This window comes from Rhizobium sp. 21-4511-3d, from assembly GCF_053522545.1.
Genome location: NZ_JBNWCF010000010.1, coordinates 112,481 through 170,151 on the forward strand (window position 1 = coordinate 112,481; position 57,671 = coordinate 170,151).

The 57,671-nt window shown below is 57.6% G+C and carries 45 protein-coding genes and 2 pseudogenes (2 of these 47 running past the window's edge); 23 read left to right on the top strand and 24 right to left on the bottom strand.

The window, feature by feature from the left end; genetic code table 11:
- The 3 genes in view from ACQZ5H_RS21775 to atzF are tightly spaced (each overlapping or abutting the next) and all read left to right on the top strand, a layout consistent with a single transcriptional unit that may run on beyond the window.
- On the top strand, nt 1–105 hold the 3' end of the coding sequence (locus tag ACQZ5H_RS21775) for a cysteine hydrolase family protein (RefSeq protein ID WP_203431203.1). 564 nt of this gene lie to the left of the window's left edge; only the last 105 of its 669 coding nucleotides appear in the window; the start codon falls outside the window, past its left edge; its stop codon occupies nt 103–105.
- The gene (locus ACQZ5H_RS21780) at nt 98–451 is read left to right on the top strand and encodes a cupin domain-containing protein (RefSeq protein ID WP_203431204.1); all 354 of its coding nucleotides are present in this window, start codon (nt 98–100) and stop codon (nt 449–451) included. Before ACQZ5H_RS21775 ends, ACQZ5H_RS21780 begins: the two co-directional genes overlap by 8 nt.
- A complete protein-coding gene (atzF, locus tag ACQZ5H_RS21785; protein WP_203431205.1) occupies nt 448–2,244 on the top strand; it encodes an allophanate hydrolase in 1,797 nt (598 codons plus the stop codon). Before ACQZ5H_RS21780 ends, atzF begins: the two co-directional genes overlap by 4 nt.
- 498 nt (nt 2,245–2,742) lie before the next feature.
- Here atzF and ACQZ5H_RS21790 read toward each other — a convergent pair whose 3' ends face one another.
- Entirely contained in the window at nt 2,743–4,599 is a 1,857-nt protein-coding gene (locus tag ACQZ5H_RS21790) for a glycoside hydrolase family 15 protein (RefSeq protein ID WP_449098998.1), read from the bottom strand.
- A 345-nt stretch (nt 4,600–4,944) separates the two neighbouring features.
- Between ACQZ5H_RS21790 and ACQZ5H_RS21795 the strand changes: the two genes are divergently transcribed.
- Nucleotides 4,945–5,448 carry a 2'-5' RNA ligase family protein gene (locus tag ACQZ5H_RS21795; protein WP_203431207.1) on the top strand — a complete coding sequence of 168 codons (504 nt, stop codon included), beginning with the start codon at nt 4,945–4,947 and terminating at the stop codon, nt 5,446–5,448.
- A 576-nt stretch (nt 5,449–6,024) separates the two neighbouring features.
- Here the strand turns inward: ACQZ5H_RS21795 and ACQZ5H_RS21800 are convergent.
- The 5 genes from ACQZ5H_RS21800 to ACQZ5H_RS21820 form a co-directional block, all read right to left on the bottom strand.
- Nucleotides 6,025–7,011 (bottom strand): aldo/keto reductase, encoded by a 987-nt coding sequence (locus ACQZ5H_RS21800; RefSeq protein WP_203431208.1) that lies wholly within the window; start codon nt 7,009–7,011, stop codon nt 6,025–6,027.
- 189 nt (nt 7,012–7,200) lie between these two features.
- Nucleotides 7,201–8,406 (bottom strand): mandelate racemase/muconate lactonizing enzyme family protein, encoded by a 1,206-nt coding sequence (locus tag ACQZ5H_RS21805; protein WP_203431209.1) that lies wholly within the window; start codon nt 8,404–8,406, stop codon nt 7,201–7,203.
- Between the two features lie 15 nt (nt 8,407–8,421).
- Nucleotides 8,422–9,783, bottom strand: coding sequence for a mandelate racemase/muconate lactonizing enzyme family protein (locus ACQZ5H_RS21810; RefSeq protein WP_203431210.1), 1,362 nt, complete (start codon nt 9,781–9,783; stop codon nt 8,422–8,424).
- Nucleotides 9,784–9,848: 65 nt separating this feature from the next.
- A complete protein-coding gene (locus ACQZ5H_RS21815; protein ID WP_449098999.1) occupies nt 9,849–11,015 on the bottom strand; it encodes a mandelate racemase/muconate lactonizing enzyme family protein in 1,167 nt (388 codons plus the stop codon).
- 53 nt (nt 11,016–11,068) lie between these two features.
- Nucleotides 11,069–11,779, bottom strand: coding sequence for a GntR family transcriptional regulator (locus ACQZ5H_RS21820; RefSeq protein WP_112716169.1), 711 nt, complete (start codon nt 11,777–11,779; stop codon nt 11,069–11,071).
- 201 nt (nt 11,780–11,980) lie between these two features.
- Here ACQZ5H_RS21820 and ACQZ5H_RS21825 point away from each other — a divergent pair, with 201 nt between their 5' ends.
- The 6 genes from ACQZ5H_RS21825 (at nt 11,981) to ACQZ5H_RS21850 (ending at nt 18,447) form a co-directional block, all read left to right on the top strand.
- Entirely contained in the window at nt 11,981–13,459 is a 1,479-nt protein-coding gene (locus ACQZ5H_RS21825) for an ABC transporter substrate-binding protein (protein WP_203431211.1), read from the top strand.
- A gap of 77 nt (nt 13,460–13,536) precedes the next feature.
- The gene (locus ACQZ5H_RS21830) at nt 13,537–14,496 is read left to right on the top strand and encodes a carbohydrate ABC transporter permease (protein WP_203431212.1); all 960 of its coding nucleotides are present in this window, start codon (nt 13,537–13,539) and stop codon (nt 14,494–14,496) included.
- Nucleotides 14,493–15,383: a carbohydrate ABC transporter permease gene (locus ACQZ5H_RS21835; RefSeq protein WP_203431213.1), complete on the top strand. Its 891-nt coding sequence runs from the start codon at nt 14,493–14,495 to the stop codon at nt 15,381–15,383. Before ACQZ5H_RS21830 ends, ACQZ5H_RS21835 begins: the two co-directional genes overlap by 4 nt.
- 10 nt (nt 15,384–15,393) lie before the next feature.
- The gene (locus ACQZ5H_RS21840) at nt 15,394–16,491 is read left to right on the top strand and encodes an ABC transporter ATP-binding protein (RefSeq protein WP_203431214.1); all 1,098 of its coding nucleotides are present in this window, start codon (nt 15,394–15,396) and stop codon (nt 16,489–16,491) included.
- Between the two features lie 30 nt (nt 16,492–16,521).
- Nucleotides 16,522–17,685, top strand: a complete 1,164-nt coding sequence (locus tag ACQZ5H_RS21845) for a mandelate racemase/muconate lactonizing enzyme family protein (protein WP_203431215.1) — start codon at nt 16,522–16,524, stop codon at nt 17,683–17,685.
- Between the two features lie 21 nt (nt 17,686–17,706).
- Complete coding sequence (locus ACQZ5H_RS21850; RefSeq protein ID WP_449099000.1) at nt 17,707–18,447, top strand: ribonuclease activity regulator RraA; 741 nt, start codon at nt 17,707–17,709, stop codon at nt 18,445–18,447.
- 1,515 nt (nt 18,448–19,962) lie between these two features.
- Here ACQZ5H_RS21850 and ACQZ5H_RS21855 read toward each other — a convergent pair.
- Nucleotides 19,963–20,379 (bottom strand): hypothetical protein, encoded by a 417-nt coding sequence (locus ACQZ5H_RS21855; RefSeq protein ID WP_203431216.1) that lies wholly within the window; start codon nt 20,377–20,379, stop codon nt 19,963–19,965.
- A gap of 610 nt (nt 20,380–20,989) precedes the next feature.
- On the opposite strand from ACQZ5H_RS21855, the gene ACQZ5H_RS21860 reads away from it, so the two are divergent.
- Nucleotides 20,990–21,859, top strand: a complete 870-nt coding sequence (locus ACQZ5H_RS21860; RefSeq protein ID WP_203431217.1) for an SDR family oxidoreductase — start codon at nt 20,990–20,992, stop codon at nt 21,857–21,859.
- A 238-nt stretch (nt 21,860–22,097) separates the two neighbouring features.
- Here ACQZ5H_RS21860 and ACQZ5H_RS21865 read toward each other — a convergent pair whose 3' ends face one another.
- Nucleotides 22,098–25,379 (bottom strand): DEAD/DEAH box helicase, encoded by a 3,282-nt coding sequence (locus ACQZ5H_RS21865; RefSeq protein WP_449099001.1) that lies wholly within the window; start codon nt 25,377–25,379, stop codon nt 22,098–22,100.
- A gap of 516 nt (nt 25,380–25,895) precedes the next feature.
- Here ACQZ5H_RS21865 and ACQZ5H_RS21870 point away from each other — a divergent pair.
- Nucleotides 25,896–27,071, top strand: a complete 1,176-nt coding sequence (locus ACQZ5H_RS21870) for a zinc-dependent alcohol dehydrogenase (RefSeq protein ID WP_203431218.1) — start codon at nt 25,896–25,898, stop codon at nt 27,069–27,071.
- Between the two features lie 9 nt (nt 27,072–27,080).
- Complete coding sequence (locus ACQZ5H_RS21875; RefSeq protein WP_203431219.1) at nt 27,081–27,257, top strand: hypothetical protein; 177 nt, start codon at nt 27,081–27,083, stop codon at nt 27,255–27,257.
- Between the two features lie 310 nt (nt 27,258–27,567).
- On the opposite strand, the gene malQ is transcribed toward ACQZ5H_RS21875, so the two are convergent.
- A complete protein-coding gene (malQ, locus tag ACQZ5H_RS21880; protein WP_449099002.1) occupies nt 27,568–29,451 on the bottom strand; it encodes a 4-alpha-glucanotransferase in 1,884 nt (627 codons plus the stop codon).
- A gap of 6 nt (nt 29,452–29,457) precedes the next feature.
- Nucleotides 29,458–31,239, bottom strand: coding sequence for a malto-oligosyltrehalose trehalohydrolase (gene treZ, locus ACQZ5H_RS21885; protein WP_449099003.1), 1,782 nt, complete (start codon nt 31,237–31,239; stop codon nt 29,458–29,460).
- Between the two features lie 486 nt (nt 31,240–31,725).
- Here treZ and ACQZ5H_RS21890 point away from each other — a divergent pair, with 486 nt between their 5' ends.
- A complete protein-coding gene (locus tag ACQZ5H_RS21890) occupies nt 31,726–32,238 on the top strand; it encodes a YciE/YciF ferroxidase family protein (RefSeq protein ID WP_203431630.1) in 513 nt (170 codons plus the stop codon).
- A gap of 109 nt (nt 32,239–32,347) precedes the next feature.
- A complete protein-coding gene (gene ypfJ, locus ACQZ5H_RS21895; protein WP_203431222.1) occupies nt 32,348–33,271 on the top strand; it encodes a KPN_02809 family neutral zinc metallopeptidase in 924 nt (307 codons plus the stop codon).
- A gap of 101 nt (nt 33,272–33,372) precedes the next feature.
- Here ypfJ and ACQZ5H_RS21900 read toward each other — a convergent pair.
- Both ACQZ5H_RS21900 and ACQZ5H_RS21905 read right to left on the bottom strand, forming a co-directional pair.
- Nucleotides 33,373–33,844 (bottom strand): annotated as a pseudogene (locus tag ACQZ5H_RS21900) (DUF1003 domain-containing protein).
- A gap of 210 nt (nt 33,845–34,054) precedes the next feature.
- The gene (locus tag ACQZ5H_RS21905) at nt 34,055–34,312 is read right to left on the bottom strand and encodes a GlsB/YeaQ/YmgE family stress response membrane protein (protein WP_203431223.1); all 258 of its coding nucleotides are present in this window, start codon (nt 34,310–34,312) and stop codon (nt 34,055–34,057) included.
- A gap of 463 nt (nt 34,313–34,775) precedes the next feature.
- On the opposite strand from ACQZ5H_RS21905, the pseudogene ku reads away from it, so the two are divergent.
- The 6 genes and pseudogenes from ku to ACQZ5H_RS21935 all read left to right on the top strand — a co-directional run bounded on the left by ku (nt 34,776) and on the right by ACQZ5H_RS21935 (nt 39,111).
- Nucleotides 34,776–35,509: pseudogene (gene ku / locus ACQZ5H_RS21910) on the top strand (non-homologous end joining protein Ku).
- A gap of 171 nt (nt 35,510–35,680) precedes the next feature.
- Nucleotides 35,681–35,842: a hypothetical protein gene (locus ACQZ5H_RS21915; RefSeq protein WP_203431224.1), complete on the top strand. Its 162-nt coding sequence runs from the start codon at nt 35,681–35,683 to the stop codon at nt 35,840–35,842.
- Nucleotides 35,843–36,497: 655 nt separating this feature from the next.
- Nucleotides 36,498–36,710: a hypothetical protein gene (locus ACQZ5H_RS21920; RefSeq protein ID WP_203431225.1), complete on the top strand. Its 213-nt coding sequence runs from the start codon at nt 36,498–36,500 to the stop codon at nt 36,708–36,710.
- A gap of 445 nt (nt 36,711–37,155) precedes the next feature.
- The gene (locus tag ACQZ5H_RS21925; protein ID WP_203431226.1) at nt 37,156–37,569 is read left to right on the top strand and encodes a hypothetical protein; all 414 of its coding nucleotides are present in this window, start codon (nt 37,156–37,158) and stop codon (nt 37,567–37,569) included.
- A gap of 137 nt (nt 37,570–37,706) precedes the next feature.
- Nucleotides 37,707–38,282, top strand: coding sequence for a hypothetical protein (locus tag ACQZ5H_RS21930; protein ID WP_203431227.1), 576 nt, complete (start codon nt 37,707–37,709; stop codon nt 38,280–38,282).
- Between the two features lie 421 nt (nt 38,283–38,703).
- Nucleotides 38,704–39,111 (top strand): hypothetical protein, encoded by a 408-nt coding sequence (locus tag ACQZ5H_RS21935; RefSeq protein WP_203431228.1) that lies wholly within the window; start codon nt 38,704–38,706, stop codon nt 39,109–39,111.
- A 1,279-nt stretch (nt 39,112–40,390) separates the two neighbouring features.
- On the opposite strand, the gene ACQZ5H_RS21940 is transcribed toward ACQZ5H_RS21935, so the two are convergent.
- From ACQZ5H_RS21940 to ACQZ5H_RS21950, 3 genes are read right to left on the bottom strand one after another with little or no spacing between them, the layout of a single operon-like run.
- Nucleotides 40,391–40,606 carry a hypothetical protein gene (locus ACQZ5H_RS21940; protein WP_203431229.1) on the bottom strand — a complete coding sequence of 72 codons (216 nt, stop codon included), beginning with the start codon at nt 40,604–40,606 and terminating at the stop codon, nt 40,391–40,393.
- A 9-nt stretch (nt 40,607–40,615) separates the two neighbouring features.
- Entirely contained in the window at nt 40,616–41,047 is a 432-nt protein-coding gene (locus ACQZ5H_RS21945) for a response regulator (RefSeq protein ID WP_112715815.1), read from the bottom strand.
- Complete coding sequence (locus tag ACQZ5H_RS21950; protein WP_449099004.1) at nt 41,044–42,171, bottom strand: PAS domain-containing protein; 1,128 nt, start codon at nt 42,169–42,171, stop codon at nt 41,044–41,046. The genes ACQZ5H_RS21945 and ACQZ5H_RS21950 overlap by 4 nt, the downstream gene beginning before the upstream one ends.
- A 677-nt stretch (nt 42,172–42,848) precedes the next feature.
- On the opposite strand from ACQZ5H_RS21950, the gene ACQZ5H_RS21955 reads away from it, so the two are divergent.
- Nucleotides 42,849–43,232, top strand: a complete 384-nt coding sequence (locus ACQZ5H_RS21955; RefSeq protein ID WP_449099005.1) for a hypothetical protein — start codon at nt 42,849–42,851, stop codon at nt 43,230–43,232.
- Between the two features lie 80 nt (nt 43,233–43,312).
- Here the strand turns inward: ACQZ5H_RS21955 and ACQZ5H_RS21960 are convergent, their stop codons facing one another.
- The 5 genes from ACQZ5H_RS21960 to ACQZ5H_RS21980 form a co-directional block, all read right to left on the bottom strand.
- Nucleotides 43,313–43,522, bottom strand: a complete 210-nt coding sequence (locus ACQZ5H_RS21960) for a hypothetical protein (protein WP_449099006.1) — start codon at nt 43,520–43,522, stop codon at nt 43,313–43,315.
- A gap of 378 nt (nt 43,523–43,900) precedes the next feature.
- Entirely contained in the window at nt 43,901–44,254 is a 354-nt protein-coding gene (locus ACQZ5H_RS21965; protein ID WP_203431231.1) for an ArsR/SmtB family transcription factor, read from the bottom strand.
- A gap of 699 nt (nt 44,255–44,953) precedes the next feature.
- Nucleotides 44,954–45,595, bottom strand: a complete 642-nt coding sequence (locus tag ACQZ5H_RS21970) for a hypothetical protein (RefSeq protein WP_449099007.1) — start codon at nt 45,593–45,595, stop codon at nt 44,954–44,956.
- A gap of 668 nt (nt 45,596–46,263) precedes the next feature.
- Nucleotides 46,264–47,502, bottom strand: coding sequence for an adenylate/guanylate cyclase domain-containing protein (locus ACQZ5H_RS21975; protein ID WP_203431233.1), 1,239 nt, complete (start codon nt 47,500–47,502; stop codon nt 46,264–46,266).
- 1,379 nt (nt 47,503–48,881) lie between these two features.
- On the bottom strand, nt 48,882–49,481 hold the full coding sequence (locus tag ACQZ5H_RS21980) for a CGNR zinc finger domain-containing protein (protein WP_203431234.1): 600 nt from the start codon (nt 49,479–49,481) through the stop codon (nt 48,882–48,884).
- A 75-nt stretch (nt 49,482–49,556) separates the two neighbouring features.
- Here ACQZ5H_RS21980 and ACQZ5H_RS21985 point away from each other — a divergent pair, with 75 nt between their 5' ends.
- On the top strand, nt 49,557–50,471 hold the full coding sequence (locus ACQZ5H_RS21985) for a DMT family transporter (protein WP_203431235.1): 915 nt from the start codon (nt 49,557–49,559) through the stop codon (nt 50,469–50,471).
- 29 nt (nt 50,472–50,500) lie between these two features.
- Here ACQZ5H_RS21985 and ACQZ5H_RS21990 read toward each other — a convergent pair whose 3' ends face one another.
- From ACQZ5H_RS21990 to ACQZ5H_RS22005, 4 genes are all read right to left on the bottom strand, one after another.
- Nucleotides 50,501–50,743, bottom strand: coding sequence for a DUF2934 domain-containing protein (locus ACQZ5H_RS21990; RefSeq protein WP_203431236.1), 243 nt, complete (start codon nt 50,741–50,743; stop codon nt 50,501–50,503).
- 589 nt (nt 50,744–51,332) lie between these two features.
- Nucleotides 51,333–53,549, bottom strand: a complete 2,217-nt coding sequence (gene glgB, locus ACQZ5H_RS21995) for a 1,4-alpha-glucan branching protein GlgB (RefSeq protein WP_203431237.1) — start codon at nt 53,547–53,549, stop codon at nt 51,333–51,335.
- Complete coding sequence (gene treS, locus ACQZ5H_RS22000) at nt 53,546–56,842, bottom strand: maltose alpha-D-glucosyltransferase (protein WP_449099008.1); 3,297 nt, start codon at nt 56,840–56,842, stop codon at nt 53,546–53,548. Before treS ends, glgB begins: the two co-directional genes overlap by 4 nt.
- 1 nt (nt 56,843) lies before the next feature.
- On the bottom strand, nt 56,844–57,671 hold the 3' portion of the coding sequence (locus ACQZ5H_RS22005) for an alpha-1,4-glucan--maltose-1-phosphate maltosyltransferase (protein ID WP_203431239.1). Its footprint extends 2,379 nt past the window's final position; 828 of the gene's 3,207 nt are visible here — the last part of the coding sequence; its start codon lies beyond the right edge, outside the window; it ends in the stop codon at nt 56,844–56,846.

The window sequence follows — 57,671 nt, forward strand, 5'->3', positions numbered from 1 at the left end:
CCCGAATTCAAAAAGGCGGCAATCGACATGATCCGCGCCCAGGGCGCGATCGTCGGCTGGACCGCCCATGTGGACGATATTCTGAAAGGGATCGCCGATGCCTGAAACGACGCGCGAGATGCTGACGCTGGGCGGCTGGAATAAACTGGCCTTCGAGCCATTCCGTGACGGGGTGGAGATACACTGGATCCGCAGGTTCGAGGCGGACCAGCCGGGGATAGCGCTCTTGAAATACGAGGCAGGAGCAGCCGTCCCCCGGCACCGGCATGAGGGTCTGGAGACGATCTTCGTTCTTGACGGCACGCAATCCGACGAGGCGGGCGACTACGGCCGCGGCAGCTATGTCGTCAATGCCGAAGGCACCGAGCATTCCGTGTGGAGCGATACCGGATGCGTGGTCCTGATCCAGTGGGACAGGCCGGTGAGGATTTTGGAAGAGGAAATGGCATGAGGACGGTACCAGCCTTCGATATCAGTTCACTGCACGCCTTCTACGCCGACGGCGGAAAGGCTGAGGATGTGATCGAGGCGGTCTTCGCCCGCATCGCGGCGGTAAACGATCCGGGCATCTTCATCTCAATTGCCAGCAAGGCGGATCTGCTCGCCCAAGCAGCGGCACTCGGCACATTCGACCCGTCGGCAAAGCCGCTCTGGGGCATCCCCTTCGCCGTCAAGGATAATATCGACGTCACCGGCATGCCGACCACCGCCGCCTGCCCCGACTATGCCTATACGCCCGAAAAGGATGCGACCGTCGTTGCCCGGCTGAAGGCGGCCGGTGCCATCGTCGTCGGCAAGACCAATCTTGATCAGTTCGCCACTGGCCTCGTCGGCGTCCGCTCGCCCTATCCGATACCGCGCAACGCCATCGATCCCAAGCTTGTGCCAGGGGGCTCGTCTTCCGGATCGGCGGTCGCCACCGCCCAGGGCATCGTCAGCTTCGCGCTCGGCACCGATACAGCCGGCTCCGGCCGCATTCCCGCCGGCCTCAACAACATCGTCGGCTTGAAGCCGAGCCTCGGCGCGCTTTCGACATCGGGCGTCACTCCCGCCTGCCGCACGCTCGACTGCGTCTCGGTCTTCGCGCTGACGGTCGACGATGCATGGTGCGTGTTCTCGGCTGCGGCCGCGCCAGATGAAACCGACGCCTATTCGAGAGATTACGGCCCGCTTGCGCTAGAGGCGCTGCCGCCGGTTCTGAGAATCGGCGTGCCGGCGCGTGCCGATCTGCGGTTCTTTGGCGACGAGGCGATGGCTGAAGCTTTTGACAAGAGCCTCGATGACCTCGCCGGGATGGGCTACGCGATCACCGAACTGCCCTTCCACGATTTCTATAAGGTCGCCGATTTGCTCTACGAGGGGGCCTGGGTCGCCGAGCGCTATGCCGCCGTCAAGGAATTCTTTGATGCGAAGGAAGCGAGCCTCCATCCGGTGACCCGCAAGATTTATGGCGGCGCCAGGACGCTCTCCGCCTCGGACGCCTTCCGCGGCCTCTACGCGCTTCAGGCCTATAAAAAGCAGCTCGCGCCTGTCATCGCCTCGGTCGATCTGCTCTGCGTGCCGACGGCACCGCGGCACTTCACTGTCGCCGAGCTGGAAGCCGAACCGATCCGCGAGAACTCGCGGCTGGGCACCTACACGAATTTCGTCAATCTGCTCGGTCTCTGCGGCATCGCCGTACCCTGTGGCCGGCGCCGCGACGGCCTGCCATCGAGCGTGACGCTGCTTGCGCCAGCTGGCCAGGACGGCATCGCTGGCGCCGTGGCGCGGAGGCTTCACCAGGCGAGCGGCCTAACGCTGGGTGCTACCGGCTGGACGCTTCCAAAGACCGCTGCTGTGGCGCCACCCGCGCGTGGCCAAATTGAAATTGCGGTGGTCGGAGCTCATCTGAGCGGCATGCCTCTCAATGCCCAACTCACATCCAGGGACGCGCGTTTTGTGCGCACCGCAAAGACATCCGATGCGTACCGATTGTTCGAATTGACATCTCAGAAGCCTTCGAAGCCCGGCCTGCTTCGCATCCGTGATGGAGAAGGCGGCGAAATCGACGTGGAGGTTTGGCGTTTGTCTGCTGAGGCGTTCGGAAGTTTCGTCGCCGAGATACCATCCCCCTTAGGGATCGGGACGATCGCCTTGGCCGATGGGTCCAGTGTTAAGGGCTTCCTCGTTGAAGCATCTGCAGTGAGCAACAGTGCCGACATTACGGCATTTGGAGGCTGGCGCGCGTTCCTGACGGGCAAATAGTTGCCCGTCATCCTGCCATTGCCATGCACGCCGCGTCGGTCGATGCGGTCAATGTCGCTGAGTGCTGATGAAGCAAGAGATGTTCGCAGAACCGTCGATGGCACATGAGTTGACGCACGGCTGACCCATGCGATGAAGCGTTTTTGTTTTTCAGCGCTGTTCACAGCGGCAAAATCATGTTGTCGTTCATTAACGCTGCATTAACCAAACCGCCTCAGTCTCAGCTTGTCAGTTCCTCTCTGGCATCGACTGCTTTGCGGGGGCGTGGAGCAGTTTTAATTGGAGATCACGCGGGCGAGCGTGATCTCCTTTTTCCCTTGCACCGGTCGCTCGCAAGGGACGGCCGCGCAGAGCGGTCAGCAGTCTCCAAGACAGGGTGGCGTGCTCACGGATCAAGCCGGATCCTCCGGCCAGTCGGCCCGGCACTGCTATTGAACGTGCGCTCGACAGATGGCTATTGATTTCTGCTCGCACGCCGGGATCCGCAACCGCCATTGCTTACGGCCGCCATTCTTGGTCGTTTCGTCGATCAAGCTCACGGTCGAGATAATAGGCTGCGCTGATCAGCGCCAAATGCGTAAAAGCTTGCGGAAAATTGCCAATCAGGTCAGAGCGGACATCGAACTCCTCGGCATAAAGACCGAGATCGTTGGCGTAGTTGAGGACCGCCTCGAATACCTGCCGCGCCTTCTTCAGGTCGCCGGCGCGCGCAAGGCATTCTGCATACCAGAAAGAACAGGCCGAGAAAGCACCTTCCCGGCCGCGCAAACCGTCGGCGCTCTTGTAGCGATAGACGACGCCGTCGTCAGAAAGTGTTCGCCCGATCGCGTCAAGAGTTGCCAGCCATCGCGGGTCTGTCGCACTGACGAAGCGCACCAGTGGCATCAGTAGCAGGGATGCGTCGAGGCTATCGCCATTCTTCGTTTGAACGAAATGTCCGTTTTCCTCATTCCAGAAATTGGCCCAGATGTCCTCATAGATATCATTGCGCACGTCGATCCATTTGGCGAAAGGCGCAGCCAGCGAGCGCTTGCTCGCAAGGCGTATCGCGCGATCAACCGCCACCCAGCACATCAGCCGGGAATGGAGGAAATGCTGCGGCTCCCGGCGCATTTCCCAGATACCCGCATCGGCATCCTGCCAATGCTCGCACACATAGTCGATGACGTCTCGCACGCCACGCCAGCCGTCATGAGATATGGCGTGACCGTATTTGTTGCTGAGATAGATCGCATCCATAAGCTCGCCGTAGATATCAAGCTGGAACTGCTCGGATGCCTTGTTGCCGATGCGAACCGGACGCGCTCCGCCATAGCCCCGCATATGGTCAAGACTGACCTCTTCCGGCACTTGCCCACCATCGACGGCGTACATGATATCAAGTTTGCCTCGGGAACCGCATCTCATAGCGCGCTTGCCGATCCAGCCGTTGAAAGCCTCGGCCTCCTGCTGGTATCCAAGTCGCATCAAGGCGTAAATAGTAAAGGATGCATCCCGGATCCATGTCGCGCGATAATCCCAATTGCGGCTACCCCCGGGCGCTTCGGGCAAACCAAAAGTTCCCGCTGCAACAATCGAGCCGTGGCGCCTTGACGTCATCAGCTTCAGCGTCAGCGCGGATCTGTTGACCATCTCCCGCCATCGGCCGCGATAGGTTGATTGCGAAGCCCAATCCTGCCAATAGGCAATGGTGGCGTCCTCGAAACCATCAATCTCCGATATCTCGATTAGACGCTGATCGACAGCTGCAAGGATGAAATCTGCCGTCTCTCCGGCCATCAGGAGACCGCCAGCTACGACGTCGGCGCCATCCGCGGAAAGGCCAGTGTTCGACGACAAACGAAATCCCTGAACGGAAGCTGAGGGCTCCCAAGATGCCGCTTTGCCGTTCACGATAGCGCCCATCTTTTGCCGGGCGTAGTCGAAACGCGGCGCGCAGCGCATCGTGAACTGGACCTTGCCGCGCGTGACCTTCAGACGCCGCGCGAGCGTCGTCGCTGTGTCGGCTACGCCATTGTTGACGGCCATGAAATCAGTAAGTTCCGCACTCGCATCAGCGCCCATCCAACGGGTGATGAGAACATTGGTGTCTGGACGGTATTGATGGACCACCCTGGCATCAGCGATATTCGGCGAGATTTCGAAGTTTCCACCATTTTCGGGATCGAGGAGCGCCGCGAAGATTGTCGGACTGTCAAAGTTCGGCCAACACATGAAATCGATCGCCCCATCCTTGGCGACCAAGGCCAGTGTTGCGAGGTCACCGATAACGCCATGATCAGAGATCGGACGCGGTATGGCGTTTCCCTGCTTTTCACGTTCAATCTCGTCGTATCCTGCCGACAGGCGATCCATCCGCCACTCCAGTCATGTTGCCTGCTCAAAACGCGCCGACCGAGATTCGGTTTCGTGGCGATCGGTGGCAACATTAAAGCGCTAATTGCACAGGGAGGTCTGTGGGTGGTAAGGATCGCCTGCCTTCTCGGCTACCTGCATTCTTCGCTCCGGTCCCGGCAGCGGGCGGCGCCGTGCCCCGACAGCCTCATGGTGGTGTCGACTTGGCGTTCATCTCTCCACCGGCGATCGATCGCCGAGCGATGCTGGTAGCTTGTTTGGCCAGACCAGCGCACTGAGCGCCTTTGCGCGCTTCTCTGAGATGCCCCTGCTTGTATTTTAACTGCGTCAATCTATCTCGATGCTATGATCCTGACCGCAGCATTCCCCGATGACGATCTCGCAGCGTTTGAAGCCTTGCGTAAAAGGCACTTTCCCAGTCCCCGCAACTTTCTGCGCGCGCATCTGACGATGTTTCATCAAATCGATAACATCCGCCTCGCAGACATCCGTACGACACTCGCAGCCCTGGCAGCAGACGTCGTGCCGGCGACCGTGACAACGACCGGCATATACCACCTCGGCCGTGGCGTCGCCTTCGCGGTCGCCTCCGACGAGCTCAACAATATTCGCGCTGCCTTGCGACGCAGCTTTCAGCCGTGGCTTTGCCCGCAGGACCTTCAGCCATGGCGGCCGCACATTACCGTGCAAAACGGGGTCGACACGAAAAAGGCCAACCTGTTGTTCGACGAACTCCGCGATGAGTTTGAGCCGAAGACATTGAACATGATTGGGTATCAGCTATGGCACTACCAAGGTGGTCCCTGGAAGCTGGAGGCAACGTATAGCTTCTCCGATCCGGCGAGATAGGGCAACTGGCTGTTGTGCCCGCTTGGTGCCGGGGAGCCGACGGGTTGAAAGCCGCAAAGAATGGCAAGGGTGACGCAATCGATCATGGACAACGCATGGTTGAAGACCCACTTTATAAGCTCTGGCGAACGATCAGGCCTGCAGCGGTTGGACGCCAATCCCGCGGCCTCTGCCACTTGACATTGGCAGCGGGAGAAGTACCGACGTTGGACATCAACCAGATTTTTCTATCAATCTTGCTTTTGTGGAGATCCTTATGAGCTTGATGAGGGAAACCAAGGACGCCGAGCAGGCTGGTTGTTTGAGCGCGCGAAATGGGGCCTTACTGTCTGCAAACCCTTATCAAGGTCGACCTGACCGCTATGCGGCCTGGCTTAGAGGTTATAGAGACGCTTGGGCAAACGTGACAGGCACGGGGCTCAAAACATCTGCAGAATTATCTCCGGACGGTAACAGTTCCCCACTTGGATAGAAGGACGATCAGCGGCGGCGGCTCATCGGCGTAAGATGTCTCGTTTGCCGATAGGACATGGCAGCCTGAAATGGCTCTGTAAGGCTGCGACGGGAACCGGCGCTCTATCGTTCGGCCGTTGGCGCAGGAGCGCTGGCGTAGCGCTCACCGTGAACCGTGATGGTCGAAAACAGGCGATCGATTTTCTCCAGATCACTTTCACTGAACTCAAGGGAAAGCGTATCGAGATTTTCGTCGAGCCTTTGCAGCTTCGTCGTTCCGGGAATGGGAACAATCCATGGCTTCCGTGCCAGCAACCAACCGATCGCAACCTGTGCAGCGGTCGCCCGCTTTTCCTCCGCGATTGCCTGGATCGCATCAATGATCGGTTGGTTCGCCGCGCGATTTTCAGCTGAGAGATAGGGATTTGTCTTGCGCTGATCGTTGTCGGCCGCGAAGTTCGTGCTTTGCCCCATCGTCCCCGACAGGAAGCCGCGTCCCAGAGGGCTATAGGCTACGAACCCGATCCCCAATTCTTCGACGGTCGAAAGAACGCTCGCCTCGGGGCGGCGCCACCACAGGGAGTACTCACTCTGCACGGCGGCAACCGGCTGGACCGCATCAGCTATCCGGATAGCTTCATCGTCGGCCTCCGATAGCCCAAAGTGCAAGACTTTACCGGCGTCGATCAAATCCTTGACCGTTCCTGCAACATCCGCCATCGCAACGTCAGGATCGATACGGTGCTGGTAGAGAAGGTCGATGTGGTCGGTTCTAAGCCGGACAAGCGCGGCATCGACCATCCGACGGATACTCTCCGGCCGGCTGTCAAGGCCATTGCTTGATCGCCCGTCCCTGAAGCCAAATTTTGTGGCAATCACGACGTGGTCGCGGATCGGTGCGAGAGCCTCCCCTACGAGTTCCTCGTTCGTGAAAGGACCATAGATTTCGGCGGTATCGAAGAAGGTCACTCCGCGATCGAATGCCGTTCGCATCAAAGTGATCGCATCGCTTGAGCGCATCGCGGGACCGCGGTGATGGTTCAAACCCATGCAGCCAAAACCAATAGCCGAGACTTCCAGACCCTGCCGGCCGAGCGTCCTTTTGAGCATCTTTTCCTCCTTCTATGATTTAATTCAAGGCGGCCAGACATTGCAATGAACCAGTCGCTCACCTGCCCACCCATCTTCCAGCAGAAGACTTGGCTGCTTCAGACACCTGCCAGCGGGGCCGAGAAATTTGGGGTGACACGTTCGTTGAAGGCTATTTTTCGCCTGGTCGTTGCTCGCGCTGATGACATTTCAGTTCAGGTCGAAAAATCCTGCATCTTCCTCCTTGAGGTATTTCTTCGCGCTCTCCGCGTCGATGTCGAGACCGAGGCCTGGCGTCTCAAGAAGATCCACCATGCTGTCCTTCACGATCTCTTCCGGCAAGCCAATGATCAGATCTTCCCACCAAGGATCCGAGGCGGTCGGATATTCAAAGGCAACATAATTTGCCGGCAGCGTCGCGCACACATTGATCAACGCGCCGAGACCAAGGAGCCCGTTTGCCGTTCCGTGTGGGGCCATCAGGATTGAGTGCATATAGGCGTGTTCGGTGATCCATTTCAGTTCCGCGATACCTCCGACATCAGCCGGGTCAGGCCCGATGACACGAACGGCTTGCGTTTCGATCAGCTCCTTGAAGTTGTGACGGAGATAGATCTGCTCGCCGGTGTGAATCGGTGTCGAGGTAGAGGTGGTCAGCTCCCTGTAGGCCTGAGGATTGACCCAGGGCACATAGTCGCCTGTCAGCATGTCCTCCAGCCACATCAGATTGTATTTCTCGACCGCGCGAGCAAACTTTATCGCATCCGGCAACATCCAGCCTGGGCCACAATCAAGCGCCAGGCTGACTTTGTCCCCAAGCACTTCCTTCATTGCGATGACGCAGTCGAGCATATTGTTGAAGCCGCGCTCGCTGATGACGCCCTGATCCATCGCGCCGTGGTAACCCGCCTTGGTCTGCGTCACACCATAATGAAAATCCTCGACCGTATCCTTCATATTGGAGTGGAACGAGATCCCCTGCTTGACCATAAAGAAATTCTGCGGCTGCTCCATCATCCATCTGACGTCGGCGGCGTAATCCTCCGGCCGATCACCCGAACGCTTCCGGCGCACCGAGCCATTATAGACGCGCACCTTGTCTCGCACCTTGCCCCCAAGCAGCTTGTAGGCCGGCACGCCAGCCGCTTTGCCGGCGATATCCCACAATGCATGCTCAATGGCGCTCACGGCCGCGCCATATGGCTTGAACGAGCCGCGCTGGCGGATCTTCAGCATCACCCTTTCGACGTCGGTGGGGTCCTCACCGATCAGAGCGTCGCGAAAATGCAATACCCATGGCTTGAGGTAAGTCTTGGTAAACTCCACCTCGCCGAGGCCATAGAGGCCCTCGTCGGTCACAATCCGGACGATGGGGTGTTTGCCGATAACAGCGCAGCGCAGGTCGGTGATCTTCATCTTCGTTTTCTCGCTTCAACTCCAGGTACGATCCCAGGAATACTCGTCATCCCAATGGTCAGTGGGCTGCCAAATGCCGGCGACACCCGGCTGCAAATGCTGCAGGATGACCTCGTCGACGACATCGTCGATCCCAAGCCCCGGCTTGTCGGGCACAGTGATAAAACCATCCTTCACCAATGGTCTTGGTAGGCCCGTCACAATGTCGTCCCACCAGTCGACATCGGCCGAATGATATTCAAGGGCCATGAAGTTTTCGGTCGCTGTCGCAACATGAGCAGCCGCCATCGCCGCAATCGGGCTCTCCGCCATGTGGATCGCCATTGCCACACCGCGATCCTGGGCCATGTCACCGATCTTCTTGGTCTCAAGGATGCCTCCGCTGGTCAGAAGATCCGGATGGATGACCGAAACACCGCCACTGTCGAGGAGCGGCTGAAAACCCTCCTTGAGATAGATGTCTTCGCCGGTACAGATCGGTACGGTGGTGGCATCCTGCAATTGCCGATATTGCTGTGCGTATTGCCAGGGGATCACGTCCTCGAGCCATGCCGGCACATATTTCTCGATGCGTCGCGCGAGGCGAATGCCGTTCTGCATCGAAATATGGCCGATGTGGTCGATCGCGAGCGGTACATTCATTCCAATGACTTCGCGAACCTCGGCGATGTATTGCTCAAGCAAGTCCAGGCCCTTGTCGGTAAAGTGCAGACCCGTAAATGGATGCTGGACGTTATGCACGTCATAGGCTGCATTGCGAAGACGGCGTTCGTCCGCCGTCTTCAACGGTCCGCGCGTCGGGCTGTCGCGATATCCTTCCAGCGAGCCTGCAGGAAACACCACCGCTCCAGGGACATCGGCGATCTGCATCAGCCCAAGGTCCATCTTGAGGAAGGTGAAGCCGAGATCCATGCGCTCTTTTAGGCGCTTGCCGGTTTCCGTGCCGCTCGGCACGGTGGCGTCCGTGTCGCAATAAACGCGTACCTTCTCCCGGAAGCGACCGCCGAGCATCTGGTAGACCGGAACGCCATAGGCCTTGCCGGCAAGATCCCAAAGGGCAATTTCGACCGCCGATACACCGCCGCCTTGCCGTCCATGTCCGCCGAACTGTTTGATGCGCCGGAACAGGCGATCGATGTCGCAGGGGTTTTCGCCAAGCAATCGGCTCTTCAACATGAGAGCATAAGTCGCGCTCGCCCCGTCCCGGACCTCGCCGAGCCCGACGATTCCCTGGTTCGTATAGATCTTGAGAAGCGCAGAGGTGAAGGGTGCACCGACGATTTCGGCAACCCGCATGTCGGTAATGCGAAGGTCCGAGGGCTTGGAATTCTGGTTCACCCGATCGAGCGCGTCTTCGGCTCCGTCTGCCTCTTTCATAAGTTGATCCTCGCTCCTGTCGACAGGGCTGGCCGCCGCGCGGCCGGCACAGCCGAAAACGTTGGTCAGTCCAGTGCAATCTCGTGGTCTTGAAGGTAGTCGCGGTTCATCTCGATACCGAGCCCGGGCTTGGGGCTGAGCTTCAGGTTGCCATTTGAGACATCGAGTGGGCGGTCGATGAGATGATCGTACTTGCCCAGGTTCCACTCCGATGTCTCGAGTTTGTAGAAGTTCGGAACGGTCATCATCACCTGGGCGCCAGCGACAACGTTGATCGGGCCGGCGGCGTCATGCGGGGAGACCGGGATATAATAAGCTTCGCAAAGAGCTGAGATTTTCTTCAGTTCGGTAATGCCCCCCGTCCAGGTGACGTCCGGCATGATGTAGTCGGCAAGCTTGTTTTCGAGAACCGGAACGAAGTCCCACTTGGTGTGGCCGCGCTCGCCCCACGAGATCGCGGCGCTTACCTTCTCCCGGACCTGCTTGAGAGCGTTGAGGCTTTCGGGTGGGCAAGGCTCCTCAAACCAGTCTATTTGCCCCGCTTCCTCAAGGCTTCGGCAAAGGCGAATGGCAGTGGGGACATCGAAACGGCCGTGGGCGTCGATCAAGATGTCGACATCAGGACCCGCCGTCTCACGGATCAGCGCGGTAAGCTCTGCGGCTTCGCGCTCATCCTTTCGGGTCATGGTGCCGTCAAGATAGCCGTCTCGCTGTTCTCGCGCGTAACCATCGGCGATGCGTCCTTGTTGGGGGAAAGGATCGAACTTCAGTCCGGTGTGACCAGAATCGACGATGTCGCGGATTTCGCGGATGACGGCCTCTCTGCTGGTAAACCTCGCCTGATTGGGATGGGTGTAGAGCGCGATCTCGTCTCGTACCGGGCCCCCGAGAAGCTCGTAGATCGGCTTGCCGATGACTTTCCCGCGGATATCCCATAGAGCTATGTCGATCGCGCTGACGCATTCGACAGCCGCACCTCGGCTGCCCATGTAGGTAAAGCTGCGAAATATCTTGTGCCACAAGTATTCGATGCGCCCCGGATCCTCGCCTTTCAGTGCTTGGCCGATCTGGCGCAGGATCGTACAGAGCGCACGATTGGCGAGTTTCGTCGTCGTTGTGATCTCTCCCCAGCCGCTCACCCCGTCGTCGGTCGTCACCTCGACGAACAGGAACTCGCCCCAGTAAGACGCATCCGACTTGATGAGCCACGGCCGTACACTGGTAATCTTCATCTGGGGTACCTTTGACTTGGAGGCATGAAGGAGAGTCTACACCCGGGCTTTGTCTATCCCGCACGAAGAGCGCTACGCGCCCGCATGTGTTCGAGGAGATGACGGCCGGAGCCCTCGACGTGCCGGGCGATGAGTTCAGCTGCCGCCTCGGCGTTTCCCGACTTCACATGCGCGATGAGCTCACGGTGTTCACTCAGGATGGCGGCCCGGCGGGCAAGCGTGAAATTGAACCGCCGCCCGACTGCGCGCAGCACTTCACGGTGCTTCCACCAGAGTTCGGCAGCATGACGGTTATAGTGCTTCTGGTACATCACCGTATGAAAAGCCGTGTCCAACTCACTGTGTTTGAACGGGTCGGCAAAATCGTTTTGCTCAATCAGATCCTGAATGCGCTCAAGTTCGGCAATGTCGTCAACGGTTGCCATCGTGACGAACCAGCGTGTCAATGCCGGTTCAATGAGGACACCAATCTCGTAGATATCGCGAACAAAGTCCTGATCGATCGGCCGGACGCGCGCACCCCGGTTCGGCACGAATGTGACGAAACCCTCTCCTCGCAAAAGCTGCAAGGCCTCGCGCACCGGGTTGGTGGACGTACCATGGCGCCGGGCGAGATCGGTCACCACCAGCCGCTCGTTTGCCGCCAGCCGGCCCTCGATGATGTCGTCCCTGATGATTTTGTAGAGCGAGGCCCCCTCGCTCGATGCTCCATCGGCATCGATGCCTTCAGGTGGTCCGGCTCTGAAATCGCTCGTCTCGTTCAAAATAATCCCCATCCAATACTCGGCTTACTCGCCTATCATGCAAATCGGCTTCAAACAATGTACGATTTTGCCGATTGACAGACATTCCTTGATCTGAAAACGTGCAATCCGTCTGATGGGATACACTGCTTGAGGAGGCGGCCCAGCGGACAGGAGCGCTCGCCGTGGACCGAGCGGCTCGGGAGAACCTGGAGGATACCCATGACGAGGATTTCACTCGGAGGTGCCGTGCTGCGCGGCACCGTCTCAACCGCTTTGCTGATGTCGATGATGTCTGCCTCAGCCTTGGGCGCATCGGTCGACCTGAGCAAGTGGTCACCCGACTATGTAAGGTCGATCGCCGGCACACAGGACTTCGATACCGCAGCGGACTGCAGCAAGGTAACACCCCTCGACTATAAGGGGCGGCTGACCTTCTGGTACCAGGGTATCTTCGAGGGAGATCCCGATTCACTTCGGCAATATTACAAGGACTTCTTCGCGACGTTCCGCAAGACCTACCCCAATATTCAGCTCGAAGAACAGGGACTGACCTACAACGATCTTCTCGACAAGTTCCGCACCGCGCTTCTCGGCAACGCCGCACCGATGGCCGTCCGCCTGCAAATCCTCGGAGGCGTCGAGTTCGCTGCCAAGGGTTACCTTCAGCCTTTGAAGCCAGAGGATGTCGGCTACAAGACAGAGGACTTCTGGCCCGGCGCAATGAAGGCCGTCAGTTGGGATGGCGTGCCTTATGGCATTCCGACCAATAACGAGACGATGGCATTCATCTGGAATGCCGACATATTCAAGCGCGCTGGCCTCGATCCCGACAAGGCGCCAGCCACCTGGGATGACGTCGTAAAATATTCCAAGCAGATCCATGACAAGCTTGGCGTGTCGGGCTATGGCCTCGTGGCCCGCAAGAACGCTGGCAATACGCCATACCGTTTTATGCCGCAGCTATGGGCTTATGGCGGTGGTGTCTTCGACGAAGCATCCGCCGATCCGACCTACAAGGAGGTCGAACTTGCCAGCCCTCAAAGCAAGGCGGCTTTGCAGGCCTCCTATGACATGTATGTCCGCGACAAGTCGGTTCCCGTTTCGGCGTTGACCAACCAGCAGGCTGACAATCAGCCGCTATTCCTTGCTGGCCAGCTGGGAATGATGGTTTCGCACCCGTCCGATTACGACGTCATGCTCGACCTGCAGAAAAAAGCAACGGCGACGGACAAGGAGAAAGCACAGACCGTTATCGACAACATGCGCTACGGCCTGATCCCGACCGGACCTGACGGCAAGCGTGCCGTGGTCTTCGGTGGCTCGAACATCCATATTCTCAAGCCGGAATATGTCGAGGGCGGCACGGTCGATGAACCCGCAGCCAAGGCGATCATCTGCATGTGGAGCAGCCCGGAATGGTCGCTGAAACTCGCCTATGTCGGATCCAACCCCGGGAACCTGAACGGCTTCAAGACGAAGTGGATGAAAGACCGGCTGGAAAAGATAAAGTTTCTTGACGTGACGACGTCCATGCTGCCCTACGGCATTCCCTTCCCAGCACTTCCGCAGTCACCGGAAATCATGAACATCATCGTGCCCGACATGCTGCAAAACGCGCTGACCGGGGCGATGACCGTTGACCAGGCCGCAGATGACGCGGCTAAAAAGGTCAAGGAACTGATGGATGGTGGCCTCTAGACAAGGTCCTTTGATCTTGGACCGGCTGCAGAGCGATCTGCAGCCGGCCTTCTTCCCACGGATGAGGGCTTTGCATAGTGACGATTTTGACCGGAAAGGCCGAAAACACTGGCCGGTGGCATAACCGTAGATCTGGAGTGATGCGCAGGGTTTGGGATCATCGCTTCGACTACGCGTATGTGCTGCCGTCGATCGCGGTGATGCTTATCGTGATCGCCTACCCCATATACTATACGATAGAACTGTCCTTCTTCAACACGCCGCCCGGTCTGCAGCTGCGCGACAAGATCTTTGTCGGCATCGACAATTATACCGCCATCCTGAAAAGCCCGGTGTTCTGGACGGTGACCAAGAACACGCTTATCTGGACGGTTGGGTCGACTTTCATCTCCTTCGTTCTCGGGTTTGCCTGTGCACTAGCGCTCCATCGCGACTTTGCAGGCAGAGCGATCCTGCGCGCAATCCTGATTATCCCGTGGGTCATCAGCGCAGTCGCCGCGTCTTATATCTGGAAATGGATTTATCATTCAGACTTCGGCGTGATCGGCGCGGTTCTGGTCGGCCTCGGTCTCGCAGACCGGCCACCCAACTTCATCGACAATGTCGATACCGTTCTGCCTTCTCTCATCATCGTCAATATCTGGCGCGAGTTCCCGTTCGCCATGATCATGATGATGGCCGCTCTTCAGACCGTTCCCGACCAATTGCTGCGCGCAGCAAAAGTAGATGGAGCCAATGCGTGGCAGCGGTTCTGGCACGTGACCTTCCCGCATGTCGGCAACGTTTCGATCGTAACGATCCTGCTTCTGGCGGTCGCCAACTTCAATTCGTTCATCATCCCATGGATCATGACCGGCGGTGGCCCGTCGAACGCGTCGCACATCTGGATCACCCACATCTACGAGCTCGCCTTCGGCCGCCAGCGGTGGGGCGTTGCATCTGCATATTCGGTCCTGCTGTTCCTGATCCTGATGTCGTTCGGTTACTTCTATGTCCGCGCGCTCAGCTCCAACGATAAAAAGGAAGCGGCCGAATGAGCACGATTGCACAGACCCGAGACGCGCCCAAGCCGCACCACCGCACGCGCGTCGATGCATGGCGATGGGGCGGGCGCATCTTCCTGCTCTTCATGCTGCTCTACACAGCCTTGCCGATGATTTGGATGTTGCTCACGTCAATCAAATCGGGCTTCGCAGCAATGCAGTTTCCGCCTCAATGGTGGCCGGATCAGCCGACGCTCGCCAGCTACCAGAAGCTGCTCGACCCGCAAAACAGCGTCGGCCAGGATTTCCTGCGTTTCTTCTGGAACAGCCTATTCGTCTCCACGGCGACGACCATAATGTCGGTGATCGTCGCTGTCCCGGCCGCCTACGCCTTCTCTCGCTTCTCATTTCCTGGACGGAACTTTCTGTTTTTTGCCGTCCTGCTTCGGAACATGTTTCCAGCGGTGATTTTTCTCGTACCGCTTTTTATCCTCATGCGGGCAATCGGGCTGGTCAACACCCACGGGTCCCTCGTCCTGACCTACCTCACCTTCGGCTTGCCTCTGGCCATCTGGCTCCTCAAAGGGTTCTACGACAACATTCCAATCCAGCTGGAACAAGCCGCGCGCATTGACGGGGCGACACGCTTTCAGGCCTTCGTTCTGATCGTTGTGCCGCTGTCGACGCCCGGGATCATCGCAACAGCGATCTACTCCTTCATCGGCGCCTGGAACGAGTACATTTACGCCTATACCTTCCTTTCGAAAAACGAACAGCTGACTTTGCCTGTCGGCATCCAGCGCTTCTTTTCGGAAAACACCACCGACTTTCCTGGCCTTATGGCGGCCAGCTTCATGATGAGCGTACCGGTTGTCGTCCTGTTTCTGCTTCTGCAACGATACTTCGTCCGCGCGCTGACAGAGGGCGCCGTCAAGCACTAGGGAGTTGCTCGTGGCCCATGTGGTCTTAAAGGATCTGATCAAAAATTATGGCAGCTTCAATGCTGTTAAAAGCGTTTCGCTGACGGTCAACGACGGCGAATTCGTCGCACTCGTCGGCCCTTCAGGCTGCGGCAAGACGACGACGCTCAACCTGGTGGCGGGGCTGACCTCGGTCACATCTGGCGATATCGTCATCGGCGATCGTGTGGTCAACGAACTCGACCCCAAAGACCGGGACATCGCAATGGTGTTCCAGAATTACGCTCTTTATCCGCAAAAATCCGTCTACAAAAACCTGGCGTTTCCGCTGCAGATGCGAAAACTGCCGAAGGACGAGATCGACAAGAAAGTCAGGGAAGCGGCCCGCGTCCTCGATATGACGCAGTTGCTCGAACGCAAGCCGCGGGAGCTGTCGGGCGGACAACAGCAGCGCGTGGCACTCGGCCGCGCTCTTGTTCGCGACCCTGCCGTGTTCCTGATGGATGAGCCGCTCTCCAACCTGGATGCAAAGCTGCGCGTTCAAATGCGCTCGGAGATCAAGCGGTTTCATCAGGATCTGAAGGCGACAATCATCTATGTGACGCATGACCAGCTTGAGGCTGTGACGATGGCAGACAGAATGGCGGTGATGAATGGTGGCTATCTCCAGCAATACGATACGCCAGCGCAGGTCTTTGCCAATCCCGTAAACATGTTCGTTGCCGGATTTGTCGGCAGCCCGGCGATGAGCCTGGTGCCCCTCGAAGCATCGACAGGCCAAGGAAGAGCTGTTTTGACCAGCGCGGAAGGCTGGCATCTGGAACTCTCCACAGCAAATGCTCGCAAGGTCGACAAGGCAAAGTCGAGGAAAGTCGTTCTCGGTGCGCGACACTCGACCATCAAACTGCACAAAAGTGCGGTTCCGGGAAGCGTGCCCGCCAAGGCCTATACCGTAGAGCCGACGGGAGACGTCACCTTCGTGCAAGCGTTCCTCTCCGGCGCGATCGTCAATATCAGCGTGCCGCCGGCTGTCGCGGTTGCGCCGGACGAACAGATCTGGCTCGAATTCGATCAGGAGCGGATCCATCTCTTCGACGGTGAAACAGAAATGGCCCTGAGAGCTGATTGACAGCAGGCGAATGCGCAACACGAGGCGTCGATGACGGCAAAACTCAAGATCACTGCAATCAAGCCCTATCCAGTATGGGTGGGCATTCGCAATCAGATGCTGGTCAAGGTCGAAACCGATCAAGGGATCTTTGGCTGGGGCGAAAGCGGCTTGAGTGGGCGCGAGCAAGCCGTCACGGGAGCGATCGAGCATTATCGCGAATTTCTGATCGGCCGCGACGCGATGCAGATCGGCCGGATCTGGCAGGAGATCTATCGCAGCCAGTATTTTGAAGGTGGCCGGGTTCTCCAGGCGGCGATGTCGGCGATCGATATCGCTCTTCACGATATCAAGGGCAAGGCCCTTGGCGTGCCGGTCTATGAACTGCTCGGCGGCAGGCAGCGCGAGCGCATTCCAACCTTTGCATCGACCGGTGACGAGGCCGAGGGGGCTGCCGCCATCGAGCGCGCGCGTGAATTGCGGGCACAAGGCTGGCAGGCAATCCGTTTCTTCCCGGCCGGGCAGGACAGCAAGGATATTTTCGAGCCGAGAGAATCAATTGGCCCAACGGCATCGATGCTGAACGAGGCACGCGAGGTATTGGGTGATGACGTCGTCCTCGGTATCGATTATCACCACCGCTTATCGGTGGCGGAGGCGGCGAGCTTCTGCAACAAGCTCGGCCGCGGTGTTCTTGATTTTCTTGAAGAGCCGATACGCGATGAAACACCGTCAGCCTATGAATCCTTGCGCAGAATGACGGATATCCCCTTTGCCATTGGTGAAGAATTTGCCAGCAAGTGGCAGTTCTTGCCGTATATCGAGCGCGACATTCACCAGTTCAACCGGATTGACGTCTGCAACGTCGGGGGGCTCACAGAAGCGATGAAAATCGCCGGCTGGAGCGAGGCGCACTACGTCGATTTGATGCCGCACAATCCACTTGGCCCGGTCTGTACCGCTGCGACAATCCATTTTGCAGCCGCTGTCGCCAATTTCGCTTGGCTAGAGACCCGGGCGCCTGAAGCCAGGCTCGGCTTTGACAATTCGGACTTCTTTCCAGTTCAGCCAAGACTGGACGGAGCAGACTACCCAGTCAGCGAACGGCCCGGGCTCGGCATCGAGGTAAATGAGGATGCCATTGCCGCCGAGAGCTTCCGCTTCTGGGAAGCGCCGCATCTGAGGCGCCGCGACGGTTCAGTCACCAACTGGTAATTACCAAACACTGGAGCCCCCATGACCAAGACAACGGATATTACGCGGCCCCCCAAGGAATTGATCGAGGCTCTGGAAGAAATCGGCGCGGCAACGATAGCGGGAACGCTTGGGCACATGGGATTTCGCAATCCGCACATGGTTGGCCCCGTTTCGCAGCGGCGAGGCAGATCGATCGTCGGACCGGCATTGACACTCCAGTTCATGCCCCAGCGGCCTGATCTCTTCAGCGAGGGCGAATACGCTGATCCGGAAACGCAGCTGCACCGCCATGTCCTCTATCACGTGCAGGAAGGCGACGTGGTCGTCGTCGATGCGCGCGGCGATATGAGCTCGGGTGTCTTCGGCGATATGATGTCGACCTATTTTAAGGGCCGCGGCGGCGCCGGCATCGTTATCGATGGATGCATGCGCGACAGACCCAACGTCGAAAAGCTGGACCTGTCGCTGTGGCTTCGCGGCTGGACGCCGAACTACCATGTTCAGACGAGCATCTATCCCAACGCAGTGAACGTACCGATTGCCTGTGGTGGCGTCACGGTGATCCCCGGAGACATCATCGTGGCGGATGATGACGGGGTGGTCGTGCTCCCCGTTGCCATGGCCTCAAAGGTGATCCAGGAATCAAAAACCCACCATGACTGGGAAGAATTCTCCCGTATGAAGCTGATGGCTGGCGGATCCCTGCAGCGATACTATCCGTTGCACGATGATGCTCGGGGCGAATACGAGGAATGGACCAGAACGAACACCCGGCGCTAGCGCGATCTGCGGAGGGTGCAGCAGCGAGAAACGGATCCTTCACCCAGTCCTGAGTCAAGGGGTGAGTTGCGGTCGGCTCTTCGTTTCCTGTTTTGCTGCTCGGAGGCCGCACGACAGCTAGTCTTTTCGCTCGTTTCCCGTCTCTGTCGATGGGTCACAGTTGCGTGGTACCGGCCGCTTTGTGGCTGGGAGATAGGAGCGCTGCCGTCCGATCGCGCATAGTAGGACTAAGGTCGATCGAGGCACAGCAAACGGACGGCTGCGTTTTCAGGTCTGCGTTTCGAACGGAGTATTGAAAAATGAAAACGCTACTGATGGCTGGTAGATCGGATTGGCATCGATAATCGCGACCGCGACACCGGGAATGGCCGACAGTCTGACGCTTACCGTCGGCGATCTTCACATAGGCTACAGGGATGGCGGCCGAGACCGGCGCGACTGGCGCCGCCACCATGCGCGCCACTACTACCGCCCTGGTCGTCGCTGCCGCGTGACCACTGTCCGGCATCGTTATCATCACCGCTGGGTCTATAGTGATAAGCGTATCTGCCGCTGGTAGACGACGGTTTGAGAAGCACCACATTGCTTTTTGCAAGGATGTTGCCGGCCTGGCAACCAACCTTACGTAGCGTCCAAGCCGCTTTGATTAATCCTAAGGGTCAGGCTGACAGCTCGCTTTTAAGCGTTCATCATGGCTATGGTTTGAAGGGCAATCCAAACCAGCTGCCTCGTCCTGTGCATCCACCTGTGCAGGGCGAGGCTTATTCCTCCCGCGTGCCGGCCACCCCAACCCCTGCGCTTCCACCGACAATGACCGACCCGGCAGGCGACCAGCGGTGTTGAAACGATCCCCGTTTTGCCGCCCGGACGAAAGGCTGATCGCCACCGTGGCCTGGGGCCCCTTGACACCTCGCGAGCCTTACGCTGGAAATGCGATGCCAGTGCGCGGCCGGAATGTCTGCGCCGATTTATCCTGCCGTTTGACGCCACTCGATTTTTTGCGATTACGATTGCCCATGAAGACATTGACCGGCCAGCGCATGCGCACATTACTGATGCATCTCGATCACTTAAGCTTTCGGCCGCCGCCATCGACTGTGGGACGGCGAACAACTCGCCTAGCTCTGCAAAATGATTTGATCGAAGTCATAGGAGACCTTTCCTTGGCCTACAGATGCCGGTTGACCGAGAAAGGCCTCGCAGCGCGCTCTGGGCTCGCACGCGATAGTCGCGCATCTTAGCTCCAACCGGAGCGCCTGCTTCGACCATTATGCGGATTGGGTCTACATTATCGGCGATCAATACCATCTTTGGCGCGGCTGGAAATGGGCAACGACCGGCTGGTGCGATAGCAATGACAGGAACGAGGACGCAATACGATCGTGCGGTTGCGTCTCTATATCCACTTGCATCTGCCTGTCGTGGATACTGATGGCAGAGCAAACTGAACGCCGCATTGGGCATGAGCAGGAGGCTCGCCCTTGTCCGCAAGCCTCCTGCGGTGCTTGATTGAGCTTACCGCGTGGCGCCCCACAGATAGGCGAGGCCGGCGACAATGCCGACTGCGGTCAGCGGGTTTTCGCGTACGGTCGCTTCAACATCGGCCCAGAAGCTTCGAGCCTCGGCACGGGCGGCCCTCGCCCCGTCTTTTGCAACCTGAGACGCCGCCTGTCTCACTTGACCAGCGTCACGCCTCAAGGACCGATCAGCCGGATCAGAGCTGGACTCCTCATCGGCCTGCAGCACGCGCGCTGCCTCGCCTGGGTCAGCCCGGCCGGTTGGAATGGACGTTGTCGACGCGGATACGGGGTCTGACGCCGGAAAGGTGTCTTCAAGAGCTTTGTCGAGCTCGCCTTTTTGCGACCGTGAGCGTTGTGCCGCCTGTTCGCGAAGCAACGATTGGACGGCGGGTGAATCCTTGGGGTCTGCCATTGTGTTTTTCTCCCTGGTTGAAAAGAGCCAACTTAAAAAGCGGCTTTTCTGATTAGAAGCTGATCTTGGTCATGAACGCCGTGGGACAGAAGATGTTCATCCCTTCTCGTCATGGTTGTTGGGCAAATGAATTCCCTTTGCACAGAATTTCAATTCCGCCCGCAGCGACGCGGCGGTTCTTGCGTTGGTCTGCTTAGATCCATCGACTGACGGCTAACGACGGTCAGCGAAGTTCGTTCGACCCATCAAGAGAAATATCGCGGACTGCCGGCATGTCTATACGCATGCGGCGCCCTGCCGCCGAGACCGAGAGGCACTGGCTAGAGGGGCGCTAATCCTTTCATCGACCGGTTCGGCCGTCAGAAATCAGAGGGCCCAAAAATCACAATGACTGGTCCAAATCTCGTGGTAGCAACTCTAATCGGACGGGTCCGTGCTCTAGGGTCGTCAGGATTGGGAACGATGGCTTACGTGACCGAGCAGGCGTCCGGCTTGGCCCCCGGGCATTCTCACGTCACATCTTGCCTCATTTCTCGAACGACCGTGACGGCAATGGAACTGTGGTTGCCTGCAGATGTTTGGTAAGCGTCAAACAATAATGGAGCCCACGATGACAGATGATGCACGCCGGCCAACCCCGCCCTATCCGGAGCAGCAGCAAAGCCCGCCAGGCAAAACGAGGGCCATGGACCCGATTCCCGACCATGGCGAACAATCCTACAAAGGCGATGGCAAACTGAACGGCAAGGTGGCACTGATCACAGGTGCCGATTCAGGAATAGGCAAGGCTGTCGCGATCGCATTTGCCCGCGAGGGCGCCGACATTCTCGTCTCCTATCTGGACGTTGAAGAGGACGACGCGAAAGACACGGCAGAGTGGATTGCAAAGGCCGGCCGCAAGGCTGTGTTAGTCCCCGGCGACATCAAGTCCGAAGATCATTGCCGCTCCCTGGTTCAGCGCGCCGTCGACGAACTTGGAAGCATCGACATTCTCGTCAACAATGCCGCCTTCCAACGCACATATGCTGATATCGGGGACATCACCGCGGAGGAGTGGGACGAGACGTTTCGCACCAATATCTACGCCCCATTCTTCCTTTCCAAAGCTGCCGCTCAACACATGAAGGCCGGAAGTGCGATCATCAACACGACCTCGATCCAGTCGCGTCAACCCTCACCGCAGCTTTTGGCCTATGCGTCGACCAAGGGGGCAGTCCTGAACTTCACGGCTGGACTTGCCGAGATGCTTGCCGACAAGGGCATCCGTGTCAACGCGGTGGCGCCCGGTCCGATCTGGACCCCGCTCATTCCCTCGACAATGCCAGCCGAAAAGGCTGCCAAATTCGGCGAACAGACGCTGATCGGCCGCGCCGGGCAGCCAGCGGAATTGGCTGGCGCCTATGTCCTGCTGGCCTCCGACCTCGGCAGCTACATGACCGGCGCCGTCATCCCCGTGACGGGTGGCGAGGTAATGATCTAGATAGCAAGGCCAACTGACAGCGTCGGCTCAAGACGCTGTCAGCCGAAAGCCGCGCCGACCACGGGCCTCCTTCAGGAGTAGGCCCAACGCGAGCCAGATCGACAAAAGCCAGCTGATAACAATCGGTCCGCCTTCGCGGTCCACAAGCGATCTTTCTAAGCTTCAGGCGGAAAGCGGACGTTGATCGATGCAGGCGATGCGGCGATGCGGCGATGCGCCACGGTGACCGAGCCGCCGCCTAATGCAACGAGAGAAGCTTTTCGAAGAAAAACACACGTTCGGCGCCCGTCTGCGTTGCTCGCTCGAACACCACACGGTCGTCATGTCGAGACGATCCAGCATTTTTAAGCAAGGTGGTCAGCACCTTCGCCGGCGTTTTCGGGGTCACCGTGACTGCCAATGCCTTGGGGCCAGCCTCCAGTCTCGCCAAACCAAAGCGCGCCGCCGCAATTTGCAACCTGGTCAGCCGGAGCAAAATCAACAGGTCCTGAGGCGGATCACCGAACCGATCTTCGAATTCCTCTTCGAGATCGTCCACCTGCTCGATGGAGACCGCGTGCAGTAGGCGCACATGGAAATTGAACCGCACTGCCGGGTCCGACACGTAGTCGCGCGGGATGGAGCCGGAAACCCCGAGGTTGACGATCGAGCGCCGGTGATCCAACGCTTTTTGGCCACGCAGCTCCAACACGGCTTGCTCGAGGAGCCGTTGGTAAAGCCCGATGCCGATCGCCTTGATGTGCCCGCTCTGCTCCTCGCCGGCAACGTCACCTGCGCCGCGAAGGTCGAGATCTCGCATGCTGATGGAAAGTCCGGATCCGAGGCGATCGTTCTCGACAAGGGTAGATAGTCTCAACCGCGTTTCCTCCGAAACGTCGGCGCCCTCTTCGGTCACAAGGTAGGCAAAACCCTGCGCTCTCGCCCGTCCAACCCGACCGCGCAGCTGGTGGAGCTGCGCAAGCCCGAATTTATCGGCTCGCCAGATAAACATGGTATTGGCCAACGGAACGTCGAGGCCATTTTCGATGATATTGGTCGCCAGCAGGACGTCCCCGTCGCCGCTGGCAAAACCAACGATTGCTTCGTCAATGTCTCCGGCCGACATCTTCCCATGCGCGATCCCGATGGTAAGTTCCGGAACAATTGTCGCAAGGATTGCTTCGACTTCCCCGATGTCCTCGATCCTTGGGACGACAACGAAGCTCTGGCCACCTCGGCGAAATTCCCGCATCAGTGCCGTACGCATCGACGCCTTGTCAAATTGGCCAAGCGATGTTCTGACAGGCCGGCGTTTCGATGGCGCGGTGACCAGGAGATTGACCTCCTGGATGCCGATCATGGCAGACTGCAGAGTGCGTGGGATGGGGGTGGCGGACATCGCAAGTGTATGAAGCGCCGGCGCAAGTGCGCTCATCGCCCGCTTTTCTTTCAAGCCAAAACGGTGCTCCTCGTCAACGATTAGCAGACCAAGACGGGAGAAGGCCACGTCTTTCGCGAGAATGGCCTGTGTCGCGACAACAATGCTGATCTCGCCACTAACGAGCCCGGCCTTCACCGCCTTTGCGCCAGAAGGCTTGACCAGCCGCGACAGCATCGCGACCGAAACTCCTGTGTCACCAAAGCGGCGTTGGAACGTCGAGAAGTGCTGACGAGCCAGAACAGTCGTCGGCGCGATGACCACGACCTGGCCGCCGGCAAGAGCCACGGCCGCAGCTGCGCGTAACGCAATTTCGGTCTTGCCGAAGCCGACATCACCACAGATCAGCCGGTTCATCACCTGGCCTGAAGATAGGTCCGAAAGCACGGCCTTGATTGCGGCCAGCTGGTCCGGCGTCTCCGAATAGGGAAACCGGCGGGCAAACCGGCTATACTCCCCGCGTGGCGCAACGAACCTTTTGGCTTTTGCCGCGTGCCGCTCACGGGCAAGCTTCATAAGATGACGGGCGGTCGACCCGATGTCTTTAACGATCCTTGCCTGGGTCTTTCGCCAGGCATCTGTGTGTAGTCGCTCGAGGGTGACGGACCCGGCTTGCGAGCCATATCGCCAGATCTTGCCGAATTCTTCGGTCGGCACCAACAGGGAAGCGTCATCCCGGAACTGGAGCCGGGCAGCATCCCTTTCATGCCCTTCTATTGCGACGCGCTCCAGATCAGACAGGATCGAAATACCGTGATCTTCATGAACGACCACGTCGCCGATTTCAATCTCAGGCTCGATCAGCGCAGAGCCGGTTGACGGCAGGGAGGCCAAATCTTCGCTTGCGGGGATAAGGGCGAGGTCCCGGTCTTCATCCACGAAACCTTCCTCAACGTCGCTTTCCACCCTGATGAGGCTACCAGCGCGCGCCTTCAGGACCGCATCCCACGCCGTTGCCTTGTCGCAAACGCGCCCGGACGTCTTTTCAACCCGCTGACACAGCGCATCCAGCGAACGGCCGCGGCCCGCTATGACGACCTTTCGTCCCCTTTGCAGGTTAGCAAGAGCGACATCCTCGCGAAACCTTCGAGGGTTTCCGGCCTCTTTAGCGGGCGGCAAGGCATCGCCTCCCCTCACGTCAAGCTCGACAGTCGCAAGCGTCGCAATCTGTGCATTCCATTCGGCGCGATCAAGGTAGAGGGAGCAAGGATGTGAACCGTCGTGAGCCCGGAACCTGTCATCTGCCTGGAGGGCGTCATCGACGATGCCGAGATATTCACCAAGGCGTGCTTCTGCTCCGGGCGCGAATGCCACGCGACACTGTCCGAGAACATCGAAAACGGTCGGCATGGAATCGTAGAGTTGCAGGAGGGCGAGCTCCATGCTGCGAGACGGCCTCTCCTCATTTATCCCGTCATCGGCAGGGATTGCCTCCGATGCCGGACCAAAGACCATCTCGTCTTGAAGTTCGGTCGTCCTTTGGGTCGCGGGGTCGTAGGATTTGAGTTCGACGACCTCGTCGTCCTCGCTCAGAACGATCCGCATCGGCGCTGCCGCTCCCGCGGGAAATATGTCGATGACCTCTTCTCTGATTGCGAGCTCCCCAGGCTCATCGGCCACGGTTTCGATCGCATACCCCGTGGAGCGGACAAACGCTTCGAACATCTGCCTGTCGAGGGGCCTCCCCGTCCTGACTGCAAAACGACTGTTCCTTATGATGTCCAGGGGTGGGATCCGCTGAAGGACAGCATTGAGCGAGGTGATCAGCAACCTTGGTGTCCGGCTGGGTTCGCTCCAGACACTCAAGGCGTCCATCCGCCTTCCCATGCAATTGCGAGATGGGGGAACACGGTCATAGGGCAAGCAGTCCCATGGTGGCAGCTCGACGACGTCCAGGTCCGGAAACAGGCACCGGATCGAACGTGAGACGCGCTCCGCGGAGAGTTCACTCAAGGCAACGTAGCAGATCGACATGCGCGAGCTTTCAAGCAGGGCGGCAAGACGCGTCGCAACGAAGGCCGCCGGCGCCTTGCCCGGCGGACTTCTCTCGTCCGCGGACGGGAGTGGTGGCGGATCTGTGGCTTCGTATTCGGTAATGCGCAATGAAAATCTCGCTGTAAGGGGTCCGTTGCAAGAACAACGGATGCGGGTTGTTGTTCCGTGATCTGCTTCGTCAAAATCGCGTCGTTTCCAGGCTTGCCCGTCGCGCCTGCGGATTTCGTATCCCGTGTAAGCTTTCGTTCACGGCCCGATTAGTCGAACGTGTCAGGTATTGCACCAGCCCGGCGTTTCCCTGACCGTTTTCGAACGCGGAACTTTCCGTACGCGCCGTTGTTAGGCACCAGACGATAAAGTCGGACAATTGATGGGCATTGACGAGACTTCCACCACCGTGGCGTTTATCCTGGGCAACCTCCAGACGGACTATCGCCTGGCTTCGAGCGATAGCGGAACGATGCTGTATTCGGCTTCGCCATGCTCATAGCACCGTCAATCGTCAATTTTCCGCCCGCAGCGCGCTGGATCGTCCACGCGGTCGGCGTCCTTTCCATCGTGATCTCTCTGACCACGAGAACCCGCGCGGTCGGCACCGCATCTTGAGACAACAAGGAGACAGTGATGAAAGCACTCTGCTGGCATGGGAAAGGCGACATTCGCTGCGACAGCGTCCCAGATCCCAAAATAGAAAATGACCGAGACGCGATCATCAAGATGTCGGCCTGCGCGATTTGTGGGTCCGACCTCCATTTGATGGACGGCTACATCCCCTTCATGGAGAAGGGCGATATTCTCGGCCACGAATTTATGGGCGAGGTGGTTGAAGTCGGTCGCGGCAACAAGAAGCTCAAGGTCGGCGACAGAGTGGTCGTACCCTTTACAATTTGCTGTGGCGAGTGCTCGCAATGCCTAAAGGGCAACTGGTCAGTCTGTGAGCGAACGAACCGCAATGCCGAGAACGCCACGAAGGCATTCGGCTATCCGACAGCGGGGCTGTTTGGATATTCGCATCTAACGGGCGCCTACGCCGGCGGACAAGCCGAATATGTGCGCGTGCCCTACGCAGATGTCTCCCCTATAATCATACCGAACGGCATCTCTGACGAGCAGGCACTCTTCCTCGGCGACATTTTTCCGACCGGGTGGATGGCAGCGGCCAATTGCGAGATCGAGCCAACAGACATCGTTGCGATCTGGGGCTGTGGCCCGGTCGGCCAGTTCTGTATCAAGAGCGCACTTATGCAAGGCGCCGCCCGCGTCATTGCGATCGACAACGTACCAGAGCGTCTGGCTCTCGCCGCCGCAGCTGGCGCCAAAACGATCAATTTTGATGAAATCGAGGGTACCATCCCCGATCGCATCAAGGACATGACTGCTGGCCATGGCGCCGACAAATGCATCGATGCTGTTGGTGCTGAATCGCATGCAACGGCATCCTTTGATGCCATCGTCGATAAGGTAAAAGCCGCCACATTGCTTGGAACCGACCGCCCGCATGTTCTCCGGACCGCAATAATGGCATGCCGTCCTGGCGGTATCGTCTCAGTTCCCGGCGTTTATGGCGGGTTCCTCGACAAGATCCCGTTCGGAGCGGCAATGAACAAGGGCCTGACGATCAGAACCGGCCAGACGCATGTCAACCGTTACTCGCTCGATCTCCTGCGCCGGATCGAGGAAGGCGAAATTGATCCGAGTTTTGTAATAACCCACCGCGCGGACCTCGAACGCGGGCCCGAACTCTACGAGACGTTCCGTGACAAGAAGGACAATTGCATAAAGGTCGTTCTGACTGCGTGAGAACCGATAATGGAAGCCAACGACCTCAAGGCGGCTTGCCGCAAGTTCGAACATGAGCACGGCGTGGAGGCGTTCCTCGACGCCATCGCCGGGATCATGCCGACCGGATGGCCGCTCATAGGCTGGAGGCGAATTTTTTCGATGATGCCGATCAGAGGGCCGACGCGCCCTCCAGCCGAGTGTTGATCTCGCCCGCGGCCTGGATCGCTGGCCTTCAGCCGGTCTGTTTGCTCTGAGCGCCGCTGTCGGGCCCGGCCAGCCCGAGGACGGGTTGCTCGCCGAGCGTTTCATTCTGAAAGATCGAAACTGCCCCTTCCCGTCCATCGAAGGAGCATTCGTTCCAGCGTGCAGGCGGAGGAACCGAGCCATGCGAGGCGGTCGCGAAGTGTCCGATAGGTGACATTTGCTGGCTGGAGCGTTGCGCAAGGTGGAGGGATTCTGTGAAATCCTACCGCACATTGCGCGAAGACCTGTCGTCTCCCATCGTGCTCGCCAACTAATGTTTTGGTCGCTCGTCCCGCATGGCGTCAGCGATTTCCTGAAGCAGCGGTAATCCGGAAAGCCGCTCAAGTGCCACAGATAGCTTTGGCTTCCAGTTCGGATAGGTGCCGCTCGTGCCCGGAATGTTGGTCGGTCGCTTTTCGGCCGTCATGTCGGCCAACCGAACCGCAGCAAGTACTGAGGCGGTCTTTGCTATGAAGCGATGTGCGCTGACGACCAGGTCTTTCAGCTTGTCGTCGTCGGCTCTCGGCGAAGGCAGGTGTTTGGGCGGGTTGGTACCCTCCTCTTTCAGCGCGACCTTCAGATCTTCTCGCTCATGCTGGCGTTGTTCTGAATGCGCTTTCGTCATCTCGGGTGGGACGATCCCATGTTCGGATCTGGCATTGATGTCCGCGCCACGCCACCAGCCTGCCAATGTCTGATGGTCGTGTGTGGAAATACAGGCGAGCGACAGACGCGGATATGCACCTGCCGGCGTGAAACCCTTCTGTCCCCGTTCATAAGACAGGATGCGATAAGAGAGGATATTGGCTTCAGCAAGATCCTCCTGCAGGCCTTCCGGCAGCATGCCGAGGTCCTCTCCGATCACCAGGCAACGGTAATTTGATGAGGCTTCGGCCAGAATCTGTAGCAGCTCGTTTTGCGGGTAATCCACATAAGCACCTTCGTCGGGCGTACTGTCGAGCGGGACGAGAAATAGCCGGCGCAGGGCTGCCGCATGATCGATCCTGATAGCGCCTGCGTACCGCATCGCAGCCGTTACCATTCGCCGAAATGGCGCGTTGTTGCCCGAAGCGATTTCTGCAGGATGATAGGCTGCCAAGTGCCAGTCCTGGCCCTGGGGAGCAAACGGATCGGGCGGACTTCCGACCGTTGCATCGGAGATGTAGTTGCCTTGTTCGCTCCAGGTTGCCGAGCCGTCAGTTGCTTCTCCGACAGCCAGGTCGAGGTAGAGACCGATACGCAGACCGGCGTTTTGCGCAGCGTCGGTGGCTTGTCTCAATTGGCGATGGCAAACCCATTGCAGCCAGATATTGAAGTCGATCTGGTCTGCATGCTCGTCGGCAAACCTTGCGACCTCTGCGTTCTCCGGCCGCTGATATTCCGCTGGCCAAGATGACCAACCCGCGCCGAGACCTTGATCAGCCATCACCGAGGACAAAGCGTCAAACAGCGCGTGACGGCGCAGGACCTCCCCACCCTCATCGACAAAGCGATCGAACGCTTGGCGATCTTCCGCTTGACGATCTGAAGAGGATCGCCAAGCCTGCCAGATGCGGCGCAAAACAGCCATCTTGGCCTCGGCCACCCCGCCGTAATCAACGAGATCGCTCGACCGCAACTGCCCTATCCGCAGATCGAGCTGCGGATCGCTTTTGAAGCCGGGGACATGGTCGACCGCGATGTACAACGGATTGAGCATCTGCCGGCTTGATGGCTCGTAGGGGCTGCACCGGTCAGGATCGGCAAGGAAAGGCGCATGCAGAGGGTTAAGCCCGATGAAGTCGGCGCCAAGCGTCCCGGCAAAGCGGATGATGTCGATCAGGTCCTGGAAGTCGCCAATGCCCCAATTGCGTTCAGATCGCAGCTCGTAAAGCTGCAAGCTGATGCCCCATACTCGATCGGTCAGAAGAAAATCCGGCAGAAAAGCGCGCGGGATGGCTTTGCTGGAAGCTTTATGGGTGGCATGCCGCCCAAGGCACTCGGCATCGCTGTCGACGCAGACGCCGAGCGCCGCAAGGATTTTTCGCTTCGTGTCGTCGCTAATCGCAACGTCCCCATTGTCTGGGCCTGGCCTTTTGAGGCTGATCCCGTGTTCTGTTGCCAGCTGGTTGAGACGCGCATTCGAAGGAGCGTCACTTTCTTTACGGGAGACCATGCAGATTTAACCTCCAGCTTGGGCAATGCCGACGGTAACAGCCCAGGGTGCCAGTGTGTCTTCGGTCGACGATCCGATCGAAAAGATCTGTTTCGCCGCCGACGATGTCGAAAACCGCGCCGGGTGGTCCGAGAGGTTGGCAACTGCACACAGCGTCAAGCCATCGTTAAAGACCCATTCGACAACAGTCACGCGGCCCTCCTGCCGAAACGAAGAGCCAATTGGGCCAACGGTTTCCAGCAGCGGAACGATCCGGTCATGCCGCAGAGCAAGAAGTGATCGATAGAACGCCAGCATTTCGGCGCCGGCCGCACCGGTGAGCTCAGACCAGTCAAGTTTTGACGCGTCAAACGTCGACTTGGCTGTCGGATCGAGTAAATCATCGGCATCGAAGCCAGGAAGACGGGATAATTCCTCTCGGCGGCCCTGTCTCACCTTTTCGTTCAAGTCTTCGTCGAAGTCGCAGAAGTAAGGGAACGGCTGGCGCGCGCCCCACTCTTCACCCATAAACAGCATAGGGATCTGCGCTGACAGCAAATAGAGAGCTGTGACTGCTTTGAGCGGCTCCAGCGGCCGATAGGTGATCATACGGTCGCCAAGCGCCCGATTTCCAATTTGGTCATGATTTTGGATGAATGATATAAACGCGGTCGGAGGCAGGTTCGAAGTCGGCTTGCCCCGGCTCTCGCCACGATAGGGCATATGTTCGCCCTGGAATACGAAGCCTTCAGCAAGAGCGAGCCCGATCTTTAAGGGGTCATCGGCATAATCCTGGTAATAGCCGAAAGTTTCACCGGTCGCGGCAATATGAAGGACGTGATGTACATCATCATTCCACTGGGCGGTGAATTGGACGGCCCGGCCATTCTGATCCCGCTCTAGAAGATCGCTGTCGTTATCTTCGTTCTCGACGATCAGATGAACATGCCGACCGGCAGCGATGGCTCGGACACGACGGGCAAGCTCATGGAGAAGATGCTCCTCGCTGTCGTCCTTGATAGCGTGTACGGCATCCAGCCGCAGCCCGTCGAGCCTGAATTCCTTGATCCAGTAAACCGCGTTCTGGATGAGGAATTCGCGAACTGCTCTTGATCCGTCACCGTCATAATTGACCCCGTTGCCCCACGGGGTCTTGTGGCTCTCGGTAAACAGCGGTGCGTAGTTCGGAAGATAGTTCCCATCCGGCCCGAAGTGGTTGTAGACAACGTCGAGGAAGACGCCAATGCCGCGTTCGTGTGCAGCATCGACCAGTGCCATCAGGTCTTCGGGGCGGCCATAGGTGCTGTCCGGCGCGTAAGGGAGAACACCATCATAGCCCCAGTTGTACCGGCCGGGAAAATCGCTGATCGGCATGATCTGGATGGCGGTTACACCAAAAGCTGCCAAGTGATCGAGCTTGGTGATCGCGGCCGCGAAAGTTCCCTCCGATGTGAAAGAGCCGACATGCAGCTCGTAGATCACCATCTCTCCCCAAGGACGGCCTGTCCAGGCATCGGTCTTCCAGCGATGTCGTGACAGATCGATGATCTCACTCGGCCCATGCACGTCCTGAGGCTGGTATCGCGAGCCCGGATCCGGCACCTCCAATCCATCCGGCAAGACGAAGGTGTAGAGGGCACCGGGCCTGACACCATTCACGCGACAGCGATGCCACCCGTCTGCCTGCCGCTCCATCAGCTGCGGCTGAAGACCTTCCAGGTCGACCAGAACTCTGTCTTTCAAAGGCGCCCATAGCCGAAACTCGACACCATCCTCATAGATCAGCGGGCCGAACGCGTATTCGATCACGACATCATCCTATCTTGTGAATTCATAGCTCCGGCAGGGTGACCTGATCTCATCCGACAACATGCGGGTGGCGAACCTGACATCGCCCAAGACGGCACCAAGCTCCGTATGCCAGCGGCCTTGGCGGATAAGTTTATCGATGGAAGCATTCAGGTCTCCAGGACTGCGAGCGGACTTACAACTAGAAGCACGGATCGAAGTTCCACGACGGGACTGTCCGTACGGTCAAGAACGTTAAGAAGCTGAATGCGCGGCTCTGGTTGCAACGGCGGCGGATGGGGGAAAGACATACCGTTTTTCATCGTCATGGCGGGGCGCGACGGGCGACATCTTGAGCTCAAGCGCTGAAAAGATGCGTGGGATGCGGCCGTCAAAGTTACGGAACAAATGCTTCGAACACGCATTGTTTTTTCGATCTCTGCAACCGGCGGCGCCGCCACGGGCGGAGCAGCACGCGCCAGAAAGCTGGCCGACAAGGAGGATATTATGGCAACGAATTCGACCAAGACACTCGACGATCTCTTTCTCGACACCCTCAAGGATATCTATTTCGCGGAAAAACAGATCCTGAAAGCTCTGCCGAAGATGGCGCGCGCTGCGCAATCCGAGGAAGGCAAGGCTGGCTTCCTTCAGCATCGTGATGAAACACAGGGCCAGATCGACCGCCTGGAGCAGGTGTTCGAGATCCTTGGCAAGCCCGCGCGCGGCAAGACCTGCGAAGCCATCCAGGGCATTATTTCCGAGGGCGAAGAGATCATGGAAGAATTCAAGGGATCGCCTGCTCTCGACGCTGGTCTCATTTCGTCGGCTCAGGCTGTTGAACACTATGAGATCGCACGCTATGGCACCTTGATCGCATGGGCCAAGCAGCTTGGCCTAAAGGACGCCGTTGCCCTGCTGGAGGCTAATCTTCAGGAGGAGGAAGCAACTGATCAGAAGTTGACGCACCTCGCCGAGGCGCAGGCCAATCCTAAGGGCAAAGGTTCCAAAGCTGCTTAATTTGGGCAGTTTCGCCGAGAAGGCCGCCTCGTGAGGCGGCCTTTTCCTTTTTACGCAACCTTGACAGCAGCGTTAGTAACGGACCGTCCCAATTCAAAGGAACTGAGAGATGGAATGGCAAGGCAGACGTCAGTCTCAAAACGTCGAGGATCGCCAAGGCGAAAGCGGCGGGCTCAACGATAGTGCATTCGGTCGGGGCGGCGGGTTCACCTTGCCGATCGGACGCCGCGGTGGCGGGCTGAGCATCGGCACGATCATTTTTCTCGTCGTGATCTACTTGGTTTTCAAAGCAATGGGCGTCGACCTTCTTCAGGTGCTGGGGGAAGCCAACTCTGACGGATCGGGATACGAGCAAAGCGAGCGTCAGAACGCGGGGGCGGGGCAGACCCCTGCCAGCGACCAGATGACAGCATTTATGAAGACAGTCCTTGCAGAGACTGAAGATACCTGGCAGGGCATTTTTCAGTCACAAGGCCTTTCGTATGAGGATCCGAAGCTTGTACTCTTCCGAGATCAGACGGAATCCGCCTGCGGCGCGGCGTCGGCTGCGACCGGGCCGTTTTACTGCCCTGAAGACCGGAAAGTCTATCTTGATACCGCCTTCTTCGAGGAACTCAGCAATCGCTTCGGCGCCATCGGTGATTTCGCTGAAGCATACGTGGTGGCTCACGAGATTGGGCACCATGTACAGAACCAGCTCGGCATTCTCCCGAAGTTCAACCAAGCCCGAGAACAGATGAGCGAAAGCGATGCGAACAAGATGTCGATCCGCGTCGAGCTTCAGGCGGACTGCTTTGCGGGTATCTGGGGGAAATACACACAGCAGAAAGGCATCCTCGATGCAGGCGACACAGAAGAGGCTTTGAACGCCGCACAGCAGATCGGTGACGACACACTGCAAAAGCGCACGCAGGGCTATGTCGTGCCGGACAGCTTCAACCACGGCACCTCCGCTCAACGTGTAAAATGGTTCAAGCGAGGGTTCGACAGCGGTCAACTTTCATCTTGCGACACCTTTTCTGGACCAGTCTGATGCAAAATTGCCTGAGATCGTCGTCAAGTGATCGTCCGCAAAAGCCGGTTCCTGCCATCGCAAGCTAAGGGGGGTCAGTGCTCCTGCTTGTCGGCCGTGACTTAAAGGTCTGAGGATGAACCTTCTGTGATCTTTTCCATTGTGTCGAAAACCTCATCGGGCGTGACGTCTTGCTGGAGCTCTTCGATCTCGTGCTTCCTCTAGGTCGAGGCCAAGCTTGTCGGCGATCGCGGCGACCATTGTCAGAAGCTGTGTCGTCTCATGTTCGGCAAGCAGCGAAATTTGCAAATTGAGGTCCGCCCTTTTGTCGTCTGCCTCTGCCATGCGATTCTGGCTGATCATGACAAAGGTCGAGATGAAGATCGCCTCCACCGACGCCACCATTGCCAGAATGACCAGAGAAGGGTCAAAAGCGGGAAGAAGCGGAAACACCTGTACATTGATCAGGGTCCACCCGCCGAACAGGACCGCGTGGGGGTAGACGAAGATCATGGACCCGGCGAAGCGAGTAATCGCTGCTGCCGCGCGGTCCTGGAAGGACGCCGCGCGGGCCTCCTGGCGCCGTCTCAGCAAAAAAGGGCTTTAACGAGCACCGGTCGCGCATGCAACCCGGTCTTCGATGCGCCGCGATCAGCCTCGGATGAGGTTGCCATGGAAGCTCTTTGCTCGCACTCGAGCTCGCGCAAGAGGGCGCTTGACCAACAATGGGAAGCGCCCTCGTTCGGTTCGATGATCGTAGTCAGGTACAGTCTGGAACCTCAGTGAAAATCTGCGTGAGGCCGATCAAGCGGTCCGCCTGACCATTCGCGCCAGAGCGATCAAAATACAGGCACCGATAAAGCCAGCGATCAGGTAGCCCAGCCAGCCGCCGAGGACGACGCCGAAAAGCGAGAGAATGAAGTTGGCGACAATAGCTCCGACGATACCCAGAATGATGTTCATGATGACGCCCATGTTGCTCTTCATGAACATCTCTGCGAGCCATCCGGCAATGCCGCCGATGATGATTGCCGCGATCCAGCCAATGCCTGCGTCTTCCATGGAGACTTCCCCTTCGATGAGATTGATATGAGCTTCCAAACGCCGGAAGCAGGCACTTAACATCAGCGGAGACATTTTGTTCCGCGACATGGATTGACGCTCACAACCGCGCCTCCGCGACCGCGGCTGCCACCAACACCTGGCGACGCGGAAGCGCCTTCTGAAGGCAAGGAACTTTCCCGTCTCTGGCATTAGAACTTCTCGACGGCAGGCAGGTTTCAGACCGCCCGATCGCCATCTGCGGATTGACGGCCGGTGCCGAGGGAAGATCTCTTCCCAAGTCGAGACCCTTGAAAGTCTCCAGACCCAACGATCTCCTGAAGGCATTGAGAGAGAGCCTTGGAATGCAAAAAGATAGTGGCGGCAAGCCCAAGGCTGCAAATGCCAATTCTGGCAAAAGGAAGCCCGCAGCAAGCTCGGCTAAATCCGAAGGCAAATCCACTCGGAAGAAGGAGAGCTGATCATGGCACCACGTCGTCCATACTGGAGGGGCTATCTAAAACTGTCGCTCGTGACTTGCCCCGTAGCGATGGTGCCAGCGACCTCCGAGAGCGGGAAGGTGCGATCCACACAATCAATCAAGGAACCGGGAACCGCGTCGTGTCCCAATTTGTCGACAGCGTTACCGGCAAGCGGGTCAAGGACGCAGATGAGGCGAGAGCATACGAGCGTGGCGAGGAAGACTACATCATTCTGACCGACGACGATTTGCAAGCTGTCGAGCTGGAGACCGTTCGAACAATTGATATCGAGACATTCGTGTCTAGGGACAAGATCGAATGAATCTATCTCGACACGCCCTACTATTTAACCGCAAACGAGAAAATTGGTGATGAGGCATTTGCCGTCATTCGCGAGGCTATGAAGGCACGAGACGTTGTGGGCGTTTCGCGCGTGGTGCTCGGTCGTCGAGAGCGAGCCGTAATCCTTGAAGCCCGTGGAGATGGCATTATCGTCTGGACACTGCGGTTCGGTGACGAAGTCCGGGCCGAAGGTGACTATTTTGACGGTACCTACAAGCCTGCGCAGGCCGAAGCTGAAGCTCATTGCCGACAAAAGAAGGCTACGAAACCCCCACACGGATCCGGGACCGAGAGCAAAAAAGACAACGATCAGAAGTCCAGCAACGTCGTTGACATCATGGATGCGCTGAGGAAGTCCGTGCAGAAAGAACTAAGGGTGAAAGCGGACCGATAAAGGCTAGCCGGTCATGGACTCTGTGCCGCTTCGCTACCCATTGCAGCCCGTTGTTAGTCAACACGCAGGCTCTGGAAATGATGGCTTCGAGTACTTATCTGGGATCAGGCATCTTCGTCTTCGAACGAAGTCGCAGCGGCACTGCAACACCCCACAGACTGGAGAACGTCCATGGCTAACGCCAATGTCAAATCTGCGTCGGAGAAACCTTACGATGCAGTCACGCTCGCCAAGAAGCATCGGATATCTTTGGAGGACGCCAAAATAATCCTCGATGAACATGGCGACAACCGGAAGCTTGCCGACAAGGCGGCAAGGCGTATCGCGGCCTGAAAGGCGAGGACTTAGATGAACCGTTCGCATGACCAGACCCGCCGTGTTCCACTGACGAGCGCTTAGCGTAGCGCTATGTCATCGATCAGGCAGTTTCGGATGCAGCGAAAGCTCGGAAGCGCATGGCTGGGAGGCGACCATCGTCTTCATCTCGCGTCGTGTCGGATCTGGAGCGTCTAAAGCTCATTCCCGAAGAAACTATTGCCGGGCGACCTGTGCTGAGGTTCGTCGGGGCCGACACGTAATTGCTGGCCGTCTGAGCTTCCACCTCCACGGGCGCAGCCACCGAGCGAAATTGCCAGAGTTCGAACATGGCGATTTATTCTTGCCACCGCTCTTCTGAAAGCCAGTGTGCTGATGGCTCGCGCCACGTGGGTTTGACCAGTTGCCGCCCTAACAGCCGTGTGCGCAATCGAACGCTTCAAGGCAATGCCCTAATATTCGGGCCACCAGGCTGCTACAGCGTCCATTTCATTTGTCGCCTGTAGAGCGTCTGACGGCCAGTGGTGCCCCGGTGCGTCTTGCGCACAGCTGAGAGACGACGCACCTTCCTTTCCCTTGAAGCCCTTTGCCCCGTTTCTCTTGAGTCCTACTGCCTAACTGCGGCTTGCAGCCCAATCTTGAGCTTGCTCAATTCCAGCCGCTAGGCAGCGTTATGTCAATCGTCACTCTCCTTTCCCTGGATGATGCCAAGATCGACGTGGTCATGAATACTGTTTGCGCGTGGTGCCGACTTCAAGGCTACGACATCCATAGCGACACAGGAAAAGGCGCTTTGGAAATTGCGGTTTCGATGGCGCTAGGTGATACTTGGGACGCTGCATCATTCAGTGAGCGCTTTTTTGACCGGCTTGGTGCCCGTTCTTAACAAGCTCGTGCAGGCGCCACGATCTCTAAGGCCATCCAAAGGGCACTACTGTAAACCTCGCCATGCTTTGAGCGCCCTTTGGCAACTGCGCATTAGAAGCCGGTAATGTTCGCCGTTGCGGAAACGACCGCGATTTCCTGCGCTGTCATTCCTGCCGCGGCGCTGCTTCCCCACTTTGATATCTACGGTCACAGCGTGCCTCCTAGTCCTTTTGACTGAAGGTGTTTCCGAATATGTTCGCAGCTCGGATCGTGTTAGCGACGGTGAGCGCGCGTTGCTGGTGCAGCAGCCACAGAGTGAAATGTCGGGGATCTCAGTCCGTAACCTGCCCAAGTCCCGTAAAGCTCAATTAAGATCGGAGCGTAAGGCACTCAACAACACATGCGATATTGACATCCGATCATCTACACATGACAACGAAATTGCCAAACAGGGGAGAACGCCAATGGCCGACGAAAGCAATCCCAGCTCCGCACCAGCAGACGCGGTAGTGTCACCGGAAGCCCCGGTAAAAAAGAAGCGCGCACCGCGCGTTAAAAAGGTGGAGGCGAAAGCCGCCCCAACGATCGCGGAGCCGGCGAAGAAAAATCGCGGCGGTCGCCCGAAGCGTGCCGAGGCTCCTGCAGTACCTGAAGTCGTCAGCACCCCTACGACCCGAGCTAAGCGCACATCGTCGCCATCCGCAGCAGGCAAGCGCGGTCCAAATCGCGCTTCCACGTCCGCGACTGCATCTCCGCTGGCGGACGATTTGGTAGATCTTCTTAAGCTTGAAGAGGAAAACCAGCGCCTACGCAAGTCGCTCGCCGAGAAGCTTCGCACTGAGAACTCCGATCTGCGTAAGCGTCTTGGCCTAAAGTAATCATCGCGCGATGGCGGACGGTTTGCTCCTTGTCCGCCATCGGGTAAACTGGATTCTAGAGAATCGTTCGCCGGATCGGTACCTGATCCGGTTTCTGCGCCGCGTACATTAGGCGTGTCAAGCGAGAGGGAACCTCGATGTCGCCGTGGAACATCATCTCAAGATTCAGGTCCAAAAAGGACGTATCAAAGGCGAACGTCGTTTCGACAGTTTTGACCATCGGCTCCAAGGCCAGCTCTATGGAAGAGGATTTCGATGTTATAGCGGTTGCTCAGGTAAACGGTACGACAGCCCCGCCAAATCCTGACGCCAATCCTGTCCCCGTCATGACCAGTCCCGACGATCATGCAGTAAAACCCGTCGGCAGCCCGGCTGCGGAAGAGGTGGCTGTAGCGGAGGCCGAAGCGAAAGAATTTCCGGCAACTGCTCCGGCTAGCGAAATCTCCAACCCGCACGAGTCTAAGCGGCCGACCTACGATATCCGTGCGACCAAAAAGGCTCGAAAGGGACCCCGCATCACTTTAAAGGACAAAGAATCAGGGGCAAAAGTGCTACCGGCGACCCATATGCAGATCTCGGAGCAGGATGGCTATTTGGACGCGGTCTACGGCTTGGACGATGACATCAAGCAACTGAGGGCAGCGCTCGCTCAAAAGCTCGAGACCCAGAACGGCCAATTAAGGAATATGCTTTCGCGTTTTGAGGGCAGCTGAAAGTGCGATACCTCGAGTGGGAGAAGAAGCGTCGCTGCGAGTAAATCAGATAAACTGATTGACTGCCGCGTGGTGCAGATGAATGCCGATGCATAGCCCGCCAGCTCTCGGGACGGACGGTATGAGGCAACCGGCGGATCTTTTGATACCCGGCGGCGCGATGGATGTATCTTTGGCTCGGTCTTCCCGAGGCATCCCGGCCCGAGCTATCTTGACATGACCAAGCTCCCGCACCCTTTGTTGATCACACACCCTTCGCGTCGTCCTCGCGCACGGCGCAGCTCAATGAGGTTGTTGTGAAGAACTTGGAAGTCTGTTCTCCTCAGGACTGGGCAGCAGGATGGCTCAACCTTCGGCACATACACTTCGGTTCGCTCCGCACGCCAGACTTGCGGTCGACAACGGTACACGGAATAGTCACATGTCGCTTTTCGCCGCCCCCGATCCTGCACAGCAGCTATTGGATTCCCTGAATGCGTTTTTTGAGTGGTGTCCCATTGAGGGCGACAGTGCCGCCAGCGCTTTACGTCGCAGCATTGATACAGCGAAATGGAGCACGGAGCACAATCCTATGATTGCTAGGCGCTATTGCCTCGAACTCGGCTGGACGCCGGACGATCTCGCTGCAATGATGGTCATGCAATGTAGTCTTGCCTCAATGACTAGCGGAGAGTTCACATTGTCGCCGGGCAAATTGAACCCTGAAGGAGAAGGATTTCGGAGTATCTTCGAGCTGTGCCTGCAAACGTTGGTCCTCACTGGTCGTATAAGCCTTGAAATCGCCGACATCGAGCGACGAGAACTCGCAGCGGAAATCGCCGAGCTCTAAGCTTTTGGCACCGCTCTTAGCCGCATCCCAGTGCTCTCACGAAAGTTCGAGAGCCAGTTGATGAGATATCTACTGTTTTTTCTGTCAGCGCCCCCACCGCGCGACTTGGGGGGCGTGTCGATCCAGGAGACACGCGGGCGGCGTTCAATAAAGATGCCAGAGTTACCCGCGCGCGTTTCCAAGGCAAAAATGCGACCCGGCCGAAGACTGGTCTGAGGCCCTCAGCGATTAAGCGTCGCGGCGAGCCGGTCTTGCCTCAGACTGTGGCGTTAGCGCAGCTCGAGACAATACCGTCCTCATTCCGGCTTAACACTATTTCACCGGCGATCGGTGCCATCTTCGAACGTTTGCTTGCGGAACCTCAACTTGAGTTCCGCATTAAGGTGACGTCTGTTTGGCCCTTGCCAGGCCAGTGAGAAGTCGACAATCAAACACGCGCTGTGTGCCATCATTAAGGCTCTGTTGTGATGCCAGTGGAGGAAGGATGCGGCAATATAGTTGGACCTTGATGAAGCCTGGTGCCGTGCCCACTGTTGGTCTTGGAACAATTAGTGAAGTCGAAAGCGCAATCCATCGATGCCAGCTGAAGGGAATTCCATCTGCCAGTTGGCTTGTTCAGGAACTCCGGAAACGACAAGATCTGGCTGGCGCGGCGCACTATACTCATTCAATGGGAAAACCAGACGAATGGCGTTTTGCTTGGATCGAAATCCAGATTTAGGCCAAGCCCGTTTTGTTTTGTACGGTCGACACAATCGACATTTCCGGGAAATTAATTACCCAGTTGAATGGCGCGGGACGGGGTCGTCCGCTTTCTCCAACTGCCTGGAGACGGCCGCGCGTTTGCCTCGGGCGGCCGTCACGCGGACACCTGCTTGGTGGGAGTCGGTGGTCACGATAGCACCTTTCCATCGTTGTCTACGTTCTGGTAGGCCTATCAACGATCTGGCAGCTCGGTGCGATTTTCCGTGTGATTTTAGCGGGCCCGACAGCTGCTGAAGCAAATTCCATTCCCCACTAACAAAACCGATGAAGCATGAGAGCATGAGTGACATTCAACCCGCGAAATTCTATAGTGTGCAGGGCGGTTAGCTTATGCTTATCGCTCTCGCCTTTTCGTAACGCCAAGAGGATTAATTAGAGGCGGTGCGCAACACTTTCCGGCGACACTGATACGTGCCAGCAGGTTCGCTGGATACGCAGTAGAATAAACCAGTTCGGGCTGGCCCAGGGGTTCTGAGAAGATAGCGGGCATGTTCTTTGATCCGGCTTGCAAGGCCTACACGTCCTCGATCTGCCACTTGTTGGTCGGCCGGGCGGGCGGTACGTCTCGCTCTCCCAACTGCGGTCTGTCGCGCAGCGCATCGGCTTCCTTCTCGATCACGTAGATGATCGAGAGCTTGTCCGCGCCCTTGGCCACAAGCTCGTCGACAAGGTCGGCAATCCGCGGCTTGATCTCTGCCAACGCCATCTGAGGGTTCTTTGCTTCTGCCATCACGCTTTCCTAGATCCGCGGGCCTGCCTCAATAAGTTCGACGTCCTCAGCCAGGACGAGAGACGCCGGAGGGTTGAGTTCAACGCATCCTTCAATCAGCCCGGAAATGTAGGCGAGCGCGTTCTTCATACCGTTGATCGTGTACGGCTTCTCAATCGCGCCGAGTGCTCCAGCGAAATCTCTCGGTATCTTCTTGATGTTGCCGCTGACAAACACATAGGGAATGTTCTTGGCGGCTAAGTCCCGCCCCACCTCGATGCCTGTGGGACCATCTTGTAGATGGATATCCACGAAGGCGAATTCCGGCCGCTGCGCCGCGATTGCTTCCCGTGCCTGGTCTCGGGTAGCGGCAGTACCGATCACTTGATGGCCGGCCATCTCCACCTCGTTCTCAAGCTCCATCGCCAACAGCATTTCGTCCTCAACAATAAGTACTTTCAATTTTCACTCTCCTGCGGCGATTCCACGAGCATCGTTACGTCAACAGTGGTTCGATGACCCGCGGTCCGTCTTTCGATCTTTGCCCCAACTTGCCTTGCAGAGGTCTCCAAAAGGATACGGCCGATTTCAGCGGTCTCGATATCTACTTCCACTGGAATTGAAGTGTCCTCTACGCGGATCAGAAAATGACCGTTCAGTCGCTTGACGACCACGTGGATCTGGCCGCCGCCATCACTCAGCCCCCGGCGTACGGCGTCCCCAACAAGTTCGTTAACGATAAGCGCCAGCGGGGTGGCTTTCACCGCTGGGACATAAACTGGATGAAGCTCATGCGTCAGGCGAATATCCGGCCGCTTGATAGCACCGACCAGATCCGAGACCATTTCGCGGGCAACGTCCGCGATATCGAAGCGGGAAACGTCGTCCAGCGTAAACAGTTTGCGCTGGACCGTACTGAGAGCTTCAACGCGGTTGAGCACTGACATGAGGATCTGTCGATGGTCTTGGTTCTTCGTTATGCGAGCCTGCAATTTTACGATTGATGCCATCGTAAGCAGGTTGTTCTTCACCCGATGATCGACCTCATGCACGAGTAAGGTTTTTGCGCCCAGCGCTGATTGAAGCCGTTCAGTGTTCTTCGCGACCTCCTCTTCGGCTTTGTGGCGTGCCGCAGCGAGGTCGGCCTCGCGGCTCTTGACGTTGGTGAAGTCCAGCTGAGATGCGAAGAAGTAGACAATTCGGTTGTCGTCATCCCTGACGGGAGACAAGAAAAGAGCGTTCCAGAACTCGCTGCCATCCTTCTTATAGTTCAGGATATCGACGGCGATATCAGAGCCGGCTTCCACAGAAGCACGGATCCTAGCGACGGCCTCACGACTGGTGTTGGGCCCCTGCAAGAACCGACAATTCCGGCCGACGACTTCTTCAGCAGAGTAGCCGGTCAACTTCTCGAACGCCGCATTGCAAAATATAATCGGATTGTCGTCCTGATTGGGATCGGTAACGATCATCGGCATCCTGGTCGCCTTGAAGGCCGCGGCGAAGGGGTCTTCACGAACGTGCCTGGCGACAAGGCGGTCGCCGGCGGTTTGTGCAGCATTCCTTCTTTGTTCGTTATCAGTCATAACATCTCAGATTGTGGTTGAGCAGGGTGCGGTAGACTGCGGCGAAACCGGCATCGTGCGCAACCGAACTTCGAATTCATCGGCCCGCAAAGGGGGCTTTTTTTGTAAGAACAAGCGGACTGGTCTTCTCACTCAAAGAAAGCCCGGGCACTCAGCATCCGTTCTAAAGAATTGTGCCACGCCGGTTTGTCAATAATCGCGTCTCCAACTGCGCGGACTTTGCCGGATGCAGGCAACCGGCGATCAAAATCAGCTTTATCTGTGGCACAATTCACCAAAGGTCACGCCGGCGTTCTCACCAGCAATACAAACGAGAAAGCCCCCTGCAGCAGTAAGGCCAGTCACGAAATGGAATAGAGTGAAAAAAGTTCCATCCCTCCAGCAGTTGGCGCGGTTACAAAATACGCAGCGCGCTCTTTTTGGGGGTTGGCGATAGAGGAGGCAGCGCTCCGGCCCACGCGCCGCGATTATCGCAGCACGATAATCAGCTCGCAACGCCGGGTGGTTGATAAGGCGACAGCATAATGCGCGAGTGCATGTTTGTCTGATCACCAGATGGTCAGCCCGTCTCTTCCGCCACGAATTGGAGAAGGTGAACTTTATCGAGTTCGAATCCTTTGCCGGCCGTTAATGCAGCTGCCTGAGCCTTGCTGTCGTGGAACCATGTTCATATCTCGATGTTAGACGAGCATCATAAACATGAGTTGATGCATGCGATCCATCCCCATGAGTTTGGTCGCTTATCAATCATTGAGCCGCAATATCTGCAGCAAAAATTGGAGGATGCCGTGAACTATATTTGGCTTTTTGTCGTCTCCGGCGGGGCGGCCCTCTTGGGGTTCGCTCTGGCGTTCGGAATGATATCGCAGGATCCTAAGAGATCGATTGGAGCGATTGCCGGCTCTTTTATAGTGGCTATCCTCGCGCTCGGAGCTGGGATCTACGTATCCCAAGCATCTACAGCGCCGATCCAGCCCCCGGACAGAAGTCATACCGAGGAAAACCTTCCGGCTGGACCGGCGCACACAGAAGAGCTGCCGGGGGAACCGAAATCCCAATGACGACCTTGCTTGCCGGACGACCAGCTTTTCGCCTGCGGTCCTGCTCTGAGTTCTTGACTGTCTCTGCCGGGCGACGTTCTTCACCGCAAGCATCTAAGCGCGTTCATCTCGCTCACATGTTCTGACGTGACACCAATCCTGGCGATCTCCCTCGTCATCGGCAGGGTAAACACCACTCCCCCGGTTCGCACCCGGAGTTCGAGATCCTGGGCTGCGGCAATGACGGGGGTCACCGTCGGGCTGCTCATGGCAGAGAGCCCCATGAGAATAAACTTCGTCATTCTGCGCATTTCGATTTCCTCCGTTCGCGAAACATCGGACAGATCCTATTGTTCCAATGCAGGCAAGCGCGGCTGAGGCAGAGGTCGGAGAAGAACTTGCTGAGGGAGGGGTGTGCGAGTATCCATCTTTCTCTAAAGGACGCGGCGTGCCGCTCGGATGGTTTGGCAGCGCGCCCGGGCCGCTGAACTGATGCAGACTAACCGCCGCCAAGCTGTCGCGGAAGGGGCGCCATACCCTGATTGATTGCGTGGCAAACGATCATGGAGCCCCGTGCGGGTAGCGCTCGCACCGTTCCGCGACAGTGGAAACTAGGCGATAAGGAAAAGCGGTGACCATCGTGGTGAACCGGCTTCGATGCGCAGGCTATCTTCAAAAAGTTTTTCACGCTATTGCTCAACCTCTCCAGCGCATCGATGTCTCGAGCTACGGGAGCGTCTTCGCTCCAGGTCTATTTCCTTCCGGTCAGCCTGGATGATACCGCTGGTGACATCAAAAAGCCTGATGATGCCGGGGTGACAGCAAGAATAAAGGGCAGTCTGTTTTTCGAACCGTCGAGACACGAAGCCATCTCGATGCAGTTGCGTGATCGCATAGGTAACATTGCGTCGGGTCGTACGGCATTTCCCTGTTAGTTCGCTGATGCTCATTTCGTGCCCGATGAGGTGAGACACAACACGGAAGCGAACCGGGTTCGCCAATGCATCCAGTAGAGAGACTTTCAATCGGATTTCGTCGTCCATGATGTCGGCTGCTCCTTCTTCCATATCTGGAGCACCAGCGTTGAAGCGCCACCTGTCTGTGCGTTGCCGTACCAAATTGATTAGACGGGATTTCAAGCGCCTGCTAATAAAAGAAGTACCAGTGCCATCGGATAGGTTGCATGCCAGTATACTGTCCGAGCACGTCTGCGCTGCGGATGGATGGGCACAGTCTGGATCGCAAGCCTTGGGGAAAGCCTGTGCACGTTGGCAATCGTTTTTGACGAGCGATGGAACGATGCTGCGAAGCGGTAAAGGCCCCGACCTCTCCACGTGGATGCCCCCATGCTTTTCAAAATTCGATGACTCCCGCGGTCTCGAGCTCTTTGTTCGCGGTCGCGATTTTAGCGAGCTTGGCATGAGGCTAGCTCTCGTGGAAGTGGCACGCGTCACGAGCCGCGGAGTATCAATCAACGGCTGGCAGGCCAGATTGCTAACCTGGGGGAGCTCTCCTCGTTAGTTAATCCAGGTCCTCCGAGTTCAAGCCAGCTGCAAAATCTCGTCTCGCGTTTGCGACAAGCTCACCGGTGTCGGTAATTCCAGTCTTCGACAGTTGGATGAGCAAGGTTGTGAGACGAAGCACACACTGTCGATCGCGCTCGACCTTGAACTCTCTGCAGAGGGTCTTCAACGCGGCATTGAGGACCAGAGTGTCGAGCATAAACAAATCACTCCTGATAATCAGGCAAGGCGGCGGCGAAGAAATGCGTTTTCAGCTCGCAGTTTTTCGACAAGAAGCGTTCGCAGCCTCCTGTTTTCATCTTCGAGCTGCTGCAGCTCGGCCCGCTCTTCCTCAATGGCGAGGAAGGGGGGCAGGAGAGAAACTTCAGACCGTGCCGCTGACTTCCGGGGTTTATATTTAGTCGTTACTGGATCAGACGTGGGCGACTTCGGCTTTTGCGCACGAGGCCGCTTCTTTTCCGCGCTTTTTGACAGGTTGCTGGTCGCCGCCTCCGCAACTGCGGCAGCGGGGACTGTATGCGCGTCAGTTGATTTTGGGACACTTTCGTCCTTCGTCTCTGCGATGGCAGGAGAGATGTCGCTTCTCATCCCGAGTTCGGTTCTCGGCTCAGCGCCCTGTTCCACAGCTTTGACTTGCAGCGGCAAGTCGCTGTGCTGCCGCTCAACGGCCGGTGCCTGCTGCGTCTCGCTTCTCGCCCCAATCTCAGCTGCTGGTCGCCGCATATTGGAGTGTAGTTCATTCTCCACGTCTTCTGAAATCGACTTTAGGTCCAGGTTTCCCCAGATGGACGTCGGCTTATCAGCACTCCGACGGTTCCCCCCCTTGTACTCCACTATCAAATTTTTGTGCGCTCTTTTCATCGGTTTCGCCCTCGCTGTCGAAGAGGCCAATTCTGCCATCCGCATCAACTATTCAAATCGCTATCTGATGTAAATGGAGCTGCGCAAGTTTCGACAGCCTGCCCATCAACGCGACCTGCTCCAGCATCATCTAATGACACTTGTCCAGGACGGAACAATCAAAGCCGTCTCTGCCGTAGCATGCCGACGCCGGTCACACCGCCTCCCAAATCACTCGAATAGCCACTGCCCTGCAGAAGGTTGGCGCCGAGCTCGAAAAAGGTGAACAGCCAAGGTGGGCCGCTACGCCAGGCAGATCGGCGACAGCGTCCAAGCTATCGCCGAAGACATGGAAGACAAGGAACTCGGCGCCTTGCTGGGAGGGCCGAGGACTTCGGTCGTAAGCAGCCACTGGCAGGAGCGGTGGGCCGGCCACCTAGGGCCTTAAGGAAACGGCGGAGCCGGGGTTCTGGTTTTCAGCGCCACCTTTCAAGCTTGCGCCTCAATTTGGGGCACTGCCGGTCCCGGAGCGTTAATCCGCAGTAGCGTTGCAGGCCAGCGTCACCAGCACATGAAGGGGGAAACGCCGACCACGCTCATGCTCATCGGCTCGGGCCAAGGTAGAACGTGTCCCTTACAATAGACGAGCATCGAACCGATCGGATTTTTTCGAGCCGGTCGCCGAGTAGTCAAGTGTCATCGGCACGATACCCTTCGTCAATTAAACCGAATATGCTGACGGGCGTTTCAAGACCGCGCAACCGATGGGATCCCAGTGCTACAACCTCTGAAGAGCAATTTGCTAGTGATATGAACTCCGCAGAAAGCAACACTGATTGTTTGGTCTTCTTGGTGAATTCCTCCAGCCTCGATGCGATGTTGACCGCAGGTCCGATCGCAGTGAAATCCAGACGTTTCCGCGACCCTATGTTGCCATACATGACATCGCCGACATGTACCCCAATGCCGTAGCGCAGAGCGTCCTTACCGGTTTCCAGAAGTTGACCGTTCAGGGTTTCCATTCGCGATTGCCCCTCTTTGATCGCGTAGAGGAGATCGTCGCAGGCGTCCGGGTTGCTGAGCGGGAAAATAGCCAGAAGGCCATCTCCCATAAACTTCAATATCTCGCCACCGCGGGTCTCGATTGGGTCACAAATCGCGTCGAAGTAGCCGTTTAGAATTTCGATTATATCGTCACGGGGCCACAGATCTGACAAGGCCGTGAAGTCTCGCAGGTCGCAGATCATGATTGCGGCTTTGAAGGTCTTTCCACTGCCTCGTGTCGTAGCACCGGCTAGAATTTCAGCGCCTGCGTGAGCGCCTACGTATGTTTCGAGAAGCGTGCGGGCCATGGCATTCTTCATCCGGATCTCGCTTGCCAGTGCCAGCGCAGGCAACAAGTCCTTCAGGTAATCCATGTCGTGCTGGAGGAACCCATGCGGTTTCTTGGTGGCAAAGGTGACGACGTGGCACTTTCCGAGTGTATGTTTGATCGGCCACGCAACATAGTCGGTATATCCCTCGCGGTGGAGCTCTTCAAAAAGTGGGTATTTGGATATCTCGCCGGTACGCGCAAAGAGATGTTGCCGTACTTCCGAAGCTCCGTTGTAAATTTCAGTGGCTGGTTTGCGGAGGAAAATCTCAGTGGTGTCGACGTTGTAGTCGAATGTATCGATCTCGGCTTCAACTGCACCGGTTTGCCACAGTATCCGGGCACCCTGCCATTGCGGATGCTGAATTCTTAGGTGAAGAGACGATCTGGCGACTGATATACCGTCAGCCACGAGCCTCTCGCACATGTCCACCAGCAAGTTGTCAAGGAACCGCTGCGCGCTCGTGTCATTCATCAACCAGTCGAGGACCGCTCGACGCTTGTGGGGCCACGATCCACTGCGCGTGCGTGGAAGGTGTGAAACGGTATTGCTCATAGAGGTCCTCCTGCCCGCGCATCCTAAGGGTGCCAAGCGCAATGGGGAAGGAGGTTTTGTCCATCAAGCTGTAGTTCCTCAGATTGTCGGCGCTTATCGCCCGAGGCTCAACCTGGCAATCTAGTTGCAGACCTGAACCCGTTCAGTATGATAACCGTAATCGTATCGGTCCTGCACCGTCCTGCGTTCGTACCAGCACTCCCGAGCCGGAGCCGCATAATATCGCGGTGCGCTGTTTTCTATCGAGCCAGCCCCGATCAGACCACCTGCAAGCCCGCCTGCAATTGCGCCGCCATAGTCATTGTGATGTCTATGCCTGCGCCAATCCCGCCGCGGTCCGTCCCAGCCATCCCAACCGCGGTGATCCCGCCACCCGCGATTGTAGTAGTCCTGCGCGTCCGCGGCCGCGGGAGCCAGGGCGACCGGAGCGGCAAATGCAGCGACCACCGCAGCTAAAACAATCTTTTTGAACATTAGGTTACTCCGATTTTGGTGCCCCGCTCCTACCGCGGGCGTCGCCGGTTTGGATAAGAATTACGACGCGCGGCATGAATTCAAGCTGAATGACCCGTTTATCCATGTGTCAGCTTAGCACGTCCCGGACGCCAAACGGTGGCTGGCGGCCCACCGGATAGGCACCTTGCCCGTGCTTGGTCGAGGCGCTAGTCGTCTCGCGCAACGCTCAAGAACACCTTCCTCAGTTGCTGTTCGCGCATTCGGTTCGGTCATCAAGCGGGTCCGCCGACATGCTCACGGCTCATCGCGCTGCCACCCCATAGACCGACACTGCTTCTCAGCCACGTATTGGGCGTCTGAGAGGCTTCTGTACTGACCTGGAAGATCATAACGGCGCCGCTGAAAAACGAAGAAGGCCTTCCCATCAATTCTGTTGTACGTGACCAACGGTGCGTCTTCTTCATTGCTCATGCAGGGCATCCCTCGTTTTTCGCGGGAGTAACCCGCGAACAGGGCGTCGGTTCCGTTCATCGCGGATGGTCGACGAAGCCGAGCGTGTCACGCCGATGCGGATCGCGACGCGCCGCGGCCCCGCATGGCGGATGACGAGCTCCTTATCGATGAACCGGGAAGAAAAACGGCGCGTGCCGCTTGAACGGACACGCGCCTAAAAATGAGGTGCACTCATGGGGGAATGCAGCCCGAAGATGGCAGCGGATGGTTAAGATCCGGTTAACGCGCCACACCGTGATGAGGGGTCCTGGCTTAGGCCCTGAACGGATGGATACATCCTTCCAGCGTTATCCATTTCGCAACCGGTTTCCGGCTCAGCCATGACAATGGTTCTGGCCTTGGCTGTGATGAAACGGCGACCCACGTGATTTAGATGACCCCCGCGCCCCAAGCGCGACCGACGAGGGTCATCAACTTTGCCTAAATTTCCTGACGCGATTGTGGACGCCGCAGCTTGCTTCCGAGCACCAGATCCGCCGTCCGCCTTTTGATGTATCGAGAAACAACCAACCGCAATTGTCGCCTTTGCACTCCTTCACCGATCGTCGGTTCGGTCGCGACACTAGCAGGTCGGCAGCGGAGCTCGAAAGCACATGCACGAGGTCGGCGGGCGTCTCGACCTTCGTTGTCCAAGCCCACCCGCCGGCAAGTTGCTCGAAGACTTGATGGCTTCGAGCAACGATCGCAGCCGCTTTGACGACATTTGCATCACCTTCCGGGGCAATTGCGCCCCCGTCTTCTTCGAGAAAGACACGATAAAGGCTCTCACGGAGATCAATTCCCGTCGCCAGCGCCTTGGCAGCCGCCCCAGGGCTAGCCTCTGCCGCCTGCCTTAGAGTTGCAGCCGCAGCCCCAGAAATGAGATCCACCCTTTGACTGAAAGTGACAAGGTCGACGAACTTTGTCAGGAGATCCGGGCCCAACCGACCTCGGCGGCTGTCAACTGTATTGACAAAATCCAGGGCGGGGTGCCCGCCGCTCAAGCGCATGGTGCTTACTGATTTCGCCATAGGGAACCCGATGATGCTGCCGAAGTTGTAACGGTATAAATTGATTTTACGCGTTACACAATCGGGGTCCAAGCCATGTCAGGTTCAAACTACGGGAAATTTGCAGTCCTCTGCGCTGTCTGGGGTTTAACCTGGATCGCCGTCAAGTTCGGCGTCACGAGCTTGCCACCAATGCTTTTTGCAGCTTTGCGTTTCGTCGCTGCAGGAACTGTCTTCTTGGGGATTGCGATGTGGCAGGGTCAGTCGATACGAGCGCTGGCTGTTGATTGGTGCGGGCTAATTATAGCCAGTCTGCTGATGATCACGCTGTGCTATGGCCCACTCTTCTGGGGAATGACAAAGATACCTTCAGGCACTGCCGCGGTGCTGGAAATGTCTTTGACACCGGTTTGCCTGTTCGTTTTCGGGGTGGCTTTGCGTCAGGAAACCTGGAGCTGGGCACCAGCGATCGGTCTCGCCGTCGGATCCCTCGGACTATATCTGCTCTTCGTCGGTGAAGCACAGGTGAGCTACGATAGGGGCGCCTGGCTTGGCATCCTTGCCGTTTGCTGGGCTGCGGCTTCGTCCGCATTGGGCTCGGTGCTCGCAAAACCGCTCATTGCAAGACACGGAAGCGCAGTTGTTGCGGGCTCGACAACATTCCTCGGCGGGCTGCTGCTTTCCGCCGGGGCCGTGATCTGCGGCGAAAACCCAAGCGCATTAGCATTAAGCAACTGGACTATGGGAGCGTTCGCAGGATGGCTTTTCCTGGTGATTTTTGGTTCGCTGGTCGGTTACAGACTGTACATGCAGCTCCTGAGGGACGCCGGACCGAGCCGAGCCGGTATGTTCGCCTTTGTTTCTCCCGTCATCGCCGTCGTTGTTGGCGCCCTCTTTGCGCAGGAAACGATTACAGTCGCGAACGTCATTGGCATAATGCTCATGCTGTTGTCGGCGGCAACGTGCCTGTGCGGTCCACGATCTTCGGAGAAGGCAACTCCGCGTCGATGAAGGGCGCCATTACGTCTACCGCGTATAGCTCAACGCCGTTTTCTGGCCGGCTTTGAAATCGGCGGCGGGACCGGCGAAGGCTTATCCTTGCCCAACTCAGGGGCTGAAGCAGCTGGATTTTCACCGGTCACCTCCGCCGCTACTTCCGCCTCTGTCGCTTCATGTTGATCTTCGGCTCGTTGCCAATGATCAAGATCAGCACCTTCCGGTCTTCCTTCGTCTTCCCAAATCTTGTAAGCCCGCTCGCGTCGCTTCTGGTCTTTGTCGTTCATGGAACCGTCCTCCCGTTCTTCCTTTGCGCATAACCAACATGTGGCGTACTAGTTCCGCAGCTAGGATCCGGATTGACGGCACCTGCGGTTGCACCGCGCCCATTGCGGTTCTATTGAGCTCATCCAGGAGTGCGGGTTCGAGACGCAAGGATCGCCCGGAAAATGGGCTTTCCTTCTTGTGTGACAAGGCCATCACACTTTGGTGCCGACCCCTAGCGTCGTGTGACAACGGACAGGCCGTGCAAAAGCGCCGGAAGGCGACAATCGCGCCTCTCGGCTGGAAAGGGTATCGACACCAATCGGCTAATAGCCGCATCTGAGAGTGGAAAGCCATGCAACCGGTGGAACCGCGGTAACTCTTTCGGCCGCCGCCAAGAACGTGGGAGATCGTCCGCTATATCTCTCAGAGCCTACTTGCGACTCTCTCCAGCTCAACCGCCCCAGGTCGACGTCACACCTGGGGCGCTGCATCATCGATGGAGCGTTCAGCTGGCAAAGTTGATATATGAAGGCCGTTCATACCCGCGGTACAGTGCCAAATACATCCTCTTGCCGGCCAGTCGCGCACCCGCTTTCGGCTGCGAGGGTTTCATCGATTTCGATCTCTAATGTACATGACAGTCGACAAAGGTGGCAGATCAGCCTCGATCGACATTGGCCGGCCGTGAGCGGCAACGAACTGTACAGCAACGTCGCCTATATCGGTTCCCGCGCCTCCATATACGGTGTCGTCCGTATTGAGTATCTTGCGCCAAAGGCCATCGAGAGGCACGCCAATTCGATAGCCTTGGCGCGGGACGGGCGTGAAATTGGATACAATCACGCAGGCGGTGTCGCGGGTCTGATCGTAGCGGATCATCGCCAGGACGGAATTCTCAGCGTCGTCGGCGACGGCCCACTCGAACCCGTCCGGGTGCAGATCGCCATATTGCAGGCATGGAAAGTGAGCATAAACGCGATTAAGGTCTCTCACCAACCTCTGAAGACCGCGATGACGAGGGTCGTCGAGAAGATCCCAGTCGAGCGAGGCGTCGTGATTCCATTCGTTCTTCTGGCCGATCTCACAACCCATAAATATCAGCTTCTTCCCTGGATGGCCCCACATGAAGCCGTACAGGGCTCTGAGATTGGCATGTTTTTGCCAGTCGTCACCTGGCATCTTACCCAGCATCGATCCCTTGCCGTGAACCACCTCATCGTGGGAAAACGGCAGGACAAACCGCTCAGTGTAAGCGTAGACCATCCCGAAGGTCATCGAGCCATGGTGATACTTGCGATAGACCGGATTGTCCGAAATGTAGTGAAGGGTGTCATGCATCCACCCCATGTTCCATTTCATGTCGAACCCCAGGCCGCCGTCAGCCGGCGAGGCTGTGACCTTCGGAAAGGCCGTCGATTCTTCGGCGATCATTAAGATATTCGGGTGGCGGTCGCGAACGACGCTGTTGAGGTGCTTGAAAAACTCTATGGCTTCTAGGTTCTCTCGCCCTCCGTACCGGTTCGGGATCCATTCACCCTCGGCACGGCTGTAATCGCGGTAAAGCATCGAGGCAACGGCGTCGACCCGCAGACCATCGACATGGTACCTGTCAAGCCATTCAAGGGCGCTTGCAATCAGGAACCCTTTCACTTCGGATCGCCCGAGGTTGTAGATCAGCGTGTTCCAGTCCTTGTGATAGCCCTCTCTTGGATCCTCATGCTCGTAGAGCGCAGTTCCGTCGAAGCGCGCCAGACCCCAGACATCACTTGGGAAATGGGCCGGCACCCAGTCAAGGATGACGCCGATCCCGCTTTCGTGGCAGCGGTCGACGAAATATCCGAAGTCTTCCGGCGTTCCATACCGTCCCGTCGGGGCAAAAAGGCCTAGTGGCTGATATCCCCATGAACCCCCGAAAGGATATTCCATGATCGGCATAAGCTCCACATGCGTAAACCCCATTTCCTTGACATAGGGGATCAGCCGCTGGGACAGTTCGAACCAATCGAGCGAACGCCCGCCATCCTTCATGTCCCGAAGCCAGGATCCGGCATGAACTTCATAGATCGATATCGGACCGTCCAGAATGTCCCTCCCAGCCCGCCGTTCGAGCCATTCAGCATCCCGCCATTTCACCGGTTCGGTTGAGGCAACGATGGATGCAGTGGAAGGCGCGGCTTCCGAAGCCCGGGCCACTGGATCAGCCTTCTGAGCAAGCAGATTGCCCTGCCCGTCCAAAATTTCGAATTTGTAGCGGTCGCCAACCGTCAGATCTGGGATGAAGATTTCCCAGACACCTGCCTCACGCCGCAAGCGCATTGGGTGGCGCCGACCATCCCAGCTATTGAAATCTCCAACCACCGAGACCCGGCGCGCATTTGGCGCCCAGACCGCAAAACGCACACCCTGGATGCCGTCGACGGTGACCGGATTTGCACCGAGAGCCGACGAAAGTTGGTAGTGCGTTCCTTGCGAAATCAAATGCAGGTCGAGATCACCAAGCAGGGGGCCGAACCGATAGGGATCTTCCGTCTCCTGGGCGCCGTTTGGCCAGAGGATTCTCAGCTTATATCCTGCGTCACTTTGGACCGGGCCGAGGAACACGCCGCCTGCATGCACCAGCGACGACACTGCAAGCACAGCACCCGTTGCGCGGTCGACCAATTCGACGCCTAGAGCGCCAGGAACGAACGTGCGAACTGTAATTCGCCCATCTTGCGACCGGTGGGGTCCCAGAAACGCGAAGGGATCGCCATGACGGCCCTCGACGATTGCGAGAAGTTCGCCGGGAGCCAAACTAGATGTGTCGACCGTCGATGGCTCCATCATGCCCGTTCTCCGTCAAGGCGTGACACGATTGCGCTGAAGCCGGCCAGGGGAATTGGCAGCCACTTCGGGCGATTGCGTGCCTCGTAGGCGATCTCGTACGCTGCCTTCTCCAAAAGGAAGATGTCGAGAAGCGCACGTATGGTCTTCGGATCGCTCGGCAGATCTGGTGATGCAGACAACGCGTGGATATATTTCTGAAGAAAAAGTTCCTCGGCTGCTTTGCCAAAGCGGTTGACAAACAAGCGCCTGCGCTCGTCGTGATGGTCGGACACGGCATCATTTTCAAGAGTCGCCGTGGCAACGAGATAGTCAAGAGATCGCAAAAGACCGGCGGCGTCCCGCAAGGGGCTGGTCTTTGCACGCCGCTCCGCGAGATTGCGCGCCGGTTCGCCTTCGAAGTCGATGATGACGGCGTCACCTTCCGTCACGAGTATTTGACCTAGATGAAAATCCCCATGAGTGCGTGTCAGCACGGCGTCTGCCGCCCGTCCACACAATCTTGCAGCCAATTTAGATATCTGCTCCCTTTGCGCCAAGAGACTGCGAATATCCTTCTCGACCGCGCTGTCGGGCGTGTCCGCGAGCTCCTCCAACTTGGAGAAGGCGTAGGCGATCTCGCCGGTCACTGATCTTTCGATGCCAGCAACGTCAGCCTCATCCGCTCTCCGCGGCGCGAAAGATGGATCTTCACTCGGTCGCGCAAGCAGGACGTGAAGTTCACCCAGGCGCTGGCCGATCATAGCAACGAAGTTCAAAAGCGGCTGTAGCTCGTCGTCAGCGGCGTCAGGCTCCGCTTCGGTGGTTGCAACCTCATCTGCAACCCGACGCAGATTGGCGAGCATCCAGTTCCACGCATCGCCCTGGTTACGGATTGCGCCTTGTACGACGGCAAGTGTCCACCGCCGCCCGTCCGCGTCATTACGCGCGACTTCGCCGAGAAGTGGAGCGGTGTGTTCATATCCCTGCTCGGTAAGATAGCGCGTCATTTCAACTTCGGGATGAACGCCCTCGAAGACGTGCCTTATAAGCTTGATCATGGCGATCTCGCCGACGATCAGAGAACTGTTTGACTGCTCCGCAGATAGCCATCGGATCTCCATTTCGGCGGTGATATCCAGCTGGTCCAAGTAATCGGTCCCGATGAAGTCTATCGTGCCGGAACGACCGGTCACGGTCGAGCGGTTCTTCAGGCTCTCGATCAAACCCCGCGCCATTGGCTCCACCGTAAAGCCGTCGGTGAGAAATCCAACACGTCGTCCTTGACGAATGCGAGCCAAGGCAAGTTGCTGGCCTAGGATGTTCGTCGTGGTGTCATCCCATTCGATGGCGAGCGGGAGCTGATAAGTCTCAACGTGATCAGGCAGGATGGCCTCGAGCTCGCCCAGCACTATCCCATCAGCGAATGGGATCGGCGTCGCCGAAACAAGCCTTGCCGATTGAAGAGACTGATCCTTGGCACCAAACCACCGCCGTCTTGAAAGATATGCTGGAAGGATGTCGTTGCCGAGCGCCCTCTGATGCTGAGGTTCATCAACCAGCTCCGTGAGGCTTCGGCGAATGACGACCGTGTGAAAATCGGGCAACTGTTCCGGCGGAGCCGTGCGCCACGCCGGACCATCCGATTCAGCATTGAGCTGGAACCAGAAAAACCCATAGGGCGGCAACGTCAGAAGATAGGTAAGCTGGCCGATTGGCGGGAACGGTGACATGCCGGTCAGCTCGACAGGCACGCGGCCTTCGTAGGCGGAGAGGTCCAATTCAACGGCTTGAGGTACCCGCGATAGGTTTGCCACGCACAGGATAACCTCGTCTCCGTGCTCTCGGAGATAGGCCAGAATACGCCGGTTGTCAGGAGAAAGAAACCGAAGCGACCCTCTGCCAAATGCGGGGTGCCGGCCGCGCAGCGAAAGCATGCGCCGGGTCCAGTTTAACAGCGAGTGCGCGTCTGATGTTTGGGACTCGACGTTGAGCGCTTCATAGCCATACTGCGCGTCCGAAACGGGCGGAAGGACCAGGCGGGCGGGATTGGCCCTTGAGAAGCCGCCATTGCGGTCGGGCGACCACTGCATCGGGGTTCGAACGCCGTCGCGATCGCCAAGGTAGATGTTGTCGCCCATCCCGATCTCATCACCGTAGTAAAGAACCGGCGTGCCCTGCATCGACAGCAGAAGCGCGTTCATCAGCTCAATACGCCGGCGATCGCGCTCCATCAACGGAGCCAGGCGACGGCGGATACCGAGATTTATGCGTGCTCGCCTGTCGGACGCATATGTTTCCCAAAGATAATCGCGCTCGGCATCCGTCACCATTTCAAGCGTCAGCTCATCGTGGTTTCTCAGGAAAATCGCCCACTGACAGCTGTCGGGAATATCCGGCGTCTGACGCATGATGTCGGTAATCGGAAACCTGTCCTCCTTGGCGATCGCCATGTACATCCGGGGCATCAGCGGAAAATGAAATGCCATGTGGCACTCGTCCCCGTCTCCAAAATATTCCCGGGTATCTTCCGGCCACTGGTTGGCTTCCGCAAGCAGCATCACGCCGGGATGTGTCTCATCGAGCGCGGCGCGAATGCGCTTCAGGATCGCATGCGTTTCCGGCAAGTTCTCGTTGTTTGTTCCCTCGCGTTCTACCAAATAGGGGATCGCGTCCAGTCGGAAGCCGTCAATGCCAGTTTCCAGCCAGAAGCGCATCACCGACAGAAGTTCCTTCATCACCAAGGGGTTGTCGAAATTCAGATCAGGCTGATGCGAATAAAAGCGATGCCAATAGTACGCTCCAGCCGTCGGATCCCACGTCCAGTTGGACTTCTCGGTGTCGATGAAGATGATACGGGTCTCAAGAAATTTCTGGTCTGTATCGGACCAGACGTAGAAGTCGCGCTCCGGGCTTCCCGCGGGTGACTGGCGCGCACGTTGAAACCACGGGTGCTGATCGGACGTGTGGTTGATGACCAGCTCGATGATAACCCGAATATTGCGTTCGTGGGCGGCGGCTACGAATTTGCGAAAGTCTTCGATCGTGCCGTAGTCGGGACTGACGCTCCCATAGTCGGCGATGTCATAACCATCGTCGCGCCGTGGCGAAGGAAAGAAAGGCAGGAGCCAGATCGCGTTCACGCCAAGCGAAGCGATATGATCAAGCTTCTCGAATAGACCTTCAAAATCCCCAATTCCGTCACCGTTGGCGTCATAGAACGATTTGATGTGCAACTGGTAGATGATTGCATCTTTATACCACAACGTGGCGTCGGCTGTCTCTGCCCGGCCTTCGCTGCTCGACACGTCTTCCATGTCAAATCTCTCCTGTTCTGACGCGCCAAATGGCGAAGGGCAAATGAATGGGATCAAGCCTGAGCGTCTGCCGCTTGCCTGTTAGCGAGAACCGTCGGGGGTTGACCAGGTCTTCCAAATCGAGCGTGCCAGCGTCATCCTTTCCAAAGTTCCAGAGCGGGATTTCGACGGTGCTCTCTTCGATGCCATGCGGATTGAGGCATATGCCGATCAGCAGGACGTTGTGGCGCCCAGGCGCGGCCTTTTCGAAGAACATCACATTCGGGTTGGACGAATTCAAAAGCGTCAGGCCGAGATGGGAATGGAGCGCGGGGTTATCACGGCGAAGCCTGTTCAGCATCGTTATTTCCGGCTTGATGTTCCCAGGCCGGTCGTAGTCCCAGGCGCGAATTTCGTATTTCTCGCTGTCGGCATATTCCTTGCGCTTGACATCGGGACGGCCCTCGCAAAGTTCGAACCCGTTATAGACCCCCCACAGGCCAGACAGTGTGGCAGCCAGTGCGGCACGGATCACGAATGCCGGCCGCGGCGCATTCTGGAGAAAGTCTGGATTGATGTCGTGCGTGTTGACAAAGAAGTGGGGCCGAAAGAATTCCTTGGCTTGGCTCTGCGTTATCTCGAGCATGTACTGCTCAAGCTCCCACTTGCTGTTGCGCCAAGTGAAGTAGGTGTAGGACTGAGAAAATCCGACTTTGGCGAGACGGTACATCACCTTCGGCCGCGTGAACGCTTCGGACAGAAAGACGACCTCCGGGTGGCGGGCGCGTATATCGCCGATCAGCCATTCCCAGAACGGAAAAGGTTTGGTGTGGGGATTATCCACCCGGAA

What these genes read in the sequence shown, in the direction of transcription:
- ACQZ5H_RS21780 (WP_203431204.1), top strand. Translation starts at nt 98, where the DNA reads ATGCCTGAAACGACGCGCGAGATGCTGACGCTGGGCGGCTGGAATAAA.
- atzF (WP_203431205.1), top strand. Translation starts at nt 448, where the DNA reads ATGAGGACGGTACCAGCCTTCGATATCAGTTCACTGCACGCCTTCTAC.
- ACQZ5H_RS21790 (WP_449098998.1), bottom strand. Translation starts at nt 4,599, where the DNA reads ATGGATCGCCTGTCGGCAGGATACGACGAGATTGAACGTGAAAAGCAG.
- ACQZ5H_RS21795 (WP_203431207.1), top strand. Translation starts at nt 4,945, where the DNA reads ATGATCCTGACCGCAGCATTCCCCGATGACGATCTCGCAGCGTTTGAA.
- ACQZ5H_RS21800 (WP_203431208.1), bottom strand. Translation starts at nt 7,011, where the DNA reads ATGCTCAAAAGGACGCTCGGCCGGCAGGGTCTGGAAGTCTCGGCTATT.
- ACQZ5H_RS21805 (WP_203431209.1), bottom strand. Translation starts at nt 8,406, where the DNA reads ATGAAGATCACCGACCTGCGCTGCGCTGTTATCGGCAAACACCCCATC.
- ACQZ5H_RS21810 (WP_203431210.1), bottom strand. Translation starts at nt 9,783, where the DNA reads ATGAAAGAGGCAGACGGAGCCGAAGACGCGCTCGATCGGGTGAACCAG.
- ACQZ5H_RS21815 (WP_449098999.1), bottom strand. Translation starts at nt 11,015, where the DNA reads ATGAAGATTACCAGTGTACGGCCGTGGCTCATCAAGTCGGATGCGTCT.
- ACQZ5H_RS21825 (WP_203431211.1), top strand. Translation starts at nt 11,981, where the DNA reads ATGACGAGGATTTCACTCGGAGGTGCCGTGCTGCGCGGCACCGTCTCA.
- ACQZ5H_RS21835 (WP_203431213.1), top strand. Translation starts at nt 14,493, where the DNA reads ATGAGCACGATTGCACAGACCCGAGACGCGCCCAAGCCGCACCACCGC.
- ACQZ5H_RS21845 (WP_203431215.1), top strand. Translation starts at nt 16,522, where the DNA reads ATGACGGCAAAACTCAAGATCACTGCAATCAAGCCCTATCCAGTATGG.
- ACQZ5H_RS21850 (WP_449099000.1), top strand. Translation starts at nt 17,707, where the DNA reads ATGACCAAGACAACGGATATTACGCGGCCCCCCAAGGAATTGATCGAG.
- ACQZ5H_RS21855 (WP_203431216.1), bottom strand. Translation starts at nt 20,379, where the DNA reads ATGGCAGACCCCAAGGATTCACCCGCCGTCCAATCGTTGCTTCGCGAA.
- ACQZ5H_RS21860 (WP_203431217.1), top strand. Translation starts at nt 20,990, where the DNA reads ATGACAGATGATGCACGCCGGCCAACCCCGCCCTATCCGGAGCAGCAG.
- ACQZ5H_RS21870 (WP_203431218.1), top strand. Translation starts at nt 25,896, where the DNA reads ATGAAAGCACTCTGCTGGCATGGGAAAGGCGACATTCGCTGCGACAGC.
- ACQZ5H_RS21875 (WP_203431219.1), top strand. Translation starts at nt 27,081, where the DNA reads ATGGAAGCCAACGACCTCAAGGCGGCTTGCCGCAAGTTCGAACATGAG.
- malQ (WP_449099002.1), bottom strand. Translation starts at nt 29,451, where the DNA reads ATGGTCTCCCGTAAAGAAAGTGACGCTCCTTCGAATGCGCGTCTCAAC.
- ACQZ5H_RS21890 (WP_203431630.1), top strand. Translation starts at nt 31,726, where the DNA reads ATGGCAACGAATTCGACCAAGACACTCGACGATCTCTTTCTCGACACC.
- ypfJ (WP_203431222.1), top strand. Translation starts at nt 32,348, where the DNA reads ATGGAATGGCAAGGCAGACGTCAGTCTCAAAACGTCGAGGATCGCCAA.
- ACQZ5H_RS21905 (WP_203431223.1), bottom strand. Translation starts at nt 34,312, where the DNA reads ATGGAAGACGCAGGCATTGGCTGGATCGCGGCAATCATCATCGGCGGC.
- ACQZ5H_RS21915 (WP_203431224.1), top strand. Translation starts at nt 35,681, where the DNA reads ATGGCTAACGCCAATGTCAAATCTGCGTCGGAGAAACCTTACGATGCA.
- ACQZ5H_RS21920 (WP_203431225.1), top strand. Translation starts at nt 36,498, where the DNA reads ATGTCAATCGTCACTCTCCTTTCCCTGGATGATGCCAAGATCGACGTG.
- ACQZ5H_RS21925 (WP_203431226.1), top strand. Translation starts at nt 37,156, where the DNA reads ATGGCCGACGAAAGCAATCCCAGCTCCGCACCAGCAGACGCGGTAGTG.
- ACQZ5H_RS21930 (WP_203431227.1), top strand. Translation starts at nt 37,707, where the DNA reads ATGTCGCCGTGGAACATCATCTCAAGATTCAGGTCCAAAAAGGACGTA.
- ACQZ5H_RS21935 (WP_203431228.1), top strand. Translation starts at nt 38,704, where the DNA reads ATGTCGCTTTTCGCCGCCCCCGATCCTGCACAGCAGCTATTGGATTCC.
- ACQZ5H_RS21940 (WP_203431229.1), bottom strand. Translation starts at nt 40,606, where the DNA reads ATGGCAGAAGCAAAGAACCCTCAGATGGCGTTGGCAGAGATCAAGCCG.
- ACQZ5H_RS21950 (WP_449099004.1), bottom strand. Translation starts at nt 42,171, where the DNA reads ATGACTGATAACGAACAAAGAAGGAATGCTGCACAAACCGCCGGCGAC.
- ACQZ5H_RS21955 (WP_449099005.1), top strand. Translation starts at nt 42,849, where the DNA reads ATGTTAGACGAGCATCATAAACATGAGTTGATGCATGCGATCCATCCC.
- ACQZ5H_RS21960 (WP_449099006.1), bottom strand. Translation starts at nt 43,522, where the DNA reads ATGCGCAGAATGACGAAGTTTATTCTCATGGGGCTCTCTGCCATGAGC.
- ACQZ5H_RS21965 (WP_203431231.1), bottom strand. Translation starts at nt 44,254, where the DNA reads ATGGACGACGAAATCCGATTGAAAGTCTCTCTACTGGATGCATTGGCG.
- ACQZ5H_RS21970 (WP_449099007.1), bottom strand. Translation starts at nt 45,595, where the DNA reads ATGAAAAGAGCGCACAAAAATTTGATAGTGGAGTACAAGGGGGGGAAC.
- ACQZ5H_RS21975 (WP_203431233.1), bottom strand. Translation starts at nt 47,502, where the DNA reads ATGAGCAATACCGTTTCACACCTTCCACGCACGCGCAGTGGATCGTGG.
- ACQZ5H_RS21980 (WP_203431234.1), bottom strand. Translation starts at nt 49,481, where the DNA reads ATGGCGAAATCAGTAAGCACCATGCGCTTGAGCGGCGGGCACCCCGCC.
- ACQZ5H_RS21985 (WP_203431235.1), top strand. Translation starts at nt 49,557, where the DNA reads ATGTCAGGTTCAAACTACGGGAAATTTGCAGTCCTCTGCGCTGTCTGG.
- ACQZ5H_RS21990 (WP_203431236.1), bottom strand. Translation starts at nt 50,743, where the DNA reads ATGAACGACAAAGACCAGAAGCGACGCGAGCGGGCTTACAAGATTTGG.
- glgB (WP_203431237.1), bottom strand. Translation starts at nt 53,549, where the DNA reads ATGATGGAGCCATCGACGGTCGACACATCTAGTTTGGCTCCCGGCGAA.
- treS (WP_449099008.1), bottom strand. Translation starts at nt 56,842, where the DNA reads ATGGAAGACGTGTCGAGCAGCGAAGGCCGGGCAGAGACAGCCGACGCC.